62 protein-coding genes, 1 tRNA gene and 2 other annotated features (1 of these 65 running past the window's edge) are annotated in these 57,671 nt (G+C 29.9%); of the genes, 6 read left to right on the forward strand and 57 right to left on the reverse strand.

Annotated elements, in window-relative coordinates; genetic code table 11:
* Positions 1-162: 162 nt before the first annotated feature.
* The 23 genes from RH95_RS02775 to thrS all read right to left on the reverse strand — a co-directional run bounded on the left by RH95_RS02775 (position 163) and on the right by thrS (position 24,006).
* A complete protein-coding gene (locus RH95_RS02775) occupies positions 163-1,263 on the reverse strand; it encodes a tetratricopeptide repeat protein (protein WP_010243013.1) in 1,101 nt (366 codons plus the stop codon).
* The gene (locus RH95_RS02780) at positions 1,264-2,025 is read right to left on the reverse strand and encodes a hypothetical protein (protein ID WP_010243016.1); all 762 of its coding nucleotides are present in this window, start codon (positions 2,023-2,025) and stop codon (positions 1,264-1,266) included.
* Positions 2,026-2,029: 4 nt separating this feature from the next.
* Positions 2,030-3,739 (reverse strand): arginine--tRNA ligase, encoded by a 1,710-nt coding sequence (gene argS / locus RH95_RS02785; protein WP_010243019.1) that lies wholly within the window; start codon positions 3,737-3,739, stop codon positions 2,030-2,032.
* Positions 3,740-3,748: 9 nt separating this feature from the next.
* Entirely contained in the window at positions 3,749-6,121 is a 2,373-nt protein-coding gene (locus tag RH95_RS02790) for an endonuclease MutS2 (protein WP_010243029.1), read from the reverse strand.
* Entirely contained in the window at positions 6,114-8,456 is a 2,343-nt protein-coding gene (locus RH95_RS02795) for a U32 family peptidase (protein WP_010243030.1), read from the reverse strand. The genes RH95_RS02790 and RH95_RS02795 overlap by 8 nt, the downstream gene beginning before the upstream one ends.
* Positions 8,443-8,994, reverse strand: a complete 552-nt coding sequence (locus RH95_RS02800) for a cell division protein ZapA (RefSeq protein WP_010243031.1) — start codon at positions 8,992-8,994, stop codon at positions 8,443-8,445. The genes RH95_RS02795 and RH95_RS02800 overlap by 14 nt, the downstream gene beginning before the upstream one ends.
* A 10-nt stretch (positions 8,995-9,004) precedes the next feature.
* Positions 9,005-11,380, reverse strand: a complete 2,376-nt coding sequence (gene pheT, locus RH95_RS02805; RefSeq protein ID WP_010243032.1) for a phenylalanine--tRNA ligase subunit beta — start codon at positions 11,378-11,380, stop codon at positions 9,005-9,007.
* Between the two features lie 10 nt (positions 11,381-11,390).
* A complete protein-coding gene (gene pheS / locus RH95_RS02810) occupies positions 11,391-12,413 on the reverse strand; it encodes a phenylalanine--tRNA ligase subunit alpha (RefSeq protein WP_010243033.1) in 1,023 nt (340 codons plus the stop codon).
* Between the two features lie 156 nt (positions 12,414-12,569).
* A tRNA-Trp gene (locus RH95_RS02815) sits at positions 12,570-12,645 on the reverse strand.
* A 109-nt stretch (positions 12,646-12,754) separates the two neighbouring features.
* Positions 12,755-13,345 (reverse strand): dephospho-CoA kinase, encoded by a 591-nt coding sequence (coaE, locus tag RH95_RS02820; protein ID WP_010243034.1) that lies wholly within the window; start codon positions 13,343-13,345, stop codon positions 12,755-12,757.
* Positions 13,332-15,989, reverse strand: coding sequence for a DNA polymerase I (gene polA / locus RH95_RS02825; protein WP_010243035.1), 2,658 nt, complete (start codon positions 15,987-15,989; stop codon positions 13,332-13,334). Before polA ends, coaE begins: the two co-directional genes overlap by 14 nt.
* 107 nt (positions 15,990-16,096) lie before the next feature.
* Positions 16,097-16,396 carry a rhodanese-like domain-containing protein gene (locus RH95_RS02830; protein WP_010243046.1) on the reverse strand — a complete coding sequence of 100 codons (300 nt, stop codon included), beginning with the start codon at positions 16,394-16,396 and terminating at the stop codon, positions 16,097-16,099.
* A gap of 51 nt (positions 16,397-16,447) precedes the next feature.
* Positions 16,448-16,825, reverse strand: coding sequence for a RidA family protein (locus tag RH95_RS02835; RefSeq protein ID WP_010243048.1), 378 nt, complete (start codon positions 16,823-16,825; stop codon positions 16,448-16,450).
* Between the two features lie 2 nt (positions 16,826-16,827).
* Positions 16,828-17,178: a ribosome silencing factor gene (rsfS, locus tag RH95_RS02840; RefSeq protein WP_010243051.1), complete on the reverse strand. Its 351-nt coding sequence runs from the start codon at positions 17,176-17,178 to the stop codon at positions 16,828-16,830.
* An 8-nt stretch (positions 17,179-17,186) separates the two neighbouring features.
* Positions 17,187-18,065, reverse strand: coding sequence for an LCP family protein (locus RH95_RS02845; protein ID WP_010243054.1), 879 nt, complete (start codon positions 18,063-18,065; stop codon positions 17,187-17,189).
* Positions 18,062-18,634 carry a bis(5'-nucleosyl)-tetraphosphatase (symmetrical) YqeK gene (yqeK, locus tag RH95_RS02850; RefSeq protein ID WP_010243056.1) on the reverse strand — a complete coding sequence of 191 codons (573 nt, stop codon included), beginning with the start codon at positions 18,632-18,634 and terminating at the stop codon, positions 18,062-18,064. Before yqeK ends, RH95_RS02845 begins: the two co-directional genes overlap by 4 nt.
* Positions 18,624-19,232, reverse strand: a complete 609-nt coding sequence (nadD, locus tag RH95_RS02855; RefSeq protein ID WP_010243058.1) for a nicotinate-nucleotide adenylyltransferase — start codon at positions 19,230-19,232, stop codon at positions 18,624-18,626. Before nadD ends, yqeK begins: the two co-directional genes overlap by 11 nt.
* Positions 19,232-19,519, reverse strand: a complete 288-nt coding sequence (gene yhbY / locus RH95_RS02860; protein ID WP_010243059.1) for a ribosome assembly RNA-binding protein YhbY — start codon at positions 19,517-19,519, stop codon at positions 19,232-19,234. The genes nadD and yhbY overlap by 1 nt, the downstream gene beginning before the upstream one ends.
* Before the next feature lie 8 nt (positions 19,520-19,527).
* The gene (obgE, locus tag RH95_RS02865) at positions 19,528-20,796 is read right to left on the reverse strand and encodes a GTPase ObgE (RefSeq protein ID WP_010243068.1); all 1,269 of its coding nucleotides are present in this window, start codon (positions 20,794-20,796) and stop codon (positions 19,528-19,530) included.
* A gap of 139 nt (positions 20,797-20,935) precedes the next feature.
* Positions 20,936-21,232 (reverse strand): 50S ribosomal protein L27, encoded by a 297-nt coding sequence (rpmA, locus tag RH95_RS02870; protein ID WP_010243071.1) that lies wholly within the window; start codon positions 21,230-21,232, stop codon positions 20,936-20,938.
* Positions 21,225-21,563: a ribosomal-processing cysteine protease Prp gene (locus RH95_RS02875; RefSeq protein WP_010243073.1), complete on the reverse strand. Its 339-nt coding sequence runs from the start codon at positions 21,561-21,563 to the stop codon at positions 21,225-21,227. The genes rpmA and RH95_RS02875 overlap by 8 nt, the downstream gene beginning before the upstream one ends.
* Entirely contained in the window at positions 21,563-21,868 is a 306-nt protein-coding gene (gene rplU / locus RH95_RS02880; RefSeq protein ID WP_010243075.1) for a 50S ribosomal protein L21, read from the reverse strand. Before rplU ends, RH95_RS02875 begins: the two co-directional genes overlap by 1 nt.
* Positions 21,869-21,878: 10 nt before the next feature.
* Positions 21,879-21,947: a sequence feature (ribosomal protein L21 leader region), on the reverse strand.
* 148 nt (positions 21,948-22,095) lie between these two features.
* Complete coding sequence (thrS, locus tag RH95_RS02885; RefSeq protein ID WP_010243077.1) at positions 22,096-24,006, reverse strand: threonine--tRNA ligase; 1,911 nt, start codon at positions 24,004-24,006, stop codon at positions 22,096-22,098.
* Positions 24,007-24,052: 46 nt separating this feature from the next.
* Positions 24,053-24,231 (reverse strand) — a binding site (T-box leader).
* A gap of 166 nt (positions 24,232-24,397) precedes the next feature.
* On the opposite strand from thrS, the gene RH95_RS02890 reads away from it, so the two are divergent.
* Together RH95_RS02890 and RH95_RS02895 are read left to right on the forward strand one after the other, a co-directional pair.
* Entirely contained in the window at positions 24,398-24,712 is a 315-nt protein-coding gene (locus RH95_RS02890; RefSeq protein ID WP_010243079.1) for a hypothetical protein, read from the forward strand.
* A gap of 76 nt (positions 24,713-24,788) precedes the next feature.
* Positions 24,789-25,292, forward strand: coding sequence for a hypothetical protein (locus RH95_RS02895; protein WP_010243081.1), 504 nt, complete (start codon positions 24,789-24,791; stop codon positions 25,290-25,292).
* A 111-nt stretch (positions 25,293-25,403) separates the two neighbouring features.
* Here the strand turns inward: RH95_RS02895 and RH95_RS02900 are convergent, their stop codons facing one another.
* From RH95_RS02900 to ychF, 31 genes are all read right to left on the reverse strand, one after another.
* Complete coding sequence (locus RH95_RS02900; RefSeq protein WP_010243083.1) at positions 25,404-26,090, reverse strand: DUF6873 family GME fold protein; 687 nt, start codon at positions 26,088-26,090, stop codon at positions 25,404-25,406.
* Positions 26,087-26,833, reverse strand: a complete 747-nt coding sequence (locus RH95_RS02905) for a TrmH family RNA methyltransferase (protein ID WP_010243085.1) — start codon at positions 26,831-26,833, stop codon at positions 26,087-26,089. Before RH95_RS02905 ends, RH95_RS02900 begins: the two co-directional genes overlap by 4 nt.
* 53 nt (positions 26,834-26,886) lie before the next feature.
* Positions 26,887-27,405 carry a DUF4342 domain-containing protein gene (locus tag RH95_RS02910; protein WP_010243645.1) on the reverse strand — a complete coding sequence of 173 codons (519 nt, stop codon included), beginning with the start codon at positions 27,403-27,405 and terminating at the stop codon, positions 26,887-26,889.
* A 45-nt stretch (positions 27,406-27,450) separates the two neighbouring features.
* Positions 27,451-28,539 carry a DUF3048 domain-containing protein gene (locus RH95_RS02915; protein ID WP_010244154.1) on the reverse strand — a complete coding sequence of 363 codons (1,089 nt, stop codon included), beginning with the start codon at positions 28,537-28,539 and terminating at the stop codon, positions 27,451-27,453.
* Positions 28,540-28,698: 159 nt separating this feature from the next.
* Complete coding sequence (locus tag RH95_RS02920) at positions 28,699-29,349, reverse strand: potassium channel family protein (protein WP_010244155.1); 651 nt, start codon at positions 29,347-29,349, stop codon at positions 28,699-28,701.
* Positions 29,350-29,351: 2 nt separating this feature from the next.
* Positions 29,352-30,680 carry a TrkH family potassium uptake protein gene (locus RH95_RS02925; RefSeq protein ID WP_010244157.1) on the reverse strand — a complete coding sequence of 443 codons (1,329 nt, stop codon included), beginning with the start codon at positions 30,678-30,680 and terminating at the stop codon, positions 29,352-29,354.
* A gap of 63 nt (positions 30,681-30,743) precedes the next feature.
* Positions 30,744-31,094, reverse strand: a complete 351-nt coding sequence (rplT, locus tag RH95_RS02930; RefSeq protein WP_010244159.1) for a 50S ribosomal protein L20 — start codon at positions 31,092-31,094, stop codon at positions 30,744-30,746.
* A 12-nt stretch (positions 31,095-31,106) separates the two neighbouring features.
* The gene (gene rpmI / locus RH95_RS02935; RefSeq protein ID WP_010244161.1) at positions 31,107-31,298 is read right to left on the reverse strand and encodes a 50S ribosomal protein L35; all 192 of its coding nucleotides are present in this window, start codon (positions 31,296-31,298) and stop codon (positions 31,107-31,109) included.
* Between the two features lie 11 nt (positions 31,299-31,309).
* Positions 31,310-31,897 carry a translation initiation factor IF-3 gene (gene infC / locus RH95_RS02940; RefSeq protein ID WP_234347010.1) on the reverse strand — a complete coding sequence of 196 codons (588 nt, stop codon included), beginning with the start codon at positions 31,895-31,897 and terminating at the stop codon, positions 31,310-31,312.
* 103 nt (positions 31,898-32,000) lie between these two features.
* Positions 32,001-32,618, reverse strand: a complete 618-nt coding sequence (udk, locus tag RH95_RS02945; RefSeq protein ID WP_010244167.1) for a uridine kinase — start codon at positions 32,616-32,618, stop codon at positions 32,001-32,003.
* Complete coding sequence (locus tag RH95_RS02950; RefSeq protein ID WP_010244170.1) at positions 32,608-33,837, reverse strand: peptidase U32 family protein; 1,230 nt, start codon at positions 33,835-33,837, stop codon at positions 32,608-32,610. The genes udk and RH95_RS02950 overlap by 11 nt, the downstream gene beginning before the upstream one ends.
* A complete protein-coding gene (locus tag RH95_RS02955; protein ID WP_010244172.1) occupies positions 33,824-34,480 on the reverse strand; it encodes an O-methyltransferase in 657 nt (218 codons plus the stop codon). The genes RH95_RS02950 and RH95_RS02955 overlap by 14 nt, the downstream gene beginning before the upstream one ends.
* A 42-nt stretch (positions 34,481-34,522) precedes the next feature.
* Entirely contained in the window at positions 34,523-36,184 is a 1,662-nt protein-coding gene (locus RH95_RS02960) for a ribonuclease J (protein WP_010244174.1), read from the reverse strand.
* Complete coding sequence (locus RH95_RS02965) at positions 36,184-36,642, reverse strand: Fur family transcriptional regulator (protein ID WP_010244177.1); 459 nt, start codon at positions 36,640-36,642, stop codon at positions 36,184-36,186. The genes RH95_RS02960 and RH95_RS02965 overlap by 1 nt, the downstream gene beginning before the upstream one ends.
* An 8-nt stretch (positions 36,643-36,650) precedes the next feature.
* Positions 36,651-36,893 carry a DUF1292 domain-containing protein gene (locus RH95_RS02970; RefSeq protein WP_010244180.1) on the reverse strand — a complete coding sequence of 81 codons (243 nt, stop codon included), beginning with the start codon at positions 36,891-36,893 and terminating at the stop codon, positions 36,651-36,653.
* A 9-nt stretch (positions 36,894-36,902) separates the two neighbouring features.
* Positions 36,903-37,319, reverse strand: coding sequence for a Holliday junction resolvase RuvX (gene ruvX / locus RH95_RS02975; RefSeq protein ID WP_010244183.1), 417 nt, complete (start codon positions 37,317-37,319; stop codon positions 36,903-36,905).
* Between the two features lie 57 nt (positions 37,320-37,376).
* Positions 37,377-37,631 (reverse strand): IreB family regulatory phosphoprotein, encoded by a 255-nt coding sequence (locus tag RH95_RS02980; RefSeq protein WP_010244186.1) that lies wholly within the window; start codon positions 37,629-37,631, stop codon positions 37,377-37,379.
* 47 nt (positions 37,632-37,678) lie between these two features.
* Complete coding sequence (alaS, locus tag RH95_RS02985) at positions 37,679-40,291, reverse strand: alanine--tRNA ligase (RefSeq protein ID WP_010244188.1); 2,613 nt, start codon at positions 40,289-40,291, stop codon at positions 37,679-37,681.
* Between the two features lie 77 nt (positions 40,292-40,368).
* Positions 40,369-41,652, reverse strand: coding sequence for an AI-2E family transporter (locus RH95_RS02990; RefSeq protein ID WP_010244190.1), 1,284 nt, complete (start codon positions 41,650-41,652; stop codon positions 40,369-40,371).
* A gap of 4 nt (positions 41,653-41,656) precedes the next feature.
* Positions 41,657-42,784 (reverse strand): cysteine desulfurase family protein, encoded by a 1,128-nt coding sequence (locus tag RH95_RS02995; RefSeq protein ID WP_010244192.1) that lies wholly within the window; start codon positions 42,782-42,784, stop codon positions 41,657-41,659.
* A 7-nt stretch (positions 42,785-42,791) separates the two neighbouring features.
* Entirely contained in the window at positions 42,792-43,187 is a 396-nt protein-coding gene (locus RH95_RS03000; protein WP_010244195.1) for an RrF2 family transcriptional regulator, read from the reverse strand.
* Positions 43,188-43,198: 11 nt separating this feature from the next.
* Complete coding sequence (gene sufU / locus RH95_RS03005) at positions 43,199-43,654, reverse strand: Fe-S cluster assembly sulfur transfer protein SufU (RefSeq protein ID WP_010244197.1); 456 nt, start codon at positions 43,652-43,654, stop codon at positions 43,199-43,201.
* Positions 43,644-44,885, reverse strand: coding sequence for an aminotransferase class V-fold PLP-dependent enzyme (locus RH95_RS03010; protein ID WP_010244199.1), 1,242 nt, complete (start codon positions 44,883-44,885; stop codon positions 43,644-43,646). Before RH95_RS03010 ends, sufU begins: the two co-directional genes overlap by 11 nt.
* Position 44,886: 1 nt before the next feature.
* On the reverse strand, positions 44,887-45,936 hold the full coding sequence (locus tag RH95_RS03015) for a SufB/SufD family protein (RefSeq protein WP_010244201.1): 1,050 nt from the start codon (positions 45,934-45,936) through the stop codon (positions 44,887-44,889).
* A 7-nt stretch (positions 45,937-45,943) separates the two neighbouring features.
* Positions 45,944-47,356: a Fe-S cluster assembly protein SufB gene (sufB, locus tag RH95_RS03020; protein ID WP_010244203.1), complete on the reverse strand. Its 1,413-nt coding sequence runs from the start codon at positions 47,354-47,356 to the stop codon at positions 45,944-45,946.
* Positions 47,357-48,103, reverse strand: coding sequence for a Fe-S cluster assembly ATPase SufC (gene sufC / locus RH95_RS03025; RefSeq protein WP_010244205.1), 747 nt, complete (start codon positions 48,101-48,103; stop codon positions 47,357-47,359).
* Positions 48,104-48,228: 125 nt separating this feature from the next.
* On the reverse strand, positions 48,229-48,588 hold the full coding sequence (locus RH95_RS03030) for a YraN family protein (RefSeq protein WP_010244208.1): 360 nt from the start codon (positions 48,586-48,588) through the stop codon (positions 48,229-48,231).
* Positions 48,582-49,199 carry a ribonuclease HII gene (gene rnhB, locus RH95_RS03035; protein WP_010244211.1) on the reverse strand — a complete coding sequence of 206 codons (618 nt, stop codon included), beginning with the start codon at positions 49,197-49,199 and terminating at the stop codon, positions 48,582-48,584. Before rnhB ends, RH95_RS03030 begins: the two co-directional genes overlap by 7 nt.
* Complete coding sequence (gene ylqF / locus RH95_RS03040) at positions 49,189-50,037, reverse strand: ribosome biogenesis GTPase YlqF (RefSeq protein ID WP_010244213.1); 849 nt, start codon at positions 50,035-50,037, stop codon at positions 49,189-49,191. Before ylqF ends, rnhB begins: the two co-directional genes overlap by 11 nt.
* The gene (locus RH95_RS03045) at positions 50,038-50,862 is read right to left on the reverse strand and encodes an HAD-IIB family hydrolase (RefSeq protein ID WP_010244215.1); all 825 of its coding nucleotides are present in this window, start codon (positions 50,860-50,862) and stop codon (positions 50,038-50,040) included. It abuts the gene before it with no gap.
* 8 nt (positions 50,863-50,870) lie between these two features.
* Positions 50,871-51,959, reverse strand: coding sequence for a redox-regulated ATPase YchF (gene ychF / locus RH95_RS03050; protein WP_010244218.1), 1,089 nt, complete (start codon positions 51,957-51,959; stop codon positions 50,871-50,873).
* A gap of 249 nt (positions 51,960-52,208) precedes the next feature.
* Here ychF and RH95_RS03055 point away from each other — a divergent pair, with 249 nt between their 5' ends.
* The 4 genes from RH95_RS03055 to RH95_RS03070 all read left to right on the forward strand — a co-directional run bounded on the left by RH95_RS03055 (position 52,209) and on the right by RH95_RS03070 (position 56,052).
* A complete protein-coding gene (locus tag RH95_RS03055; RefSeq protein WP_010244220.1) occupies positions 52,209-53,462 on the forward strand; it encodes an ATP-binding cassette domain-containing protein in 1,254 nt (417 codons plus the stop codon).
* On the forward strand, positions 53,452-54,291 hold the full coding sequence (locus RH95_RS03060; RefSeq protein ID WP_010244222.1) for an ABC transporter permease subunit: 840 nt from the start codon (positions 53,452-53,454) through the stop codon (positions 54,289-54,291). Before RH95_RS03055 ends, RH95_RS03060 begins: the two co-directional genes overlap by 11 nt.
* Before the next feature lie 209 nt (positions 54,292-54,500).
* Complete coding sequence (locus RH95_RS03065; protein ID WP_010244224.1) at positions 54,501-55,022, forward strand: sigma-70 family RNA polymerase sigma factor; 522 nt, start codon at positions 54,501-54,503, stop codon at positions 55,020-55,022.
* The gene (locus RH95_RS03070) at positions 55,012-56,052 is read left to right on the forward strand and encodes a hypothetical protein (RefSeq protein WP_010244227.1); all 1,041 of its coding nucleotides are present in this window, start codon (positions 55,012-55,014) and stop codon (positions 56,050-56,052) included. Before RH95_RS03065 ends, RH95_RS03070 begins: the two co-directional genes overlap by 11 nt.
* 476 nt (positions 56,053-56,528) lie before the next feature.
* Here RH95_RS03070 and RH95_RS03080 read toward each other — a convergent pair whose 3' ends face one another.
* From RH95_RS03080 to RH95_RS03090, 3 genes are all read right to left on the reverse strand, one after another.
* The gene (locus tag RH95_RS03080) at positions 56,529-56,771 is read right to left on the reverse strand and encodes a hypothetical protein (RefSeq protein ID WP_158309962.1); all 243 of its coding nucleotides are present in this window, start codon (positions 56,769-56,771) and stop codon (positions 56,529-56,531) included.
* Positions 56,761-56,940 carry a hypothetical protein gene (locus RH95_RS03085; protein WP_026038576.1) on the reverse strand — a complete coding sequence of 60 codons (180 nt, stop codon included), beginning with the start codon at positions 56,938-56,940 and terminating at the stop codon, positions 56,761-56,763. Before RH95_RS03085 ends, RH95_RS03080 begins: the two co-directional genes overlap by 11 nt.
* 158 nt (positions 56,941-57,098) lie before the next feature.
* A protein-coding gene (locus tag RH95_RS03090) for an ABC transporter ATP-binding protein (protein ID WP_010244232.1) crosses the window boundary here: on the reverse strand, positions 57,099-57,671 show its 3' portion. It continues 177 nt past the right edge of the window; only the last 573 of its 750 coding nucleotides appear in the window; its start codon lies off the right edge, out of view — the gene reads right to left on this strand; the stop codon is at positions 57,099-57,101.

The raw sequence follows: 57,671 nt of genomic DNA on the forward strand, positions 1-57,671 counted from the left end.
GTTCTTGCTACTCTTGAAGTAGCTTTTTTATTATATCTTCTCAAAAAAAATTTGTCAAGTAAAATTTACTTTTTTTTGAATTATTTTACTTTGTTTTTAAGAAGTGCTGTCCTCGCTAGACAACTTGTTCAGTATACACTGATTTTTGAATCGTGTCAATACTTAATTTAATTTTTTTATTAAATTTTCTAATTCTTCTTTTGGACTTAGACTATTGGCTTTTTTTAGGTATTCTATTCCTTTTTCTTTCTCTTTTATATTTAAATATATTATCCCTAAATTATAATTTAAAATGTAACTGTCTTTCATTTCTTCTAAACCCAATTTTAATGTTTCTATTGATTTGTCAAATCTATTTTTTGATGCATAAAGTGTTGACAATAAATTTACATTTTCTTCTAATACCTTTTTTTCTACTGATAACTTTATATATTCTTCTGCACTTTTTAAATCTCCTATGTTGTAATATGTTATGCCATAGATGTAATAAAACTCTTCGTCTTTATTAAAATTTTCTGAAATTCCTTTTAACAAATTTAGTGCTTTTTCATATTCTCCATAAGATAGATATGTCTTTGCCGAGTCAAAATTTACATAATCTTTTATTGTTTCTATTTCGCATCTAACTTCCTCTTTTAATTCTTCATCATAAGATGTATTTAAAAATCTTTCAAAATACATATTTGCTTTTATATATTTTCGAAGCGACAAATTTATATAAGCAAGCCTATAATAGGAAAGGCTATATTCCTCGTCCAAATTCAAAACTTTGTTATAATTTTTTATTATTATATTTAAAAGTTTTTCACTCTTTTCATAGTCATCTTTTATTTTATTATAAAGAGCTTCTAATATATTTGATTCTTTAAAGATTATGTCCGCGTCTTCTCCTTCAATTAATTCATAACCTTTTAAAAATATATAAGAATCTAAGGGATCTTTTTCTTGATTTAAAAAAGCCTTGTGCATAGCATAATTTTTTAAATCTATATTTAAAGCTTTTAAAATTTCTTTATATTTTTCAGCATATTTAAATTCACTATCTATTCCCAAAAGATAAATCATTGCTTCTGTTATTTTTTCAAGGTTTATCTCTTCTTCTAATTCTTTATCCTTTACTCCTTCTATAATATAGTCTAACTTTATGGGCAAAGAGAAACCAACGGGAAGTGTCAAATCTTCCAGTTGGTATTCTTTTTTTAGCTCTATAAAAACTATATTTTTTAATTTTTTGTTTCTTTCTTCTTTAAAAAGATTTTCCATTTAAATTTCTCCCATATATGCTCTTTTTCTTCTTGTAGACCCTTGTAATATTTTATACAAGTTTCCTCTAAATACCGCATAAATTGCTGTCACAATAGTTGCCAATAAAATTCTTATATTATAGAGATTTAATAAATTCTTATAATAAATTCCATTTACTAAGTTTTCGCCAAGAGGAATATCTATGACACTACTTGACGCTATTGTGGATACAAAATCAAAACCAATAAGATGTAAAATTAATAAATATACTACGTAAGGAATAACCCATAGGCAAAAATTTTCTTTCATAAATTCAAAGGAATGTGTATAGGCACTTGTATAATATTCTCCTCTTATATAAATTGATTCCGCTATCGGATTTATAATTAGATTTATTATAACTGCTAAAATTAAATTCCCTCCAAATACTGGAATTATCCAAGATATTATTATTAATATAAAATAAACCGAATAAATTGATGCAAAATAACTTTTAAATGTATCTTTAAAATTTCTAAAACTAATTCTGTTATAGTAAATTAAATCACTTAGAATTGAAAAATAACTCGAAAGTATAAGAGAAGTTATAACAGGCATTAAAAATCCCATAAATACTCCTGATACCATCCCTAATATATTTCCAAATACTATCATTGCAAGGCTATAAATTATTCCGTACAAAAAAGGAACTATTAAAATTAGTGGTGAACTTTTTATTTTTGTCAAAGTATCTTTAGATGCTTTAGAATAAACTAATTTTAAATCTTCAAAAAAACTCATTTTATCACATCTTTTCAGGAGCTTTTATCCCAAGTAGATAAAGTCCACTTGCAATAACATTTTTAACTGCATAACAAAGTAGAAGTCTTGTATTTTTTAATTTTTCATCTTCTACCAAAATTTGTGTTTGATTATAAAATTTATTGAAGTTCTTCGCAAGTTCCACTGTATATCTTGTAATGTAGTATGGTTCACATTTTTCACAAGCATCAATTACTACATTTGTGAAATTATAAAGAATTCTTATAATATCTATTTCAGACTCTTTATTTAATAGACTTGCATCAAATTCATTATTTATATCAAAATTACCTTTTGTTAAAAGGGAACAAATTCTTGCGTGAACGTATTGCACATAAGGTCCTGTTTCACCTTCAAAAGAAAGAGTCTTATCCCAGTTAAATGTATAGTCCTTTATTCTGCCGTTAAATAATTCTTGGAATTTTATTGCTCCTATTCCAACTGCTTGTGAAAGTTCTTCTTTGTTTTCTATTTTTTGGTGTTGTTCTTTTTCTCTGTTATCTAAAATTTCACGAACCTTATCTGTTGCTTTGTTCAGTACATCTTCTAAATATACAACTTTCCCCTTTCTAGTTGAAAGTGTTCCATCTTCAAGAGAAACCATTCCAAAAGGTACATGAACTATTTCATCATACCAATCAAAGCCTGCTTTTTTAAGTGCAGATTTCAATTGTTTAAAGTGAAGACTTTGTTGACTTCCTACAACATAAATATTTTTATATGGTCTATAATTTTCATGTCTATATTTTGCTGCAGCTAAATCTCTTGTCAAATAAATTGTTGTTCCATCACTTTTTACAACAATTGCTGGAGGAAGATCATACTCTTCTAAGTTAATTACTTCCGCACCTTCTGACTCTTCAAGTACATTTTTACTGCGAAGTTCCTCTATAAGTGCAGGCATTTTATCTGAGTAAAAAGATTCACCATTGTAAGAATCAAAGTGAATATCAAGCATATCATAAACTCTATTAAATTCCTTTAATGAAACTTCTTTAAACCATTTCCAAATTTCTACGGCCTCTTCATTTCCATTTTCAAGTTCCTTAAACCAGTATCTACACTTGTCTTTTACATCTTTGTCTTCTTCGCAAACTCCATTTACTTTTACATATAATTTTAAAAGTTCGTCAATAGGATTTTCTTCAATAGCTTCTTTACTCCCCCAAGTTTTGTACGCATAAATAAGCATACCAAATTGAGTCCCATAATCGCCAAGGTGATTTATTGCAATTGTATTGTAACCCAAAAATTTATAAATCCTTTTTAGCGAATCTCCTATTACTGTTGACCTAATGTGACCAATATGAAAAGGCTTTGCTATATTTGTTGAAGAGTATTCCACAACTACATTTTTATTTTCACCATAATTTACCTTTCCAAAATCTTCTTTTTTTTCAATAGTTTCTTTTAAGATTTCCTCTGCCAAAAGACTTTTGTTGATATAAAAATTTAAATAGGCATTTTTATTTTCAACTTTCTCAAAATATTTTGAATTAATTTCTCCTGCAAGTTCTTCCGCAATAATGGCAGGATTTTTTCTGTAAACTTTTGCCAAACTAAACACTGGAAAAGCAAAATCACCAAGTTCATAATTTGGCGGAATTTCAATCATTTTATCTATTTCTAGTGGATTTAAACTTTCAATTTTTTCATCAAGTATTTTTATTATTTCTTCTCTAAAATTTATCATCCTAACTCCTTACTTTAATGTTACGACAGTTACACCATCGCCACCTTCATTGTACTGTGCATCTTTAAAAGACTCTATAATTTTTATCTGTTTAAAATATTCCCTAAGTTTTTTTCTAAGGACGCCTGTGCCCTTACCATGAATTATTCTAACTGATTTTAAGCCAGAAAGATAGGCATCATCTAAATATTTTTCTACAATATCTTTTGCATCGTCAAAATTCTTGCCCCTAATGTCAATTTCACTTTTTACATTAGTTGCTTTGCTCTTTAAAATCTTTTTAGTATTGTGCTTTGTCGTATCTTCCTGTACATCAATTCTAGTTAAAGATTCCTTAGGAAGTTTCATTTTCATAATTCCCGATTGAACAAGTACATTTCCCTTACTATCTGGAAGTTCAATAACAGTTGCCACGTTGCCAAGAGATGTCCTTACTTTATCTCCAACTTTTATTTCTCTTATCGGGTTAACTGCTTTTTTTATCTCAAGTTCAGAATTATTTCTAGAATTCTTTAAACTTTCACGCAAAAGATCCTGTGCCTCTTGAATTTTTTTAGAATTCTCAGAGTTTATATTATCTTTTGCTTCATTTATCTCAGACAAAATTATATCCACATTTTCCTTTGCATTTAAAAGAATTCTCTTTGCCTCTTCACGAGATTTTTCTAAAATTTTTTCTCTCTGATCTTCTAAATTCCTTATTTTCCCTTCAAGCTTTTTGTTTTCAATTTCTAAATCTCTTTTTTCTCTCTCAAGTTCTTCCTTGTATTCTCTAATTTTTGTCCTATCTTTGTCAATAGACTGCAAAACATCTTCAAATTCAATGTTTTCTGAACTCAAAAGCTTTTTGGATTCCTCTATAATTTCATTTGGAAGACCAAGTCTTCTTGAAATTTCAAAAGCATTAGACTTTCCTGGAACTCCTATTAGTAATCTATAAGTTGGAGAAAGACTATCTACATCAAATTCCATAGAGGCATTGGCAACTCCATCTGTTGTAAGAGCAAATACCTTTAGCTGGTTGTAATGAGTTGTGGAAATACATCTTATATTTCTTTTTAACATAGATTCCATTATCGCCCTTGCGAGAGCCGCCCCTTCTGTTGGGTCAGTACCAGCTCCAAGCTCATCAAATAAAACCAAAGAATTTTTTGTAACATTTTTCAAAGTGTAGACAATATTTACCATGTGAGATGAAAAAGTTGAAAGTGACTGTTCAATAGACTGTTCATCTCCAATGTCTGCAAAAACTTTTTCAAAAATTGCAATTTCTGAACTTTCTTCACAAGGTATCAAAAGTCCATATTGTGTCATAAGAGATAAAAGACCAACTGTCTTTAAACTTACTGTCTTACCACCAGTATTTGGCCCTGTTATTATAAGAGAAGAAAAATCTATTCCAAGATTTATATCAATTGGAACGGCAATTTTTCTATCTAAAAAAGGATGATATGCTCTTATTAAATTTATTCTTCCATCTTTATTTATCTTTGGCATATTTGCGTGGTACTTTATGCCAAGCCTCGCCTTTGCAAAAATAAAATCCAATTCAATTAATTTATCTTGATTTGACTTTATATATTCAGATGATTCTGCAACAAGTTCTGATAACTCTCTTAATATCTTTTCTATTTCTGCATTTTCTTTTATATATAATTCCTTTAATTCGTTGTTTGCTTCAACAACAGACATAGGCTCAATATATGCAGTTTGCCCACTGCTTGAGATGTCGTGAACAAGACCTCTTACCCTTGATTTATTTTCAATTTTTACAGGCACGACATAGCGCCCATCTCTAAGAGTTACTATCGCATCTTGCAAATAATTAGCTTGATTATTTAAAATTCCATTCAGCTTATTTTTTATAGAATTTTTTTTATCTGCAATTCCTCTTCTTATTCTCAGAAGTTCCCTTGAAGCATCATCTGCAATTTCTTCTTCAGATATAATTTTTGAATTAATTTCATCTTCTAATTTTTTCTCAGTATACAAATCTTCAATTAATTTGTCGATGTAATTTAACTTTATACTTTCATCACTGTTGGATTCTTTTTTTAGATAAGTTTTTAGCCCACGAGAAACTCTCAAAAAATCAGAAACTTGTAACAGTGCTGATGCAGAAAGTGATCCTCCAATTTCAACACGCTTAATAATATTTTTTATATCAACTATACCAAAAAGTTGTGGTTCGCCCTTTGATAAAATTAATTTCAATGCTTCATTTGTTTCATTTAATCTATTTTTGATTTCATCAAAATCCGTAGAAATTTCTATACTTTCAATATATTCACTTGTGATGCTTGCACTGGCAAGATTTTTTAGTTCGCCTAAAACCCTATCTAATTCCAAAGTTTTTGACGCTCTTTCAAAAGAATTATCCACTGACAATCCCCCTATTTATATGTCCCTTTGTAACTTGTCCATATTTATTTTCAATTTTTTTCTTTATATTTTCAAAATCTTTGTCATTATAATTTTTATACAAATTTATAACTTCATCTGTAAATTCATCTGCCAAAATTAAGAGATTTACATTATTTTTCTTTAATCTATTTACATATTCATCTAATAAAATTGGGTAGGAGTTAAAAATTTCTGTGAAAGTATTTTGCCTTAACACTTCAAAGTCTACATTTTTTTCATCCCTCAAAAGATAATTTTTGTACTTGCAACTTGGACAATTCCCCTCATCTACGCAATTTTTTACAACTGAATATGGGCAATGTTTCATTGTCATAACTGGCACTCTTCCATATGAAATTAAGTTGAAATCTACACTGTTATTTTTTACAATTTCTTGAATTTGTCTGCTATTTAGCTCTGGAGAGATTGTAATAGAATTTAAACCCAAATTATAAAAAAATTCAGCTGAATTACTGTTAAAAATATTTAATCCAATATCTGCATTGATTTTTACATCATCATCTTTAAAAATATAATATTCAGATAGATTATTTATCCAAACTCCCTCTACAACTTTATCTTTTAAAATATAGTTCCTTAAATTTTCAAGTTCTCTATAAGAATAAAATTTGTCGAGATAAATAGAAACTTCTCTTTTATATTTTTTCTTGAACTTCTCTAAGTCCTTTGCACGAATTATAATTTCATCAATATTAGAAAGATTTGTTTTATCTAAGTCCTCAAATTTATTAAAAAATACTTTTATTTTCGAATCTTTTGATTTGATTTTGGCCCTGTTAGATCCTTCTACAAAATTATAAGGATTCAAAACTCTATTTATGCTTTTTTCTAAAATTTTATTCTCTAATTTTTTCACAACTTCTCTTCTCATTTCATTAATAGCAGAAATTGGAAGAAAAGCACCCTCATCCAGATTTAGATCTACACTTCTAACCTCGAAAATACTATCTCCAGTCTTAGAAATATTTTCCAAAACTTTTTCTCTAGAAAGTCCAGATTTTTTTGCAACTTCAACTTTTTTATCTAATTCATAGTTTGTTTCAAATCCTTCTGTTTTTCCATTGATTTTAGGATTTTCCCCTATATTAATATTCAAATCTAAATCCAAATTTCTCTTAAAATTATAATTTTCAATTTTATCGTCAACTTTTTCATATAATTTTTTTGAATATGTTCTATTTATTTTAGAACCTTCTGTAGGCATTTTGTGAAGCACTAAATTAACTTCTTCTCCAAATTTATAAAATTCTCTTACCTTAAAACCAAACCTTCCCTTGTTTGACTCAAACTCAAGTCCATCACCTTCAAATACATCTACACTAAAAACTACTTTTGCAAAATTTTTGGAAATAGAAATAACTTTTCCAATTTCAACTCCTCTATTATCTGGTCTGTCAGAAGAAATAAAATTATTTCCAAAATCTCCATTAAAAAATCCCTTTGTGAAGCCTCTATTAAAAACTTGCTCTGTATTCTCTTTATCTTCTATTTTTAGTTTTCCCTCCAAAGCTTTTTTGTAAGAAGAAACAAGGGTATAGACATACTCTGGATTTTTCATTCTCCCTTCAATTTTTAGAGAATACCCGCCAGCATTAATCACCTTTGCCACATCATCTAATGTATTTAAATCCTTGGGAGAAATATAATAAAGCCTTCTTGCAATTTTATTTTTATGAAAATCTAAAATTTCATAAGACCTTCTACAAGACTGTGCACACTCTCCTCTATTGCCAGACTTTCCACCAATCATGGAACTCATTAGGCATTCGCCTGAATAACATACGCAAAGTGCACCATGTATAAAAGTTTCTATATCAATATCAAGTTCTTTTATCTTTTCAACTTCAAAAAGGGGAGTTTCTCGAGCAAGCACTACTCTGGAAAAACCCATTTCTTTTAAAAATGCTGCTCCATAGAAATTATTTACAGCCATCTGAGTAGATGCGTGTAATTCAAAATCGGGAAAGTCCTTTCTGATTCTATCGGCAATACCAATATCTTGAAGTATTAGTGCGTCAACACCAATATCATGTAGCATCTTTATACTTTCCATTGCTCTTTTTATTTCAAAATCTGCAATTAAAATATTAAATGTTACATAAATTTTTACATTTCTAAGGTGTGCAAATTTAACTGCTTCTTCTAACTCTTTTTTATTGAAATTTTTTGCCTTTGCTCTTGCAGAAAACTCATCATACCCTAAATAAACAGCATTAGCACCTGCTGATACAGCAGCCCTAAGAGCATTCATATCACCAGCAGGTGCTAAAATTTCATATTTACTTTTCTTCATAAAGATTTTCCAATTCTCTTGAAAGATCTATTATTCTTCTTGACGCATCGTTATTTTTTTCTTCTAAAGCAGAAATATTTCCCTCAAGCTTTTGTATCTCTTCTTTTAAATTTGCAATCTCAGAATTTTTATCAAGAAGATCTTTGTTCACTTTTCTATTTCTATCTTCTACATCCATGGACTTTTGTTGCAACTCTCTATAAATTTTGTTAACTTTTTTGTTTTCTTCTTCAAAAATAGAAAGCTGTTTTTTTAAATCTTTTATCTCTTCAATTTTTTCAATAATTTCTTTTTTATCTGCACCAACTTTATCTAAATCAATTTTATCAGCCTTAACTTTTTCTAAATCATCTAAAATATTTAGTGCACATAAAACAAGAGATTGTACTTGATTTAATTTGTAATTACTTTTTGAAGTTTCTTTTATCTTACCATCAAGTTCTTTTGCTAGGTCCTTAATATACTTTTCGTCATCATCTCCACAAACAAAAAATTTCATGCCATCAATAACAACTTCAATTCTCTTTGAATCGGACATAATAGCCTCCTTAGGATCTTAATTTAGCTTCAATTTCACTTTCAATCTCAGTAACTATTTTTTCACAAATTTCTGTAACTTCACTTTCCTCTAGAGTTCTATCAGCCGCTCTAAAAACAAGTGAAAAAGCAACAGATTTTTTGCCATCCTCAATATTTTTTCCTTCATATATATCAAAAACTTTAAAAGATTCTAAAAGTTCTTTGCCATATTTTTTAGAAATTTTTTCAAGTTCAACTGAATCCACATCTCTATCCATTACAAAGGCAAAGTCCCTTTTCATTGTAGGATATTTTGGCAATGCCTTGTATGTGTAATTATCTATTGTATTTTCAACTATTAAGTTAAAATCAAGTTCTGCAACATAAGCTCTCTTTTTTAAACCGTAATTTTCAAGTACCTTTGGATGCACTTCGCCAAAAACTCCAAGGCTCTTTCCATTTAAAATAAATTCTGCACTTCTTCCTGGATGAAGGAAGCTAGTTTCCCTTCTTCTCACTTCAAGATTATTTATTCCAAGATACCAAAGAGATTTTTCAATTGATTCTTTTAAATAATAAAAATCTCCAAGATCGTAAAATCCCATTGCAAGTTTTAACCTTTCAGAAGGAAGCTCCTCTTCAGTTGGGAAAAATGTATTTCCAATTTCAAAACCGCCTACATTGACATTGCCTCTTGCATAATTTTTTGAAAGAGCATCTATCATTGACGGAATCATTGTAGTTCTCATAATAGAGTAATCTTCGCCAAGGGGATTTAAAATTTTTATAATATTCTTTTCATCTTCTTTGTAATTTGCTTTTTCATAAGAAGAAGGACTGACAAAAGAATAAGTCATAAACTCAGAATATCCTAACCCAATAAGTTGATTTTTTATCCTATCTTCTACATTTCTAAATACAGGTTTTCTACCAACAGTCAAAGTCCCCTTTAACTTCTTAGGTTCAATATTGTCATAACCATAAATTCTTGCAATTTCTTCTATTAAATCTTCTTCTATGTCGAGATCAAGTCTAACAGTTGGTACCTTTGCAATAAGATAGTCATCTCTTACATCAGTTTCGATTTCAAATCTATTTAAAATATTAGAAATTTCATCCATTGTAAAGTCAACACCAATAAGATTATTTACTTTTTCTTTTCTTAATTCTATTTCTTTTTCTTTTCTATCAAAGTTTCCAACGTCTTTGTTTCCGCCAACAACTTCTGCAATTTCCATTTTTTCAGCAAGTTCACAAACTCTGTCAACAGCAGTCTTAGCTAAATTTACATCAATTCCCTTTTCAAATCTTGAAGACGCTTCACTTCTAAGATTAAGTCTTCTTGACGTTTTTCTAATATTTTCTTTGTTGAAGCTCGCACCTTCTAGAAGAACATTTACAGTTTTATCTGTAATTTCAGAATCAAGACCACCCATCACACCAGCAAGTCCAACAATTTCACTTCCATCAGTGATTAAAATATCGTCCTTTTCAAGCTTTCTAGTTTCTCCATCAAGGGTAACCATCTCTTCGCCATCTTCTGCCATTCTCACAACAATTTTTTTGTTTTTCAATGTGTCAAGATCAAAGGCATGAAGAGGTTCACCATATTCAAGCATAACAAAATTTGTAAGGTCAACTATATTTGAAACTGGTCTTACCCCTGCTTGCATAAGGTAAGCTTGTAGCCAAAGTGGAGAAGGACCAATCTTAATATTTTTTAAAATCTTTGAATAATATCTATTACAATTTTCAGTTTCAACAATTATATCATCAAAAAATTCCGAAAAATTGGAAACTTCATTTTCAATTTTTATATCATTGTGTTTAGTTTTTAAATCAAAGGATGCGGCAGTTTCCACAGCCATTCCCATAATACTAAGACAGTCTGGCCTATTGGGAGTAATTTCAAGTTCAAGAATCTCATTATCCATAAAAAGAACTTCTATGGCAGACTTGCCTATTTCGGTACCTTCTGGAAAAATAAAAATTCCATTTTTTGCTTCTTTAGGTATAACAGAATTTTCAAATCCAAGTTCTTCAAGAGAACACAACATTCCATTTGATTCAACTCCACGAAGTTTACCCTTTTTTATCTTAACACCATCAGCAAGAGTAGACCCGTGAAGAGCAACAGGAACAATCGCACCTTCGAAAACATTTGATGCACCAGTAACAATTTGTAAAATTTCGTCACCAACGTTTACAGAACAAATCACAAGTTTATCTGCATCGGGATGCTTTTCAATTTTTTCAATTTTCCCAACTACAATTTTATTTAAACCATCATCAGGGATAATAATAGATTCAACATGAGAACCAGAATTAGAAAGCCCATCAGCAAGCTTTTTCACATCAAAATCGAAATCAACATAATCTTTTAGCCATTTAATCGGTAATAACATATCTATCTCCTTAAAACTGTTCCAAGAACTTTTTGTTGTTTTCAAACATCATTCTTATATCTGTGATATTGTACCTTACCATTGCAATTCTGTCGATTCCCATGCCAAAGGCAAAACCAGAATATTTTTCAGGATCAATTCCACAATTTTTAAGAACATTTGGGTGAACCATTCCACATCCCAAAAGTTCCATACTCCATCCAGTATAATTGCAAGCCTTACAACCCTTGCCACCACAACTAGGACAAGTAGTATCGACTTCTAAACTTGGCTCAGTAAACGGGAAGTAATGAGGTCTAAATCTAGTCTTCATATCTTCTCCAAAAAATGCCTTTACAAAATAATTTAAAGTGTCAATTAAATTTGCAACAGAAATTTTTTCATCTACAACAAGCCCTTCAAGTTGATGAAACATTGGTGAGTGAGTAGCATCAACTTCATCAGACCTAAAAACTCTGCCAGAACATATCATGCGAATTGGAGCTCCATGTTCTTTCATTGCTCTAACTTGAACAGGTGAAGTTTGGGATCTAAGTATAGTATTATCATTAAAATAAAAGGTATCTGACATATCTCTTGAAGGGTGATCCTTTGGTGCATTTAAAAGGTCAAAATTATTTTCAACAGTTTCAATTTCAGGCCCATCGTAAACTGTGAAACCCATATGTGTAAATAAATCTTCAAGATCTTCAAGAGTCTTCTTTAGAGGATGTCTGTGTCCCAAATAAATATCATCAGTCTTTAAAGTAACATCGATTCTTTCCTCACGAAGTTTTTCCTTTAATATTTTGTCGTTAATCTCAATCTTTTTTTCTTCAATAGATTTTTCAATATCTTCACGCACTTCATTGGCAAGAGCACCCATAACAGGCCTTTCTTCTTTGGAAAGATCCTTCATGCCTTTTAATATTTTAGTTATCTCTCCCTTTTTGCCCAAGTACTTAACTTTAAGTTCATCTATCTCTTTAATTGTATTAACTTTATTTAAAAGTTTCATGGATTCATCTTTGATTCCAAGTAATTTTTCTTTCATGTTGACCTCCAATTCATAATATATAATTATATCATAGTTATAAAATTTTTTTAAATAAATTCAATAGAAATTCCCATTTTATCAATATGTAGAGTAACTATATTATAAATTTTAAAAATGGGCATAAAAAAACTGACTGCTTGCGCAATCAGTAATTGGCAGGGGTAGCAGGACTCGAACCCACGACACTTGGTTTTGGAGACCAATGTTCTACCAACTGAACTATACCCCTAGGACAAGTTATATCTTAACAAAGAAATTAGGAATTGTAAAGTTATTTTTATATTTTGTAAATTTTTCCTTGCAAAAAAATGTGTTGGAAAATTTCCAACACATCTCTTTTATTTTTTTAAATTTTCTTCTACTTGGGCGAAAGTTTCTTCTAAAATACCTGAGTTGTCAATTATGACATCTGCTTTTTTTCTCTTCTCTTCAACAGAAATTTGCGAATTTATTTTTTTCTCTGCATATTCTCTTGAAATTCTATCTCTATCCATGAGCCTTTTTATCTGGGTTTCCCTGTCAACATAGACAAGCCAAATCTCGTCAAACTCAAGTCCATACTTCTTATTTATATCTTCATTTTCAAAGAGAAGGGGTATGTCCACGAAAACGAGGTCTTCCTTGCCCCTAGTCTTTTTATTTATCTCTTTGTAAATTTCTGGATGCATTATATCATTTAATTTTTGGCGGTGAATTTTTTTTGCAAAAATAATTTCAGCCAGCTTTTTTCTGTCCAGCTGGTCATTGATGTAAAGGTCATCTCCAAATACTTTTTTGATTTTATTTTTTACAGATTTATAGTTTGCCACATCCCTTGCTATTAAATCTGCGTCAACTACCTTTATGCCCTTGCCCTTTAAATATTTTGAGACCTGAGATTTTCCCGTTGCAATAGAGCCTGTGAGGCCAATAATTTTACTTTGATTCATAGAGATTTACTCCAGTGTTCATGTCCACAGAAAGTTTTACATTTAAGTCAACGGAATTTTCCATTAAGTCCTTCATAATTTTTTTTACTTCTTCAACTTCATCTTCTACTGCATCAACAACAAGTTCGTCGTGAATTTGAATTATCAGTTTGGACTTTAACTTTCTCTTTTTAAGTTCACTATAAACTTTTACCATGGCAATTTTTATTATGTCTGCTGCCGAACCTTGAATTGGTGTGTTTAGTGCGACCCTCTCTCCAAAACTTCTTATGTTAAAATTCTTTGCATTGAGCTCTGGTATATATCTTCTCCTCTTGAAAATTGTTTCCACATAGCCCTTCTTTTTGCCCTTTTCTATTTCCTCTGACATATAATTTTTTATTCCAACAAAGTGTTCTAGATAGTTGTCAATGTATTCCTTTGCTGCTTTTCGTGGAATATTTAAATTTTGGGAAAGACCATAGTCTGAAATTCCATAGACTATTCCAAAGTTTACTGCTTTTGCCTCTGATCTTTGGAGTGAAGTCACATCTTCATAATCTACATGAAATACTTCTGATGCAGTTTTTCTATGAATATCAAGTCCCTCTGTAAAAGCATTTAGCATTTCTTTGTCATTTGAAAGTGCAGCAAGTACACGAAGTTCAATTTGTGAATAATCTGCGTCAACTAAAATAGAATTTTCTGACGCCAAAAATGCCTTTCTAATTAGTTTTCCTTCCTCAGTTTTTATTGGAATATTTTGAAGATTTGGCTCTGTCGAAGAAATTCTTCCAGTAGATGTAACTGTCTGCATAAACCTTGAGTGAATTCTATTTGTATTTTTATTTATTACGGCTTTCAAACCATCTATATAAGTGGACTTTAATTTAGAAAACTTTCTATAATCTAAAATATTTTCAATTATTTCGCCCTTGTCCTTTAATTTTTCAAGTACATCTGCAGAAGTTGAATATCCTGTTTTTGTCTTTTTAATTACAGGGAAATCCATTTTTTCAAACAAAATTATTCCCAATTGTTTCGGTGAATTAATATTAAATTCTTCATCAGCCTCTTCATAAATTTTTGCTTCAAGACTTTTCAACTTTTCAGTTATTTCTCTATCAATTTCATTTAAAACATCTATATTGGTGTTTATCCCAACATATTCCATTGATGCAAGGACTTCTACTAACGGAAGTTCCATATCTTCATAAAGAGAAATCATATTTTCTTCTTTAATTTTTTCTTTTTGTAAATCTCCTACATTGTAAACTGTATTTAAAACAAAGGCGAAATACTTAAATAAATCTTCAATTTCTAGTTCAGAATATTTCTTTCTCTTCGCACCCTTTCCAAGGAGATCCTCTTCATCTAAATATCCATTTTTAAAATATTCAAGAGAAATTTTATTTATATCATAATCACTTTTAGTTGAATTTAAAATATATTCAGCAATTTTTGCGTCGTGAGTATAGTTTTTAATATCAATTCCAAGATCCATTAAAATTATTATGTCTTCTTTTATTTCATAGCCCAATTTTTCTATGTCTTCATCTTCCATAATATCTTTTAAATTTTTTAAATCTAAATCTTCCCACTTTATAAAACTTGCAAAATCATCTTTAGCCTTTATGGATAGATAAGTTGGAACTACATTTTCATAAATTTTTCCATCTGTTATAAATTTAAAAGCAAAAGATTTAGATTTCTTTAATTTTTTTATAATATTATCTAAATTTTTTTCCTCAACAAATTTAAAATTATCCTCAGAAATTTCTTCTATATCCTCCTTTTGATATTCCTTCGGAAGCCTTTTTAACATTGAACTAAATTCAAAATCACGATACATCTGAGAAAGTTTCTCATAATCGTAAGGAGTTTTCTTGAAATCATCTAAACTTTCATCTATGGGAACATCTCTCACAATTGTGCCAAGTTTCTTGCTCATAAAGGCAGACATTTTGCCATCAATTAATTTTTCTTTTAATTTTTTCCCAGATATGTCCTCAATGTTGTCGTAAAGATTTTCAATATTTTTAAACTCTTTTATAATCTTGAGTCCAGTTTTTTCACCAATTCCATAGATCCCAGGTATATTGTCTGACGAATCACCCATTAGAGCCTTTAGCTCAATAAACTGTTTTGGTTCAATTTCATAATCTTCTTTTAGACTCTCAATAGTTACTATGTCCATTTCTGTTATGCCTTTTCTAGTTAAAAGGACTTTTGTATTTTCGTCAACAAGTTGAAAGTAATCTTTGTCACCTGTTAAAAGATAAGTTTCAAAATTTTCTTCACTTGCAATTTTTGCAAGTGTGCCAGCAATATCATCTGCTTCGTATACTGGAGATTCCAAAATTTTTATATTCATGTAATTTAAAATATCACGTACAAGAGGCCATTGTTGTTCAAGTTCATTTGGTGTCTTTTGTCTAGTTCCCTTATAATCCTTATAAATATCTGATCTAAAAGTTTTACCTTTCATATCGAAACAAACTGCAACATGAGTAGGGTTTATCTTTTCAATTGCGTTTTCAACCATCATTACAAAACCATAAATTGCATTAGTATAAAGACCTCTCTTAGTTTTTAAAAGAGGAAGAGCGTAAAAAGCTCTAAAAAAAAGCGAACTTCCATCTATAATTAAAAATTTATTTTCCATAAAAACCTCCTCATTACATTATAGCAGAATTTACTATAAAAAATTTGCAAATAAAAAATCCCAGTGAATTAAAATTTATCGCTAGGATTAAAATGTTTATTAAATTTTCACAATCCATTTTCTTCTAATTTTCCCTTATAATCTAAGATTCCGCCTTCTAGATTTATCGCTTCGTAACCAAGCTCATCTAAATAATTTGAAACTTGAAAAGACCTCTGTCCACTTCTGCAAAGTATGTAAACTTTCCTGTCCTTTGGAATTTTGTCTAAATTATTTGGAATTTTCATCATTGGAATATGAATGGCATCTTTTATCGTTCCAGTTTCAATAATTTCTTCTTTTTCTCTTACATCAATGACAAATGGTTTTTCTATTTTGTCTATTTCATTTACATTTATTTCTTTCATCTTTATCACCTAAAATTTTATAACTTAAAAAAGACCCCGAAGGGTCAAATATTATTTTACTGCTATTGCTTCGATTTCAAGAAGTCCATTCTTTGGAAGGTTGGCTACTTCAACACAAGATCTTGCAGGTTTATGTTCACTAAAATATTCTGCATAAACTTCATTTACTGCTGCAAAATCATTTACATCATCTAAGAATATATTAACTTTTACAACTTTTTCCATACTTGATCCTGCTTCTTCTAAAATTGCCTTGATGTTGTCAAGACTTCTTGCAGTCGCTTTTTTTATGTCATCAGATATAAGTTCTCCTGTTTCTGGAACAAGTGGAAGTTGTCCTGATGTAAAAATAAATCCATTTACTTCTGTTGCTTGTGAATAAGGACCTACTGCTGCAGGTGCTTTGTCTGTGTGTAGTGTTTTAACCATTATTATTCCTCCTCAATATTTTCATTATTTTCGCTACTTTCCCACAATCTTTCAAGATTATAATATTCTCTTTCATCTTTGTGGAATACATGAACTATTATATCACCAAAATCTAAAATTATCCATCTGCTAGAATTTTTACCTTCACTATTAAGTGGATTTATTCCCTTTTCTGAAAGCTTTTCATCAATTTCTCTTGCGAGTGCATCAACTTGTGTTGAAGAACTTCCACTAACTATTACAAAATAATCTGCAATAGACGTCATGCCCTTGATGTCTAAAACTTTAATATCAATTCCCTTTTTAGATTCACAAGATTTTACAATAATATCTAACTTTTCTTGTACTGTCATTTTGCCTCCTATTTAAAATTATTTTCTAAAAGCATTACCTGTATTTTATTATCATCTGGAACGAAATAGGATACTCCTCCCATATATTTTGGAATACCTGGAAGTGTATTTGTAACAATATCTTCACTTGTTATGCCACGCATTTTTATTGCAATTTTGGCAAGTTTTTTTGCCGGAATATTATTTTCAGAATAATTAACATAAGAACTCATAAGAAGTGGCGCCTTCAATAAAGTTTTTGGTTCCTTCATTTTAGAAAGAAGAGATGACATAAACTGTTGTTGTGCTTTTACTCTGCCAAGGTCTGCATCAGGGTATCCCTTTCTATATCTCAAAAAACCTATGGCATCATTTCCTTTTAAAGTCTGCGTTCCCTCTTTTATATCAATTTTTAATGGTGGGTCTGCTGTTGGATCTTCGTAATTCATATCAAGAGGAACATCAACTGTCACGCCACCAATTTTATCTACAACATCTTCTACAAATCTATAATCCACTGTTACATAATATTTTATATCTGTTCCTAGTAAATTATTTACAGTATCTAAAGTGAGTTCACTTCCTCCATACTTAAAGGAATGATTGATTTTGGTCTTCTTATAACCCTTTATGGAACTATAAGTATCTCGTGGAATTGAAATAATATTTACCTTGCCACTTTTACAATCAACATTTACTACCATAATAGTGTCAGATCTTGCATTATCAGCTTTTCTTGAATCAAGAGAGTCCACTCCAAGCATCAAAAATTGTAAATTTTCTTTTCCATCATCAATTTTATCTTCTTCATTATCATTTAAAAAATAAAAATAGCCAGCAAATCCAATAAGAGCTAAAATTATAATTACTAATATTGTAGTAAGAAAAGATTTAAAAAAAGTTTTCAATTACTCATCTCCTCATAAAAATTTCTAGCAAGTACTGTTTCTACGACAATATATTTGTCTTTCTCAACTAAAAATTTTAGAGTATTGTTAAGTGCAAAATACATTGCAGAATCTAAATCTTTTTTTGCAAGCTTTCTTGCAACATCTACTCCATCAAAGTTTCTCATAGGTTCAATATAATCTGCCAAAAAAATAATTTTCTCAAGATCACTCATATTAGGTCTTCCTGTTGTATGATATGATATTGCATTTAAAATATCTTCGTCATCTATTCCATATAAATTTTTTGCCATTACTCTTCCTAAATGAGAGTGTATAATTTGAGGAGCCCTTTTCATCTCTTCTGTAATCAAAAGGCCCTGATTTTTTGCTTCCTTAATAAGTTTCTTTTCATCTCTAATTTTTGCACAATCGTGTAAAAATCCTGCAATCTCCGCTTTTTCTGGATCAACACCATATATATTTGCAAGATCTATTGCAACATCTCTTACACGAATTGTATGGAGGTATCTTTTTTCTCCAATTCTTTCACAAGTTTCAGATTCAAATTTTTTTAAGTCATTGTTCAACTTTGTAAAACCCGCTTTCTTTTATATAATTCACCACATTATTTGGAATTAAATATCTAACAGATTTTTCATCCCTAATTCTTGTTCTTAGTTCCGTAGAAGAAATTTCATAAAGAGGTGTGTGAATAATCTCAACTATTGTACCATAATTTTCTCTCAAAAATTTCAGCTCTCTATTTATTTCATCAATATCAATATACTTTGGTCTAAGAGCAACTACAAATTCAATTTCTCTTGAAAGTTCTTCAATTTTTCTCCAAGTTTTCAGTTGAAATAAAGTATCCAAACCTATTAAAAAAAATAATTTTTGATTTTCATAGATTTTCTTAAGTTCTATAATTGTATCTACTGTATATGACAAATTAACTCTATTTGTTTCAATATCAGAAATTTCAAAATCTGGATTTGAACTTATTGCTAGCTTTACCATATTGTATCTATCTATTGCAGACACATCTAAACTCTTGTGCGGAGGATTTCCCGTTGGTATGAAAATAACTTTATCAAGACCCAGTTCTTCTTTTAAATATTCACAAATCATCAAATGACCAAAGTGAATTGGATTAAAAGTTCCTCCAAAAATTCCATACTTTTCCATTACAATTCTATCTTTTTATTTTCTTTAGATTCTCTATAAATTGTAAGTTTTTTGCCAATTTTTTGCACAAATTCTGCACCAGTAGCATCCAAAATTTCATCTACAATTTCATCAACTTCCACTGGTGCATTTTGTAAAACATTTATTTTTACAATTTCATGATCTTCCAAAAGTATATCTATTTGTTTTAAAAATCCATCGTTTATACCATCTTTTCCAAGTTGAATAAGTGGATCCATATTGTGAGCAAGACTCTTTAAATATGCTCTTTCTTTTCCTGTTAACATTCTATCTCCTATTCAAAAAATTCAAATTCGTATCCGCCAATAAATACTGAACCGCCATCATTTACGCCAAGTTCTTCCAACTTTTCAACTACTTTATTCTTTCTAAGATTTTCTTGGAAATATTTTAGTGAATCGTAATTTTCAAAATTAGTAGACCTCAAAAGCTTGTCGATGTAAGGTCCCTCTACAAAATAATTTCCATTTTCTTTGAAGACTCTTATACCCTCTTCCTTTACAACTTCTTCAACATGCTCTTTATCATAAGTTTCGTATTCACTAAAATCAACTTCTTGCAAGTTTTTATAAGTTTCTATCATCAATTTATCCAAGTTTTTTGTTGTAGCAGCTGAACCTGCAATTATTTTGTATTTATCGCCAAGTTCCTTTTCTAGCTTTTTAAGATTTTCCTCTGCTCCTGGCACATCCATTTTATTTGCAAAAATAATTTGTTTCTTTTCTGCAAGTCTTTCGTTATAATTAAAAAGTTCTTCGTTTATCTTGTAAAAATCTTCTAATGGATCTCTTCCCTCAGAACCAGAAATATCTAAAACATGAATCAAAATTCCTGTTCTTTCAATATGTTTTAAAAATTCATCTCCAAGACCAATTCCTTCTGATGCCCCTTCAATAAGACCAGGTATATCAGCAATTACAAAGGACTCCCCTTCGTCAATTTTTACAACTCCAAGATTTGGTGAAAGTGTTGTGAAGTGGTAATTTGCAATCTTTGGTCTTGCAGAAGTCACTATGGAAAGAAGTGTAGACTTGCCTACATTTGGAAAACCTACTAACCCAACATCTGCAAGAAGTTTTAATTCTAAAATAACTTCTCTTTCTTCTCCAATATTTCCTGCTTGTGCAAAAGCGGGTGCCTGTCTAGTTGAAGTCTTAAACCTTGCATTGCCAAGACCACCCTTCCCACCTTTACAAACAGTTACAGACATATTGTCCTCTTTTAAATCATAGATGACTCCCTTAGTATTTGCATCTCTAATGAGAGTTCCAACAGGAACTTTTAAAATTATATCTTCGCCATCTTTCCCAAACTTTAATTTATTCATGCCATTTTGTCCATTTTCGGCTTTATATTCTCTTTTATATCTAAAATCCATCAAAGTGTGAAGTCCAGAGTCAGTCATTACAATTACATCTCCACCTCTTCCACCATCGCCTCCAGCTGGTCCACCTGCTGGTTCATACTTTTCTCTACGCCATGCGACAGCACCATCGCCACCTTTTCCGGCTTTTAATTTTATTTTTGCTATATCTATAAACATAATTACCTCGTATTTTTTCTTATTATAACACAGATATGTAATGAAAACTTGAACCTTATGTTAAATATGTAAAATCTTGGTGAAATTTTAGACTTTACAAAGTGCAAAAAAATAAAGCAAGGTTTCCCCTGCTTCCTTCTTATGCTTCAACTTTTTCTTCTACATATACATTAGCGAATTTCTTTCCGCCTTTGCCCTTAGTTGTGAATCTTAAAACTCCATCGGCTGTAGCAAATAAAGTGTCATCAGAACCCTTCATAACATTTTCTCCTGGATGGATTTTTGTTCCTCTTTGTCTTACAAGAATATTTCCTGCTAGAACAAATTGACCGTCGCCTCTTTTAACTCCAAGTCTTTTTGAGTTTGAATCACGACCATTCTTAGAAGAGCCTGCTCCCTTTTTTGAAGAAAAAAGCAATAAATCAAATTTAATCATTTTGCACCTCCACATCCTTTAGTGTCAAATAATTTGGATAAGCTTCATTTATAAGCTCAATCCCCATAATCATAAATTCAAAACAAGTTTGAATATCATTTCTTCTATAAATATTACTATTTAAAATTTCTATTTTTAACAATCCGTCGCCTTGAACATCTTTTATTTCACTCTCCTCTACTCCAAGCTTATTTATAAGTGTAAAATAAAAAGCTTGAGTGAGAGTAGATATGCTAGAGCATACAATTTTTTCAAATTCACCCTCTGCATGACCACAAGACTTAAATCCACAATAATAATTTCCCTTTTTATAAAGGTCAATAATAGTCATTAGTTAATACCTGAAATTTCAACTAAAGTGTATGGTTGACGGTGTCCATTTTTCTTTCTTTCATTTTTCTTAGATTTGTACTTGTAAACAATAACTTTTTTTGCTTTACCTTGTGCCAATACTTTGGCTTCAACTTTTGCACCATCGATATATGGAGAACCTACTTTAGGTTCGTCACCAGATACAAATAATACTTTGTCAAAAGTTACATTGTCGCCTTCATTTACATCTAATTTTTCAACTTTAATTTTGTCACCAGCTTCAACAGTATATTGTTTTCCACCTGTTTCAATAATTGCGTACATTGTAGCACCTCCTCATTACAAGACTCGCCATCCTAGGTACCGAAGTTTTAAAACCTATTCTGTGCGGTTACATCAATGTATTTTACCATAATCTTATCCTTTTGTAAATAAAATTATAGATACTTTACATATATTTAAAAATTTTCTGAAACTTTTTATAAAAATAAGCAGGCTCTTACCTGCTTAGATTTTATCCTTATTTAATAAAACTTTCAATTATATATTTATCATTCAGTAATTGTTTTATTTTTTATTTCTTCTTTAAGTGATGTGACAAATTCATCTATGTCAACATCCTTAACTTCTTCTCCACTTCTCTTTCTAACAGAAAGTTTTCCAGAAGTTTCTTCTTTTTCTCCAATTACTAACATATAATTAATTTTCTTAACTTGTGCTTCTCTAATTTTGTATCCAACTTTTTCTGCACGACCATCAAGGTGAACTCTAAGTCCTTCTTCGTGAAGTTTATCTGCGATTTTTTCTGCGTAATCTTTAAATTTGTCAGATACAGGAATTACTTCAACTTGTACTGGAGATAACCATAGTGGGAATTTACCTGCAAAATGTTCAATTAATATACCCATAAATCTTTCAACTGATCCAAGAAGTGCTCTGTGAAGCATCACTGGTCTTTGTCTTTCTCCATCTTCGTCTACATAAGTTAAGTTGAAGTTTTCTGGAAGTTGGAAGTCAAGTTGAATTGTACCACATTGCCAAGTTCTTCCTATTGCATCTTCTAAGTGAAAGTCAATCTTTGGACCATAAAATGCTCCATCGCCTTCATTAATTGTATATGGCAAATTCTTTTCTTCTAATGCTTCTTTAAGTGACTTTTCAGCCAAATTCCATGATTCAAGGTCCCCCATGTAATCATCTGGTCTTGTTGAAAGTTCAATTGTGTACTTAAATCCAAAAGTGCTATATAAATAATCGGCAAGGTCAATCATCTTAAACACTTCATCTTTTATTTGTGATGGTAAACAATATACATGGGCATCATCTTGAGTAAATGTTCTTACTCTAAATAGACCATGAAGTGCTCCAGAAAGTTCGTGTCTGTGAACTATCCCATATTCTGCAAGTCTTATTGGAAGATCTCTGTAAGAGTGATTATTTGAATTGTAAACTAAAATTGATCCAGGGCAGTTCATTGGTTTTACTGCGTAATCTGCATCGTCAATCTTTGTAAAGTACATATTGTCTTTGTAGTGATCCCAGTGACCTGATCTGTGCCACAAATCTTCATTCAAAATAATTGGAGTTAAAATTTCTCCATATCCATTTTCTTCGAGAACATCTCTCCACCAATTTAATAAAGTGTTTCTTAAAATCATTCCATTTGGGTGAAAGAATGGGAATCCAGGTCCTTCTTCGTGCATACTAAATAGATCTAGCTCTTTTCCAAGCTTTCTGTGATCTCTCTTTTCAGCCTCTTCACGTCTTTCAATATATTCATCTAATTGTTTTTGTTTTTCAAAAGCTATTCCATAAATTCTTTGAAGCATTTTTTTATTTGAGTCGCCTCTCCAATATGCTCCCGCAATTGAAAGAAGTTTTATTGCCTTTATTTTTTTAGTTGATAGAAGATGTGGTCCCTTGCAAAGATCGACAAAATCTCCAATTTTATACATTGTAATCTTTTCATCTTCTTTTAAATCTTCAATTAACTCAACTTTATAATCTTGATTTTTTTCTTTGAAATAATTAATTGCTTCTTCTCTTGAAACTTCTATCTTTTCTACTGGAAGGTCTTTCTTAGCAATTTCTTTCATTTTATCTTCTATTGCCTTTAGATCTTCTTCAACAAATCTGTGATCTAAATCTAAATCGTAATAAAATCCTGTTTCAGTTGAAGGTCCAATGGCAAATTTTGCTTCTGGGTAAAGTTCTTGGATGGCATAAGCCATAATGTGAGATGCAGTGTGCCATAAAATTCTTTTTCCTTCATTGTCTTCAAATTTTACAACTTTAAAGTCGCTATCTTCATAAACTTCATCTTCTAGTCCTAAAATTTCTCCATTTACAACTGCTCCAAGAGAATCTCTTAATAATCCTTTAGAAATATCTCCTGTAATTTGTGACACTTTAACTCCACTTTCGTATTCTTTTCGTGATCCATCTGGATATTTAATAATCATTTTCTTCCTCCTAAAATTAAAAAAATAAAATAAAAAAGCCATCATCCCAAAGGACGATGACCGTGGTTCCACCTTAATTAAACTCAAGGGATTTAACGCATCCATACGCCATAGTTTGCTATGGGACTCCAAGTTAGTTTTCAAAAATATAAAATTAGAAATTTGCAGCGACCATTTCCTCTCTTAAAATTTTATAAATTTTACTCTTCTTATCAAAGCCATTTTTTAAAATTGCTATTATAATATCATAAAGTTTTTATATCTTCAAGAATATTTTGAAAGAATTTATCATTTCTCTCGCCTTTTTATATTACCCAAGCTAAATTTTTTAAAACACGATCTTTCTTTTTTTTGATATAATTTATGAAGAAAAAATTATTTGGAGGCAAGTATGAAAAATAAGTTAAAATATTTTATCATTGCTCTTATCATTATGGGATCTATTCCTATTCTACCTGTCTTTGAAGATGATTTTTTTGGATTCTTTGCCTTTATAAATTTTTATGGGCTTAGCCCCTTTGTCTTGCCCCTTTTAATTTCTCTGCCCTTCATATACAAAAATAAAAGTTTTTATTTTTTATATTTTTCCTTATCCCAATCCTCTACAACAACTTTTTTATCTTCTATTTTTTTAAAGTTGTGGACTACTCCTTCACTTCAATTATATTTTTTGTACTTGGCCTGGTCTTGTCCCTTTACTTATTAAAGGGAAAGAAAAAAACTCCCTAAGAGGAGTTTAAACTATTTTATAAAATAATCCTTTGAGGAGATGTAAAAGTAAAATGGACTACAAAACCCAAATTAAAATGTTCAAGCATTTAATTCCTATTGGTGAGAGAGATTCAAAAGACCTTATAGATTATCTCAAAAATAAATTTGATGTTGTTGAAATTAATTTTTCAGAACTACCTCCTTACAAGAGAGATATGCTTAGTGAAAATGCAAAATATTACGTAGGAAATGTTAAGTTAAATGTTGAGATAAAAGAAATGTCCTTTCGTCTCTTTAAAATTATAGAAAATGAAAAAAGTATAGAATATGTAGATCCACATGAAGCTGAACATGGTAATTTCCTTTTTTTTATACTTGAAGAAAAGACTAAATATATGTCTACAAATAGTGGTAGACTTCTAACAGAGATGACTTATGTTTCTGGGGTTTCTAAAGAATCTTACCTTGAAGAAGATTTAGTTTTTAAAGATTTGCTTTTTAAGTTAATGTTTGATTATATCGATGACAATAAATTTTTATATAAAAAAATTCTTCAAAACAAAGTAAATAGATAGTATATGTTTATAAATATCCTAATAATTATATTATAAATAAAAGATGTATTAAAAGAAGGGAATTAACCCTTCTACATACCATCTTTTATATTTGTCACTTTTACAAAGGTCTTAAATAAAATAAATAGAACCAAAGTCTTCTATTGGGTCTTTCGATAAAATTTCAATTTCATAATTATATTTTTTTATTATTTTTAAAATTTCTTCATGGGATGAGTGATGAGAAAAATCTCCTGTGAAGAAAATTTTTTTGCCCAAGACTCCACTCGCCCCACCAATAAAACCATAATTAAAATTTCCTAATCTTATATCACCATGATTTATTTTATAAATTGGAACAAAATCTTTTAGACTTTCATAAATTCCTCCATCACTTGTGATTATAAAATCATCTGTCACAAGAGATGAACATTTTGCATAGCCCTGCTTAATATTTATCATTTCGTATCCATAATTTTTGTAGTAATCTAAAAGAACTTCATCTGTGTACTTCAAATTGTGGATAAAATAATTTTTAAATCTAAAGGCATTTAGTGGAATGTCAAGAGGATACTTTGCCCCTAGTTTTGATTTTGATGGGATAATATTTTTATCTAAAAAAATTTTTTTGTAATATTTTAAGTTATCTCTATCGACAACAATTTCGCCATCTGGAAGTGGATGGACTAAAATATCTGTGTGAGAATCTAGTCCCTTCATTAAGTTTTTATTTGATTTAGTTCTCACAAGATTCCCGTATTCTTTTAATTTCTTGCAAGATTTTTCTGGAAAATTTTCTGCAACAATTACATAATTCATTTCATCATCTCATAAATTATAATTGAGGCAGCTACATTTGCATTTAAGGAATCCACATTTTCACTAATTGGTATATTTAAAAAACTATTTGCGTGGGACATCAAAAAATTTGAAATTCCCTTTGCCTCATTTCCAATTACAACAATATCCTTATCTTTAAATTCATAATCTCTTGTTGATGTGGAGTTATCAAGAGAAGTAGCAATAATATTAAAATCTAAATTTACTAAGCTTTCTCTACTCATAAAATAAATTGGCACTTTAAAAATTGAAGACATGGAAGACCTAACTGTCTTTGGATTGTAAAGGTCGCAGGAATTTTCTGAAATTATAACTCCATCTAATTTAAAAGCATCAGCAGAACGAATTATTCCACCAAGATTTCCCGGCTCCCTTATATCATCGAGATATAAAAATTTTCCATTTTTTTCATTGAATTCTCTGTGAATTTCTTTGTAGTATGCAATTATTCCTGGAGAAGTTTTTGCATCACAAAGCCCGTCAAAAATTTTGTCTGAAAAAATTAAAATTTTGTCTTTATCTATATCTTTTAAAATATTTTCAAATTTATTTTCTTTATAAGAGAATTCACTTAAAGCAATATATTCTACTTCACATTCACTTGCTTCCTCAATTACTACTGGCTTTTCCACCATGAATAATCTATGTTCTTGTCTGTATTTCTTCTCCTTTAAACTTTTTAAAAACTTATATGTATCATTATTCTTACTTATAATTATCATTTTTCTCCTCAACCTATAAATAAAAAAGCCCCGAAGGGCTCTTCTCTTAAAAATTATAAAAATTTACTCTTGTCTTTTAAATACTCTTTGATATCTATAACTTCTCCGCTTTCCATAATTATTTTAAAAGAATAATCATATACATAAGCTGCAGAAATTCCAAGAAGTGATGCAGGAAGTGCCAAAATCATTCCAATAGCAGATGTTGTAAGTGAAAGAGATAAAACTGTTTCGTTATCCTTTTCGACAACAAGTCTTCTTGCATTTCCCTTTCTCCAAATTTCTTTTATTGCATCTACAATTTCATCAAGATAATTTACAACTTCATCTACATATTCTTTTCCAGCTCTTCTTTTTTTCTCATTTGAAGATTTTTCTTCTTCATCTTCAAAAACTTTGGAATCTTCCTCTTCGAAAAAGTTTTGATTTTCTTTTTCTTCATATTTTCCGTCATTAATATATTCAATTGCTAGATCAACATCGCCATCACTATCTAGTAGAGCCTTTCTCACTATACCATAGCTTGCACCAGTAGTATTTATTACATAATCAATTTTTGTCATATTAATCATAATATCACCTCCCAAGATATCTACCCAAAAAAATCTCTTTTAAAATTATTTATTTTCCACTTTTTGTGCATTTTCGCCATTATTATTTTGATTTGAATATGCGTCTTCATCTATTGGTTTTTCATAAAATACATGACTTTCATCATCAACTACTGAAATAAAAGTCTTTCCTGGATAAAATTTAATTTCATTTCCATCTTCATCTTTAAAAATTGTCCTAGCATCTTCATTTGCTTTTTCCCAAGTTATCTCACTTAGTTTTCCCCCTTGAAGAAAAAGACCTTTCCCGCTGCCAATGTTGTCTAATTTTAATGTTCCCTTAGGACCAGCGACAACTGCCTTTTGAAAAAGTACTAAAACATTTGTCGTACCAATTTCAACTCCTGATGATTCATCTATAACAACTTCTCCTTGTCTATTGTATTGATATTTATTTGTATTGGCATTATAAATAAACTTTGTCTTATACCTTGGATTGAAGTTTAATTCAATTTCATTTACATCAATTCCTTTTGCCTTTTCATCATCTTCTTTAAAGGAAAGTGATGCGTTGTTATCCATTGTATTTATATCTTTTTTATTTAAATACTCAATCATTTCTGGTAGTGCAATATATCCATTGTGAGGAGCAAATTTCCCCACATCTTTGTTTCTATGAAAAATTATTCCTTCCAATGCAATTCCATCTAAGTCCACAACGTTTCTCTTGTGAATTTCAGCAAGTCCAGCTTCACTGCCGCCCCAATGAATGTAAACAGCATTATATTCCTTTGCTGTATCAACAAAGTAAGGTCTTGCAGAGCGAACTGGTCCTATTACATCTGGATAATTTTGTTGAAATAAAAGCATATATCTTGTATATTCGCCCTCAGCACGATATTCATAAATAACATCGCAAGGATCAAGTCCAGATTGTGGTCTTGCATCATCGTGATTATCTATCATAACTGCATAAATTTTATTCTTTGATATATCTTCTTTTGTTTCTTCATGTCTAAGTGGTGAATAATAAACTACTTTTTCTGGTTCTTTTTTTGTTTCTACTTCTGCTTTTTTATTTGTTGTATCTTGATTACATGCTACTAAAGTCATTGCCATAGCAACACAAATCATAATCTTATGTAATTTTTTCAATTTTTTACCTCTCTTCTCACTTTATCTATTTTATTTTAATTTATATCATTAAATATGTAAATAGTGCATAAACTTTTATGACAAAAAATCTAAACTTCAGAAACTAGTTAAAAATATTTCCATATAAAAAATAAAGCTGCAAAATATGCAGCCCTACAATTAATTTTCCTCTGTAAATTTTTTAATATCTTTATTTGAACCTAAAACTGTTAAAATATCTTCCTCTTTAATTTTAAAATTAGATTCTGGATTTACAAAATTTTCTCCTTCTCTTTTTACCATTAACAAATTAAAATTGTAATCTTCTCTAAGTCTTAGTTCCTTTATTTCTTTTCCATTCATCTTTGGAATTGCTTTAAAATCATAAATACTATATCCTTTAGATATTTCATTAGAATCCAACAAACTGTCATTTGACAAATTATTTGCAAGTCTATACCCAATATCTCTCTCAGGAAATATAATTTTATCTGCACCACATTTCAATAAAATTTTACCAAATCTATAAGACGGTGCCTTTGCAATAACCCTATCAATTCCAGCTTCTTTAGATGCGAGAACTGCCATTATTGCAGCAGCTAAATTTTCGCCAATTGCCACAACTGCAACATCATAATTTTTAAGTGCAAGCTCTTCCACTGCTTTCTCATCTTCAAGATCACATACAATTGCCTCAGTTACTTTTTCAGAAATTAAATCAATTTTTTCTTGATCTAAATCTATTGCTACAACTTCATTTTTCAATTCATACAATCTCGTGGCAACAGTAGAACCAAATCTACCACATCCAAATACAATAAATGTCTTCATAATTACCCCACTATAATTTTACCTTCTGAATATCTCGTATGCTTCTTTGTCTTTCTATTTAAAATTCCTATACCTAAAGTTGCTGCTCCAACTCTTCCAAGATACATTAATACTATTAAAATCACTTTTGAAAAAGAACTCAAATTCCCAGTAATGCCTCTACTTGTACCAACTGTTCCAAAAGCTGAAACAATTTCATATAATATATCTATATACAAAAATTGTCCATGTTCAATAATTGTAATAACTAGTGATGCAAGTATAATTATTCCACTTCCAAGTGAAAATATACACAAAGACTTCAAAAGTGCGTCGCGAGATATAGTTTTGTGAAATATTTCTGTATCTTCATTTCCTCTTAAAACAGAAATAGTAGAAAACAATAACACTCCAAAAGTAGTCGTCTTAATTCCTCCACCAGTTGACGCCGGAGATGCTCCAATAAACATTAACATAATAGTAACAATCAAAGAACCCTCTTGCATCTTCCCTATGTCTATCGTATTAAATCCTGCAGTCCTTGATGTCACAGACATAAAAAGAGAAGACAAAATCTTACCTTTAAGACTCAACCCTTCCATTGATGGACTATCATGTTCAATTAAGAAAAATGCAATTGCTCCAACAAGAATCAATATTGCTGTAATTGAAACAACTATTTTAGAATGAAGCGTTAGATTCTTAAATTTTCTTTTTTTGTAAATATCAATAAAAACTGTAAACCCAAGTCCACCAAAAATTATTAAAAGTGAAATTACAATATTAACAGTAAAATCAGAAACATAATTTGAAAGCGAATTTCCAATAATATCAAATCCAGCATTGCAAAAAGCTGAAATCGAATGAAAAAGCGAAAATAAAATTCCCTTTTTAAGCCCAAAGTCTGGAATGAATTTTGTTGAAAGTAAAATTGCCCCAATTAGTTCCACAATCAAACTAAATTTTATAATATAAATTACAAGTCTAATAATTCCCTTGCTTGTATCAGCATTTGTCTGTTCTCTTATAATTCTTCTTTCAGATATTCCAATTTTCTTGTTTAAAACCATGGCAATTAGAGATAAAAACACCATAGTTCCAAGCCCACCAATTTGAATTAAAATAATAATTACACATTTACCAAAGGCAGTCCACTGAGTTGCCGTATTAGTCACAATAAGACCTGTGACACATGAAGCTGAAGTTGATGTGAAAAACGCATTTAAAAAGCCTATACTTTCTCCATTTGCACTTGCTGCTGGAAGATTTAATAAAATAGCTCCCAATAAAATTAGTGCAAAAAAAGAAAGACAAACTATTAAAGGTGGATTCTTTTTTAATCTTCTAATCATAATATCCTCATTATACAATTTTTTAAAATTTAAATGGAAAAAGACTCCCAAAGGGAGTCCTAATTATTGTTCTTTTGCAACATCAACTAATTTTGCAAAACCTTCTGGATCATTAATTGCCATTTCAGAAAGCATTTTTCTATTAATATTTATATTTGCCTTTTTAAGACCTGAAATAAATTTTGAATAGCTCATTCCATTAAGTCTTGCAGCTGCATTAATTCTTGCAATCCAAAGTTTTCTAAAATCTCTTTTTCTTTGTTTTCTACCGATGTATGAATAGTTAAGAGATTTCATAACAGCTTGATTTGCAGTTCTATATAATTTTGATTTAGCACCAAAATATCCTTTAGATTGCTTTAGAATATTTTTATGTCTTTTTTTGGCGTTAACGCCTCTTTTTACTCTAGCCATCTTTACCTCCTATTAAGGAATCATGTGATCGATTCTCTTTTGATCACCTTTAGAAACTGTACTACTTTTTCTAAGTTTTCTTAGTCTTTTAGCAGTTTTCTTACCTGTTAAATGTCCTTTATAAGCATAAAATCTCTTAAGCTTGCCAGAACCTGTTCTCTTAAACCTCTTAGCGGAAGCTCTGTGAGTTTTCATCTTTGCCATAAAAATCCTCCTTATTTATCAGACTTGTCATTGTCTTTTTTTTCTGAAAGGAACATCACTAGATTTCTTCCTTCCATCTTAGGTTTTTTGTCCACAACTCCATACTCAGAAATTAAATCTACAAACTTATCGAGAACTTCGCGTCCAAGATCAGTGTGACCCATTTCTCTACCTCTAAATCTAACTGCAACTTTAACCCTATCACCATTTTTTAAGAAATCAATAGCTCTATTAGCTTTTGTATTTAAATCGTGATCCTCAATATTGGGAGTAAGTCTTAATTCCTTTATATTGATTACCTTTTGTTTTTTTCTTGCTTCTTTTTCTTTTTTCTCCATGTCGTATCTGTATTTACCATAATCCATTAAACGACACACTGGTGGTTTTGCGTTTGGCGCAACTTTAACTAAGTCCAGTCTTTTAGATATAGCCAAATCGATTGCTTGATTTGTAGCAACAACACCTAATTGATTGCCCTCATCATCTACTAATCTGACTTCCCTTTCTCTTATCTCTTCATTAATTTGAAGTTCTTTAATTTCTAAGCACCTCCGTAAATTAAAAAAGCGAGCACACAAAGATGCCCGCAAATTCATCATAATTTTAAAATAACCTAAATGACTTCGCCATTAGGTGAGAAGCGGACTTCTTCTTTAATAACAAACGATATGATAACACAAAGTTTATTAATTGTCAAACATTTTACACTAAAGATTTTATTTTTTGATATAAAAGATCTATTGCAACTTCATTGTCCCCACCTTCAGGAATAATAACATCTGCATACCTCTTTGAAGGTTCAACAAATTGAAGATGAGAAGGTCTAACAGTCTTCATATATTGATCAATAACTGAATCAAGTGACCTTTCTCTCTCTTTCATATCTCTTTTTATCCTTCTGATAATTCTAACATCAGAGTCTGTATCTACAAAAACTTTTATATCCATAATGTCAATTAAATTCACTTCACTAAAAATTAAAATGCCTTCTAAAATAATTATTGGCTTTGGAAAGACTATTTCTCTTTCTCTTTTTCTGTTATGAAGTGCAAAATCATAAATAGGTTTTTCAATTTCTCTTCCAGATTTTAAAAGTTTTAAATGATCATACAAAAGATCGTTGTCAAAGGCAAGTGGATGATCATAATTTGTATTTACTCTCTGTTCAAATTTCAAATTAGATTGATCTTTATAATAAGAATCTTGCTCAATTACAGAAACATTATCTCTACCAATAAGTTCTATTAATTTTTTAGTAACAGTGCTCTTACCGCTGCCACTTCCTCCGCAAATCCCAATAATACAAGCTTTACTCGTCATTCTCTCTCCTCAAAATAAATCCCTTTTTGACAAGTTTATCTATTTTTATTTTAAAAATTTGCTTAGCTTTATTTGCAACTTCTATTTCTCTATCTTTATCATCATACATCTCTTGTATATTATAATTAAAATGTTTTATACCAGGGCCAAAAATTTCTATATCTTCTCCCTTAAAAATCCTATTTCTCTGTTCTATGGTTGCAACCTTTGTATCATTATTATAATCTAAAACAATCCCAACAAAATCATAACCTCTTATATAAGAATTATCTTCATAAACTTGAGAATTCTCATTAGCTTTTCCATAAAAGAAACCAGTTGTAAAATCTCTGTGACTTACTTTTTTAATTTCTTCTAAAAGATATGGATCATATTTATAATTTTCTGGGTCTTCATAATATGCATCAATTGCCATTCTATAAGATCTTATAACTGTTGCAAGATAGTACTCACTTTTAACTCTGCCTTCAATTTTTAAACTAGAAATTCCAGCACGAATCATATCGTCAATGTGTTCAATCATACACAAATCTTTAGAATTCATTATAAAAGTACCTTCATCATGCTCTTCTATTGGAAAATATTCTCCAGGTCTTTTCTCCTCAACAAGATGATATTTATATCTGCAAGGCTGTGCACAATCGCCCATGTTAGCATCTCTTCCAGTCATATAATTCGAAAGAAGACATCTTCCAGAATAAGACATACACATAGCACCATGAGCAAAAGTTTCAATTTCAATTTCATCTCCAACATTTTTTATAATATCAGAAACTTCCTCTAAACTTAGTTCTCTAGCCATTACAACTCTTTCTGCTCCAAGGTCTTTCCAAAACTTTACCGTTTCTACATTTGTAACAGAACCTTGTGTAGAAATGTGAATAGGAAAATTAGGTGCAACCTTTTTAACTTTCATAAACATACCAGGATCTGCAACAATTAATGCATCAACACCAATATCATTTAATTTTTCAATATATTCTTCAACTCCAACTATATCCTTGTCGTGAGGAATAATATTTAAAGTTACATGGATCTTTTTTCCTCTTTCGTGCAAATAATTTGTAGCCCACTTTATATCTTCCACGGAAAAATTCTTTGAAGCCTTTCTAAGCCCAAAGCTTTCTCCACCAAGATAAACAGCATCAGCTCCATACTCTACTGCAGTTTTTAATTTATTCATATCACCAGCTGGTGCTAAAAGTTCAATTTTCTTCATCTTTTCTCCTAACTAAAAGTATCCCATCTCCTATGGGGACAACAGAAGATATAAAATTATCATCTTCTGAAATATCACTTAAAAAATTCCTAAGTCTTTTAACAATAGTCTTCTTTCTTCTCACAATGAGCTTATCTTCTGTGACCATTCCTTTAAATAAAACATTGTCACAAATTATAATACCATCTTTATTTAAATTTTTTAAAGCAGAATCAAAATATTTTTTGTACTGCCCCTTTGCAGCATCTATAAAAATTAAATCGTATTTTTCTTCTAAATTTTCCAAAAAATCATAAGCGTCACTTTCATGGACACTTATAATTTCATCTAAACCTTCACTAGAAATATTTTTCCTAGAAATTTTTACCATTTCAGAATTTAACTCAACAGTATCAAATTTTTTTATACATTTATTTCTCTTCACAAAAGAAATTGATGAATAACCTATTGCAGTCCCAAGTTCTAAAACTTTTTTTGGTTCCTTCATTGAAATTAAAAAATTTATAAACTCTTCACTTTCCCTCTCCACAATTGGAACATGATTTTCTTCTGCATACTCAATCATTTCCAAAAGTTTTTCATCGTGAACTTCTTTTAAATTTCTTAAATAATTTTCTATATAATCATAATTTATATTTGGCATAATTCCTCTAAAAAAGGGAACCTTATAGATTCCCTAAATATCCTAAACCTCCATAATAATTGGCAAAATCATAGGATTTCTCTTTGTATTTTTCAAAATATATGATCTAAGATTATCTCTAATGTCAGACTTTAATCCATTCCAATCCTTTAAATTTTCATTAGATTCCTCTTTTAATATCTTTCTGACAACATTTTTTGCATCCTCAATTAAATCTTCAGATTCTCTAACATATACAAATCCTCTTGAAATAATATCTGGTCCAGAAACAACTTTGCCTTCTTTTGTTATAGTTATAACTACAATTATAAGTCCGTCTTCTGAAAGATGTTTTCTATCTCTAAGTACGATATTTCCAACATCTCCAACTCCAAGACCATCAACTAAAATATTGCCAGAAGGAACATCTCCTACAAGTTTTGCATCTTTTTGCGAAATTTCAAGACAATTTCCATTTTCCATTATAAAAATATTGTCTTCAGGTATTCCCATTTGTGCTGCAATTTTTGCATGTTTCATTAGATGTCTAACTTCTCCATGAGCTGGAATAAAATATTTTGGTTTAATTAAACTCAAAATAAGTTTTAATTCTTCTTGGCAAGCATGACCAGACACGTGAATTTCTGATAGAGTTTCATATATTACTTTTGCTCCTCTTTCGAGTAGTCTATTTATAACTTTCGTAACTGCATTTTCATTACCTGGTATTGGTGTTGCAGAAAGAATTATAGCATCATTTGGAGTAAGTTCTATTTTTCTGTGCTCACCATAAGCAATTCTAGTTAAAGCTGACATAGGTTCGCCCTGTGAACCTGTGGTTATTAAAACAATCTCACTGTCATCATATTTATACATGTCTTTTATATCTACAAATGTATCTTTCTTAACTCTAAACTGTCCAAGTTTTTTCGCAGTTTCTGTGACATTTATCATAGACCTACCTGATAGTACAACTTTTCTACCATATTTTTCTGCAGAATTTATTATTTGTTGAACTCTATGAACATTTGATGCAAAAGTTGCAATAATAATTCTGTTTTCTGAAAGATTTTGAAAAAGTCTATTAAATGTTTCCCCTACTTTTGACTCACTCATCGTGTAGCCTGGTCTAAGTACATTCGTACTTTCTCCAATCATTGCAAGTACACCTTTTTCACCAATTTCTGCAATTCTTGTAAGATCGATTGGCTTTCCACTAATCGGTGTAAAATCTACTTTAAAATCTCCAGAGTGATAAACATATCCAAGAGGAGTTTTTATTGCAAGTGCACAAGCATCTGGTATAGAATGATTTACATTTATCCATTCAACTTCCATTTTGCCAAGTTTTACTACGTTTCCTGCACTTACAACATGAAGTTTATCTCTTGAAAGTCTATGTTCTTTTAATTTATTTTCTAAAAGACCAATTGTAAGAGCAGTACCATAAATATCTAAATCTAATTTTCTAAGAACATAAGGAATTGCACCAATATGATCTTCATGACCATGTGTTAGCACAAGTCCTCTTATTTTATCCTTATTATTTTCCAAATAAGTTACATCTGGTATTACTACATCAATACCAAGCATTTCATCTTCTGGGAATGTCATACCACAATCGACAATAATAATATCATCTCTATATTCTATGACCGTTAGATTCTTTCCAATCTCGTGAAGTCCTCCCAGTGGAATAATCTTCACTTTATTTGTATTTCTCATTAATTTGCCTTCTCCTCAAATTTGTGGCGGCAGTCTTCGCAATAACCCATAAATTTTAGAGTGTGGTCAATAATCTTAAAATTCTTTTCTCTTTCTATTTCTTCTTCCAATTCATTTAAATCGTCGGCATCAAATTCTTCTACTTTGCCACAATTTAAGCACACAAGATGATGATGTCTATGTCCTTCTTGCTTTAATCTAAGTTCATATCTAAGAATATTATCATCAAAAGCAATTTGATCCAAAATTCCTAATTTGTGAAACAATTGAACAGTTCTATAAATAGTTGCAATTCCCATTTCAGGATCTTTCTCAGCCACTAAATTATAGACTTCTTCTGTGGTAAGATGTTTATCTTGATTTTTCAAAAAAACTTCATAGACCCTAGCTCTTTGTTTTGTATATTTATATCCTGCGTCCTTTAGAATCTTCTTTACAGGATCAGTATTTAAATCCATACAGTCAATCACCCATCTATTTCATCTAAAAGTTCTTCATAAACTTTTTTTGCTTCATTTAACTCATAATCATCTATACCGGCAAGAAGTTCATTTCCAAACTCATCTTCTACCACTTTTAATATATAGATTTCTGGCTCTTCTTCATCTGTATAGAGTGCTACATAATCTGTATCGTCAATTGAAAATTTTGCATCTACAAAAAATTCAACTTCCTCATTATTTTCATCATACAATTTTATCTTTTCCACTATTATCACCTATAAATTAATTCTATCCAGATAGCTTTGCAAAATGTATGTTGCTGCAATTTTATCTATATATTTTTTTCTATTTTCTCTTCGAACAGAACCTTCTATTAGAACTTTCTCTGCCATTAAAGTAGTCATTCTCTCATCTACATACTCAATATCAACTTTGTATTTATTTTTTAATTTTTCTGCAAATTTAATGACTTTTTCACTTTGAGGTCCAATAGTATTGTTCATATTCTTGGGAAGACCTACCACTACTTTTTCTACATTATTTTCTTTTATTATGTCATGAATTTTATCATAGGCTATTTTATTTGATTCCCTTTTTATAGTAGTAAGAGGTTGTGCAGTAATCATAAGAGGGTCGCTTATTGCAACTCCAATCCACACATCTCCTACATCTAAGCCTAAAACTTTATTCATTTAACCACAACCTTTACAGGTACATATATAATATGTAAAAGAGATGGTCTAGCCATCTCAAAATTTTTCCAAATAAACTTTTAGCATCTCTTGTAAAAGCTCGTCACGCTCTATTTCTTGTATCATGGATCTTGCATTATCATGACTTGTTATATAAGTTGGATCGCCTGATAATATATATCCAATAATTTGGTCAGAAGGATTGTATCCTTTTTCCTCTAGAGCATTGTAAACAACTTTTAAAATACTCTTAATTCTTTCTTGTTCCAAAATGTTTTTTTCAAAAATTTGTGTATTATTGTTTTGATCCATAATTGCCTCCAAATAGATTATATCATAAAATATCTATTTTGATAATATTATAATAATTCACTTATTTTATTTAGAGCTTCATCAATCTTGTTTAAATCTTTGGCACCGGCGGTTGCCATATCAGGTCTTCCACCTCCACCACCACCGGCTACTTTTGCAATTTCTTTTATGAGTTTACCTGCTACAATTTTCTTTTCAACAAGATCCTTTGAAACTGCACATACAAAATTTAATTTATCATCATTTACAGTTGCAAATAAAACTACAACTGATCCAAGTTTATTTCTCACTTCATCAGCTAAATCACGAAGAGTATTCACATCAACTCCTTCGAATTTCTTTGTTACGTATTTTATACCATTTTTTTCTCTAACTGAATCTAAAATTCCAGAAATCTGATCTTTTGCCATTTCATGTTCAAGCCTGTCTATTTCTTTAGCCATTTCTTTTAAACTTTTATTATTTGACTTTATCTTTGAAATAATTTCATCTTTATTAGATTTTAATTCCCTTGCTATTTCATCTTGTTCGCTTTTTAAGGAATTTAAATAATTATATACTGCAGGCCCAGTAATAGCTTCTATTCTTCTTATTCCATTGCTGACTCCATTTTCAGATAATATTTTAAACATCAAAATTTCAGAAGTGTTTTTTACATGAGTACCACCACAAAGTTCTCGTGAGTAATCTCCCATGGAAATAACTCTAACTTCATCATGATATTTGTCTTCAAAAAGACCTATTGCACCCATTTTTTTAGCGCATTCAAGATTTGTAACTTTGGTTTCAACTGGAAGTGATTCGAATATTTTTTCATTTACAATATTTTCTACTTTTTCAATTTCTTCTCTAGTCATTGCTTCAAAATGGGAAAAATCAAATCTCATTCTATCATCCATAACAAGAGAACCAGCTTGATTTACATGATTTCCAAGTACATCTTTTAAAGCTCTGTGAAGAAGATGTGTTACTGAGTGATTTCTTCTAATATTATTTCTTCTCTTTGAGTCAATTATAACTTCTGCACGATTTTTCTCTAATTTTCCTTCTACAACTTCAACAAAGTGAAGATGCAGTCCATCTTTAGTTTTCTTAGTATCTGTGACCTTCAATTTAAATTTATCAGAAATAATTTCTCCAGTATCTCCAACTTGACCACCACTTTCTCCATAAAAAGTAGTTTTATCTAAAATTACAATTCCCTTTTCACCTTTATCTAGAGAATCTACTATTCTATCATTTGAAATTATTCTTATAATATTTCCACTGCACTTATCTTTTTCATAGCCTAAAAATTCATTGTGAAGACCCTCAAAGAGATGTTTGTTATCTTGGTTTGACCAACCAACATTGGAGTCATCTCTTGCATCCCTAGCTCTTTTCTTTTGAAGATCCATTTCATTTTGAAAGCCTTCCATATCTACATCAAAGCCTTCCTCTTTTAAAATTTCTTCTGTCAAGTCCACTGGGAATCCATAAGTGTCATAAAGTTTAAATGCTTTTTCTCCATCTAAAAATTTTGAATTTGATTTTTTCATTTCTTCTATGTTTGCATTTAATCTTACAAGTCCACCATCAATTGTTTCTAAGAATTTTTCTTCTTCTCTCCTAATTATTTCTTTAATAGACTCTCTATTCTCTTTTAATTCTTCGTACTGATCTCCCCAAGAGTCAATCACCATATCTGCAATTTCAAATAGAAAAGCTTTTTTAATACCAAGCTTTCTACCATGTCTTGCAGCTCGTCTTATAAGTCTTCTAAGTACATAACCTCTTCCTTCATTAGAAGGCACAACAGTATCAGAAATCATAAAAGTCATGGCCCTTATGTGATCAGTTATAACTCTAAAAGAAATATCTAAATCTTTATCTTCTCCATATTTTTTCCCAGAAACTTTTGCAATTTCTTCTATAATATCTTTTATTGCATCAATTTCAAAAATATTTTCAGTTTTTTGCAAAACTGTCGCAATTCTCTCAAGCCCCATTCCAGTGTCAATATTTGGATGTGAAAGTGAATTGTAATTACCAGATTCATCTTTATCGAATTGTGTAAAAACTAAATTCCAAACTTCAATAAATCTATCACCTTCATCACCTGGTTTTTCCTCTTCAGATCCATATTCTAAACCTCTGTCCACATAAATTTCTGAACAAGGACCTGATGGGCCAACTTCAAGTTCCCAAAAATTATCTTCTTTTCCCAATCTAATTATTTTTTCTTCAGGAATTCCTATTACATCTCTCCAAATATTGTAAGCTTCATCGTCCTCAAAATAAACAGTAACCCACAAATCTTCTTTTGGAATTTCTAAATTCACTGTCAAGAATTCCCATGCCCAAGGGATTATTTCCTTTTTAAAATAATCTCCAAAGGAAAAATTTCCAAGCATTTCAAAAAATGTAGCATGTCTATCTGTAAGCCCTACATTATCTATGTCACCAGTTCTAATACATTTTTGACAAGTTGTAACTCTTTTTGCAGGTGGAACTTCTTCTCCAGTAAAAAATTTTTTCATTGGTGCCATTCCTGCTCCTATTAAAAGTAGTGATTTGTCATCTTTTGGAATTAGTGAAAAACTTGGAAGTATAAAATGATTTTTTGATTCAAAAAATTTTAAAAATTCTGTCCTTATATCGTGTAACCCTAAATATTTCATATACAACTCCTATTAAAAATCCTCCCAGTCCATGGGAGGATGTGCTATAAATATTATAATTATAAAGCTTATTATTGTCAATCAACGCTATATCTGTCATTGTATTTTATTTTAACAAAATCAACTAGTATAAATATTATTGAAGTTATAGGAACAGAAATAACCATTCCCCAAACTCCAAATAATCCTCCACCAATTATTATTGAAATTAAAACTATAAGTGGACTAAGGCCTGTGCTATCTCCAATTAATTTCGGTGCTAAGATATTATTTTCAACCCATTGAATTAAAACAAATAAAATAAGTACCCAAAGTGCTTTTATAGGAGAATCCATAAATGCGAATAAAACTGCAGGTGCACAACCTAAGAATGGACCAATGTATGGAATTATGTCTGCAACACAAGTTATAAGTCCAATTATAATTGCAAAATCCACTCTAAGAATTAGTAAATAAATCATCGTTAGAACTCCAACAAAAATTGCCATCAAAAGTCTTCCTCTAATAAATTGTTGAAGTGCTGTGTCAATTCTTGTCGCTAGATATGTTACGTCTTTTCTGTGCTTATTTGGTATTGCTTTTTTTAATTTTAAAGTAAATTTTTCTTTGTCCACTGAAAAGTAAAAAGAAAAAATCAATACTAATAAAAGTCTAAAGACACCAGTTACTAGGCCATATAATTTTGAAAGTAAATTTGATGCAGATTTCATAAGAGATTCTTGCATGTTTCCTACTAGTTTATTTACAGCTTTAGTTATGGAATCTAAAATATTTGATACAATTTCAGGTGTTTCTACATTACCTTCCACTTTTGGATTTGATTTTTTATATACATCTATAAAATTATCTGGAAGTTCAACGTTGAATTTGGCAAAAAATTCTGACATGGAGTCGTTAACATTCTTAGTAAGAGTGTCAACCATGTCTGGCAAACTTGTAAGTAAATTTGAAATTTCATTAATAGTTTTTGGTATCACTGAAATTATAAGTACTGCGAAAATTAAAATAACTGTTATATAAACTATTATTACGCCAAATTGCCTTTTAATCCCCTTTCTCTCGAGATAATTTACAAGTGGATCTATAATATATGCAAAAATCACTGCTATAATCACGCAGGAAAGTGTGTATCCAAGTATTGAAAATTTTTTAAAAATAACAATTATGGAATAAAAAATTAAAATTCCAAAAAATATTTTTATTATTATGGGCAGATCTAAATTTATTCTCTTTTTACTTTCTATATGTTTATTTCCTATATTTATTAAATAATAAATAGTCAAAAAAACTAGGATAATAGAAAGTATTGCAATTGCATAAATCATAAATCTAGAAGCGTTGCCAGAAATCTGTTCCAACATATCATCACCTGCTCTTGAACTTTTTCATTCCTTCCAAAATTTTTTCCACTACAAAATCACATTCTTTTTTTGTATTATCTCGATTAAGTGATAATCTAAGCATGGAAAGAGATTCTTCTTCACTTCTTCCAATTGCTCTTAGAACATAAGATGGATTTATACTTCCTGCTGCACAAGCAGATCCCGAAGAAACACATATATCATACATATCTAAAAACTGAACTATTGTTTGTGGTTTTACATTTTTTAGAGTTATATTAATATTGCCTGGAAGTCTATTTTCTCTGGAACCGTTTAAAATAATCCCATCTATGTTGAGAAGCTTTTCAATAGTATAATCTCTCAATTCTCTTGTATATTTTATATCCTCGTCAATATTTTCATAAGCATCTTCAATTGCTTTTCCTATTCCAACAATTGATGCTACATTTTCCGTAGACGCCCTCATTGATCTTTCTTGCTCCCCACCATTTATAAAAGGATTTATTTTTACATTATCTTTTTTATATAAAATTCCAATACCCTTTGGTGCACCAATCTTATGCCCTGATATAGAAAGCATATCAACGTCTAGATCTTTTAAATTAAAATTAATATTTCCCATTGCTTGCACTGCATCTGTGTGAAACAAAATATTTTTATCTCTTGCGATTTTTGAAATTTCAGCAATTGGTTCGATTGTTCCTATTTCATTATTTGCAAACATAATAGATATTAATTTTGTGTTTTCTCTTATACTTTCACTTAATTCATCTAATTTTACAAAGCCATCTTTATCAACTGAAATAAGAGAATACTCTGTTCCCTTTTTTTCAACTGATTTTAAAGAATTTAAGATAGCTGGATGTTCTATCTTTGATGATATTATATGATTTTTTTCTTTTTGATTCAATGTTTCTTTTATAACCCAATTGTCAGATTCAGATCCTGACGCCGTAAAATAAATTTCAGTTGGTTTTACTTTTAATATTTCTGCAATTTTTATTCTCGAATTTTCTATTGCTGCTTTTGATTTTTGTCCCAGAGAATAAATAGAAGATGCATTCCCATAATTTTCTCTGAGATATGGGAGCATCTCGTTAAAAACATTCTCTGTTATTTTTGTAGTAGCAGCATTGTCCATATAAATCATAAATACCTCACATATCTGCCAATGTCATTGATTCCATTACACCTTCAATTTTCCCTTGAAGCTTTGCTAAAATATCTCTTGTTGCACAATCAGAAAGTTTTCCACAATTTTCATTTTTACCAAGATCGCAACAAGAAAGAGATATATCTCCTTCAAGTGCATTTATAATTTCTCCTATTGGAATATCTTTAGGATCTTTAGCAAGTACATATCCTCCTCCTGCTCCCCTTGTTGATTCTACAAGACCTGCTTTTTTTAAAAGGGAAAAAAGTTGTTCTAAATAAGATTCAGATAAATTTTCATCCTTTGCTATATCTTTTAATGATCTTGGCCCTTTGCCAATATTTTCTTTTAAATTATACATTGCCATAAGACCATAACGACCTTTTGTAGAAAGTTTCATCTAATCACCTCTTATGAAGGAATAAAAGATCCTTTTTCTTTATTATTTTCTAACATATCCTTTAGAGTATACCAAGATAGAACTGCACATTTTACTCTTGCAGGAAGACTTTTAATGGATTCAAAGGCAATTGCATCATCAAGTTCTTCAAGTTCATCTGGATCTGTAACTTCGCCCTTTACCATTCCAATAAATTTTTTCGCCCTGTCAATTGCTTCTTCAACAGAAACACCTTTGACATTGTCGCACATAATGGAAGTAGATGCTTGAGAAATCGCACAGCCATGACCTGTATAAGAAATATCTTCTATTATTCCATCTTTAACTTTAAGTTCAAGAGTAATTTCATCACCGCAGCTTGGATTATGTCCAAGTTCTTTGTGTGTATAATTTTCCAATTCTCTCCTATTATGTTTGTTTCTAGAGTGTTCCAAAATTAATTCTGTATAAATACTATCAAGATTCAATTCCTAAAATCCTCCTTACATCATCAAGATGTTCTACAAAATAGTCAATTTCTTCTGTGGTATTGTAAATTGCAAAACTTGCCCTACAAGAAAAATTTGATCCTAAAAATCTGTGAAGTGGTTGTGCACAGTGATGACCTGACCTTATTGCAATTCCAAAAGTATCTAAAATTGATGCAACATCGTGTGGATGAGCTTCTTTAAAATTAAAAGAAATAACCGGAGCTCTATTTTTATCACTTGTAGTATAAACTTCAAGATAATCTAATTTTTTTAGTTTTTCATAAGCGTAATCAGTTAAATATCTTTCATACTCATCAATTTTTTTCATTCCATATTTATTTATAAAATCAATTGCTGCTGAAAGGTTTACTGCTCCTTCAACATTTGCAGTTCCTGCTTCAAATCTTTGTGGTGCATCTAAAAAAGTTGTGTGGTCTTCATAAACATATTCAATCATATCTCCACCAGATAAGAAAGGTTCCATTTCATTTAATAAACTTTCTTTTCCATAAAGCACACCAATTCCAAGTGCAGAATACATCTTATGACCAGAAAAGGCTAAAAAGTCAACATCAAGTTCACTGACATTTACTTTTCTATGAGGAACAAGTTGTGCCCCGTCTAAAATAATTTTTGCATCTGAATGTTTTCTTGTATAATCAACAATTTTTTTAATGTCTGGATTTGTACCAACAACATTTGATGCACCTGTTATTGATAAAATTTTTGTCTTTTCTGTAATTTTTTCTTCTATTTCTGAAAATGGAATTTGCTTATCTTCATCTATATAAAGATATTTTAATTTTGCACCAGTCTTCTTTGCAACTTGTTGCCATGGAACTAAATTAGAATGATGTTCCATAATTGAAATTAAAATTTCGTCGCCATCTTTTAAATTATTAAGCCCATAAGAATATGCCAATAAATTTATAGCTTCTGTTGCATTTCTCAAAAATACAATTTCACTAGCTTTTTTTGCACCAATAAACTCACGAACTTTTTCTCTAGAATTTTCATAAACTTCTGTTGACTTCATTGCTAGATAATGTGCACCTCTGTGAGGATTTCCATTTTCTTTTTCATAAAAGTTTTTTATGTTTTCCATAATTTCACGAGGTTTTTGAGTTGTTGCTCCATTGTCAAAATAGACAATATTTTTCCCATTTGGTTTTAATTCTAAAAAGGGAAACTCTTTTCTTATCTCTTCAATTTCTGTCTTTGTAAACATTTCAATTCCCTCTCTTTATAATTTTTCTAACAGAGTTCCAAACTTCTTCTATCAATTCTTCATTATTTAATGAATCAATTGCACGAGAAAATTTTGATTCAACTATTAGAGATTCCGCTTCTTCTAAACTAATTCCTCTACTCATTAGATAAAAAATTTGGTCCATATCAAGTTTTCCAGCACTAGACGCGTGGTTTCCTACTACATCATCTTCATGTGCAAGCATTAGCGGTACTGATACTGAATGAACTGTGTCATCAAGTAAAATAGAATATTCTTCTTCTGCACCAACTGCGCCCTTTGCTCCTTCAATAAATTGTAAATTGGATTTAAAATTCTTTGAAGAATTATCTTTAAGTGCTCCATTTACTAAAATATCAGATTCAGTTTTTTCTCCTCTGTGAATCATATCGTAGTTCATATTTAAATATTCGTCTTCTTTTCCAAAGTAAATTGAATCTACAATTGAAGAGGAATTTTCTCCAATAAGTTCACATTTATAATTTGTGTATAGTTTTGATGCTCCAAGTTCATATTGGTGCACAGCTACCTTTGCGCCGTTTTCTGTGTAAACCCCAATTGATTCAAGCACAAGCGATCTATTGTCATCCCTTGCTATTATAAAAAGCTCTACCTCTGAATTTTCCTTTGCAAGGACTCTAATTACAGAATTCCTAAATTTGTTATTTTCGCCATAAGAAGTGTAATCAATTATTACTTTTATTTTAGAATCTTTTTCTGCAATTATATCGTGAAGATCAAAAAGTTCATTGTAATTGTCGTCTAATTCTAAAAGCTTAAAATCTTCTTTCTCTTCCTCTAAAGAAGTTTTATATAAATTATAATAATTTAAATATTTTCTATTTAACTCTAGCACTTCATTTGAAATTCCATATTTTATATTTTCAAATTCAGAAATTTCATTTGGATTTTTTTCTCCAGCTTCTTTATATGATTTTCCCTTTATTTCTGGAATTTTTATTTCAGTTTCATTTACTTTTAAATAAGTAAAAGTTTTAAAAGCAATTTCATTTCCAATAATATTTGTCATGTTTCACCTACCCAATTGATCCTACAAGTTCAAGATTAATTAAATTATTCATCTCAACTGCATATTCCATAGGAAGTTCCTTTGCAATTGGCTCTGCAAATCCTCTAACTACCATTTCTTTTGCCTCTTGTTCAGAAATTCCCCTTGACATCAAATAAAAAATTACAGAATCACTAATTCTTCCAATTTTTGCTTCGTGTCCAATATCTATGTCGTTGTTTTCAATCTTTATTGTAGGAATAGTATCTGACCTAGATATATTGTCAAGCATTAGGGACTCACAAGATGTTGAATTTTTTGCTCCCACTGCATTTTCTTTTATATCAACAAGTCCTCTATAAATTGCAATTCCTCCACTTTTTGAAATTGATTTTGTGTTTATAGTTGATTTTGTATTTGGAGCAGCGTGAATAACTTGTGCACCTGTGTCAAGATTTTGTCCTTCTCCTGCAAAGGAAATCCCTGTAAACTCACTGCTTGCATTTTCTCCAACAAGAATTGAACCAGGATAGAGCATTGAAACTTTTGATCCAAAAGATCCAGAAACCCATTCAATCTTTCCATCTTTTTCTACAATTGCTCTTTTAGTATTTAAGTTATACATATTTCTTGACCAGTTTTCTATTGTCGAATATCTTAGAGTTGCACCTTCTCCCACAAAAAGTTCAACAGCTCCTGCGTGTAAATTAATTACATTGTATTTTGGAGCAGAACAACCTTCTATAAAATGACAATATGCTCCATCTTCCACAATAATAAGAGTGTGTTCAAATTGACCTGCTCCTGGAGCATTTAATCTAAAATAAGATTGAAGAGGTATATCAACATTTACTCCTTTAGGAACATATACAAAAGATCCTCCACTCCAAACAGCATAATGAAGTGCTGCATATTTGTGAAGAGATGGCTTAATACATTTGCTAAAATATTTTTTTACAATTTCAGGATATTTTTTTAAACCAGTTTCAAAATCTGTATAAATTACTCCTTGATCTGAAAGATATTTTTGAACATTGTGATATACAATTTCTGAATCATATTGTGCACCAACACCAGATAGCATCGCTTCTTTTTCAGCTTCAGGTATTCCAAGTTTATCAAAAGTATCTCTTATATCATCAGGGACATTTTTCCAATCGTCTGACATTTCAGCATCAGGCCTAATATAAGTTGTAATTTCATTCATATCAACTTCAGAAATATCTGGACCCCATTTTGGATTTTCTTTTTCATTAAAAATTTTAAGAGCTTTTAACCTGCTCTCCAACATCCACGCTGGCTCTTCTTTTTCCTTTGAAATTTGTCTTACAATATCTTCTGTAAGTCCCTTTTCAGTTTTTGATCTATAAGTGAATTTATTTTTGATGTCATAGACACCACGATCCATTTCTTCTAAATAAGTTTTTTCTTTTTTAGTCAATTATTTCACCTCTTCTCTTATCCAATTAAATCCTTCTTCTTCGATTTTATCTATTAGAGAAGCGTCCCCTTCTTTTACAATTTGTCCATCTAAAATTACATGAACAAAATCAGGTTTTATATTATCTATAAGCTCTTTGTGGTGAGTAATAATTAAAACTGCATTATCTTTATCTAAAAATCTTTCAATTCCATTTGATACTATTCTTGTAGCATCAACATCAAGTCCTGAATCAGTTTCATCTAAAATTGCAAGTTTTGGATCTAGCATTAGCATTTGAAGAATCTCATTCTTCTTCTTTTCTCCACCAGAAAATCCAACATTTAAATATCTCTCTGCGTAAGAAGAATCCATTTTTAATTCTTCCATCTCTTCTTTAATTTGCTTTTTAAATTTTAAAATTGAAATATTTTTATCTTCTTTTAAGGATTTAGCCGTTCTTATAAAATTTTCAACTGAAATCCCTGGCACTTCCTCTGGAGTTTGAAAAGACATAAAAAGTCCTTTATTAGCTCTCTTGTCCGTTGAAAGATCTGTTATATCTTCACCATCTAAAAATATTTTTCCACTTGTCACATTGTAAACGGGATTATCCATTATTACATTGGCAAGCGTGGATTTTCCAGACCCATTTGGACCCATAATTACATGAACTTCTCCATAATTAATTTTTAAATTTATATTTTTTAAAATCTCTTTATCTTCAACGCCTGCACTTAAATTCTCTACTCTTAATAACTCTGTCATACTTCCTCCATTTATAAAAAATAATTCATACAAAATTACTATGTTTTTTCTATTAACTATAATAACACAAGTTTTTTAATTTTCAAATAAATTTCCAAAAATAAAAAAACTAGGCTTAACCTAGTTTAAGAAAGTATAAATGCAGATTCTATGTGATTTATTTCTTTTTCATTAAAATAAATTTCTATAATGTCAAATCGAACCATTATATCGAAGAGAGATTTTTCCATAATATATGCAGTAGCAGTCTGTATTATATTTTTCATTTTAAATTCAGTCACTGCTTCATAAGCATCCCCATATTTTCTAGAATTTCTTGATTTAACTTCAACAAATACTATTTCATCTTTATCTCTTGCAATAATATCTATTTCAGTTCCAAGCGCTCTATAATTTCTCTCTAATATTATGTAACCTTTTTTCTCCAAAAATTTTGTGGCAATATCCTCTCCACGATTACCAAAATATAAATTGTGTCCTACCATAATTTTATATTTTTTAAAAAAGTTTTTCTGTGCATATCGCTTGGCCCATAAGTTTTTAAAGCTTCCCTGTGATATTTTGTAGCATAGCCTTTGTGTTTTTCAATTCCATAATTGGGATATTTTTCTGCCCATCTTTTACAAAGATTATCTCTATAAACTTTTGCAATAATAGATGCACAAGCAATGGAATAACAACTTTCATCTCCTTTAATAATTGCTTTTTGAAAAATACCAGTCTTAATAGTTTCTGCATCTATTAAAACACAATCAGCTTCCACTTTTTTCCCTTCACTATCTTTTAAATTTTCAAGAGCATTGATCATTGAAATATGTGTTGCCATTTTTATATTTACTTTGTCAATTATGTCTGCATCCGCCCTTCCAATTCCAACGGCAACACAATTTTCTAAAATTTTTGTATAGAGCTCTTCTCTCTTTTTTGGAGTCAACTTTTTAGAATCATTAACTCCTTCAATGTAATCACCCTTTGGCATAATTATTGCACAAGATACTACATCTCCAAAAAGGCACCCTCTTCCAACCTCATCTATTCCACAAATATTTTTATATCCCTTTTTATAATAATCATCTTCAAATTTTTCAAAATTCATTTGGCCCCTCCAATGTGACCTTTCCCATTAGACCCTTTCTAAACTCATCTAAAATAATTCCAGAAACTTTTTCGTAATCAATAAATCCACCTCGCATAAGAGCTCCTCTTCTCTTACCAATTTCGTCCATTATTTCTATTGAAGAAAGTTCTTTTATATCTTTTAAATTATATCTATTTTCTATTAAAGTTGAATCAATTTTTACAAGTTTCTCTATTAATTTAAGTGCAAGAGTTTCTCTATCCATAATTTCATCTTTAATTGCACCAGTAAAAGCAAGATTTAGGCCAACATTTTCTTCGAACTTTGGCCACAAAACTCCTGGAGTATCTAAAAGATGAAGTTTTGGATGAATTTTTATCCACTGATTAGTTTTTGTAACTCCTGGTCTATTTCCAGTTTTTGCAGATTTTGTGCCTGATATAGAATTAATAAAAGTAGATTTACCAGAATTTGGTATTCCCACAATCATAGCACGAAGTGGCCCCTTTTTTAGCCCTTTTTCTTCATATTTTTTTATTTCCTCACTCATTAAATCTTCTGCCTTTTTTACAACAATATTTACATTGGGTTTTGTTGCATTATAAGAAATTGCAAAATTATTTTCATCAGTTAATTTTTTCATCCACTCTTCATTTAATTTAGGATCGGACAAATCTGATTTATTAAAAATTAAAAGTCTTTTTTTATTTTTTAAGAGTTCATCAAAGAGAGGATTTCTACTTGAATAAGGAATTCTCGAATCAATTATCTCAATAACAAAATCAACAAGTTTTAATTTCTTTTCTATGTCCTCTATGGTCTTTTTCATATGACCAGGGTACCAATTAATATTCATTTAACCACCAAATATAACCTTGTTCAAAATTTTTATTGCTCCATCATTATTGTTGTCAAAGTCAGAAATTACATCTGCTACATCTTTAAGAGAATCTACACTATTTTTCATAGCAATACCAAGACCAACATTTTTAATAAGCATAATGTCGTTAGAATCATCTCCAATTGCAGCCACTTTATCTAAATTAATATTTCTATTTTCCGCATATTTTTTTATCCCATAAAACTTGTCGCCATTTTTTTGAAGAACTTCGAGCATCCACTTTGGCTCTCTTCTTATTCTCATAATATGAAAATTGAATCTATCAGAAATTTCTTTTTTCATTCTATTTCTAAGTTCAACTAAATCATCGTGACTGCCTGCAAATACAATTGATAGAGGCTTTCCTTCTAATTTATTAAAATCGTCTAGAGCTAAATTTCTATTTCTAAAAGCGTCAATATAAGTTCCTTCAAAATTTTCAAAATTTTTTCTCTTATAAACTAAATCAATTTCGTTGTCAGTTGCAATGTGAAGAGATGTATAAATATTTTTATTGTCATCAAAAGCCATAACGCTTTTTAAATCTTCCTTATTAATTGGATTCACATATTCAACTTTTCCAGTTAAATTGTCTTTTATGACATTTCCATTGTTACAAATAAGATCAATATCTACATCTCCTACAAATTTATGAGCAGAATAATATTCTCTTCCCGTTGCAACCACAGGAATTATATTATTTGATTTTAATTTGTCGACAAAATTATAAAAACTTTTTGTCATAACTTTGTCTGAATTTAGAAGAGTTTCGTCTAAATCCATAGAAACTATTTTTATCACGAAATCACCTATACATTAAACTTAAAGACAATTACATCACCATCTTCAACAATATAATCTTTGCCTTCACTTCTTATAAGTCCTTTTTCCCTTGCCGCAGCCACTGAGCCAGAATCAACAAGATCTTTGTAACTTACAGTATCTGCTTTAATAAATCCTCTCTCCATATCTGTGTGAATTTTTCCAGCAGCAGTTGGAGCTTTAGATCCTCTTTTAATTGTCCAAGCTCTCGTTTCCATTTCGCCAGTTGTAAGAAAAGAAATAAGACCTAAAAGTTTGTAACTTGACTTAATCAATTTATCAAGACCAGATGAATCAAGACCAAGCTCCTCTAAGAAAAGTTCTTTCTCATCTTCATCTAAAGATGCAATTTCAGCTTCAATTTCTGCAGAAATTACGACAACTTCGTCGCCAGCATTTTCTGCATATTCCCTAACTTTTTTCACATATTCATTATCATCATTAGAAAGTTCTTCTTCAGCTACATTGCAGACATATATGACAGGCTTTGCACTTAAAAGAGCATAATTTTTTATGATTTTTTCTTCTTCCTCATCAATTTCAACTTTTCTTGCAGATTTTCCTTCTTCAAGAGCCGTTTTTATTTTCTCAAGCAAATCTCTTTCCTTAGCAAGAGATTTTTCTGCCCTAGATTTTTTTACAACTTTTCCATATCTATTTTCAACTTGCTCAAGATCTGAAAAAATAAGCTCTAAATTTATATTTTCAATATCACGTATTGGATCAATAGAACCATCGACATGAATAATATTTTCGTCATCAAAACATCTAACAACATGAACTATTGCATCAACTTCACGGATATTAGAAAGAAATTGATTTCCAAGCCCTTCGCCCTTACTTGCTCCTTTAACAAGTCCTGCTATATCATAAAACTCTATATTAGTGTGAACAACTTTTTCTGAATTACTAAGTTTTGCCAAAACATCTAAACGCTCATCAGGCACATTTACAACGCCAACATTTGGCTCAATAGTTGCAAAAGGATAATTTGCAGCTTCTGCACCAGCACTTGTAAGAGCATTAAATAAAGTAGATTTCCCAACATTGGGAAGTCCAACAATTCCAAGTTTCATTAGAAAACCTCCATTTCAAAATAAAATTATATCACAAGAACTTCTAATAAGTCATTTATTTTCTGCCTTTAAAGTTTTTATAATTAATTTTATTTCGCCGAAAATTTTATTTTTATAAACGTGAAAAATAAACTATACACTTTTATAATTATTTAATTCTTAAATTTTGTCAAAAGAATAGGGAAAACTTCCAATTAAATATTTTTTATTGTATAATGAATTTACTAATTATATAAAGAGGTGAATGGGATGAGTGCCATCGTCATAAATGACCTGACAAAAGGCAAGGGAAAAGAAAAAGTTTTATCAAATTTAAATTTAGAAATTTTAGACGGAGAATTTTTCTCTCTACTTGGGACGGAAGATTCTGGGAAGACAACTCTTGCAAGAATTATTATGGGATACTTAAAACCTAGTAGTGGTACTATTAAGGTTTATGATATGGATTCATTTAAAGAATCAAAAGAAATAAAAGAAAGCGTGTCTTTTGTACCAGAAGAAATGATTTTTGACTCAAAAATAAAATCATATAATCTTCTCAAAAAAACGCTAAAAGTGCATAATCTAATAAACACAGAGGACATCGACGTACTAAGTGACTATTTTGAATTTAACAGTAATATTAGAGTTTGCGATTTAAGAGATAGAGAAAGAAAAATTTTAGCTATTTTAAATGCACTAATAACTAAGCCAAGACTTTTAGTTTTAGATAATCCTTCAAAATTCTTAGAAGAAAAGGATATAGACAGACTTTTTTCACATCTAAAAAAATTAAATGAAACTGAAAATTTAACTGTTCTTTTACTTTCAAACTCTCTTAGACAAGCTAAAAAATATTCCGCAAGAATTGCTTACCTATCTGATGGAAAAATTCAAGAGATTGAATATAATAATGTAAAAGTGACCGGCGACAAAGTTTTAAAAATTGATTCCTTTAGAGGAAATTTAAATTATTTTACATCAATCGGTGCAAGAATTATTAAAGATGAAGAAGATGAAACTATTCTATACTTTGATGGGCCTCTCCCTGAACTTTCAAAAGTTATATACGAGGAAGCCTTGGAAAATTATGTACTTGAAGACGCACAACTAGATGATAAAGTCAATGCTTATTATAAAGGTGAAAATGCAAATATTCCTAGAAGAGAAAAAACTGTAGAAAAAGAAAATTTAATAAAAGAAAACAAAACAGAAATAATAAATCACTCTTCTAAAGATACAGTTGAAACTTCTACAATTAATGGTATGGATGAAAATACAATAAAAGCTTCAAAATCAGAAAATAATTTTAATGAAGTTGATGGTATAATACCATCCACATCTGAAAAAGACGAAATTCACAACACAAAGACCAATCTTTTTGTGGATGATGAACATAAAATAAAAGATAAAGATGTAGAAGAAAATAAAAATGAGGAAACTATTATTTTTAAAACTTCTGATAGTGGTGTCTTTAACGAAACAGAGGATACAGAGCTAAAGGAGGATGAAAATGATATTTAATATGGAATTTAAATCAAATTTTGGGAAGATGATTGCTTGGGCAATAGTCCTTATAATTTTACTTGGGCTAATGCTTGCCTTTTATCCTTTCCTTGCAGAATCACAAATGAACTCACTTTTTAATTCTGTGGTAGGATCTTTTAATGAACCCACAAGAAATATTTTAGGTTTTTATGACGGAATGGATATTGTAAATGTTGGCGACTACATCGCTCTTGTTTATCACTATCTTGCAGTGTTGATTTTTATTCTTGCAATGCAACTTGGTGCAAACTCTCTTGCAAAGGAACAAAATAGTGGAAACATTGAATATATTTACTCAAATCCAATTTCAAAGTCAGAAATTGTAACAGGAAAATTTGCAGCAAATATTGTAATTTATCTTTTATTCTTAATTATAATGGCTCTTGCAACAACTGGTCTTGTAATGGGTATTAATTCAATTGGCATTGGAAGCGGTGATGCTTTAAACATTACAAGCTTTGATATTTTCGAATCAGTTGTAAAAATTTTTGTTGGACTTCTTGGAAGTGGACTAGTATTTATGTCAATAGGATATTTCTTCTCTTCCATGTCCAAAAACTCCATACATCAAGATGCAGTATCTGTGCTTTTTGTATTGCTAATAATTTTAATAACAATAGTCGGAAAAGTAGTGGGCAATATGTTTGGCTATGTTGTCAACTTCTTCACTAACGAAGCCTTTAAACCTTTTAGCTTTATAAGCGGAAATATTAATTTAATTGCAATAGGAGTAAATATTTTTATCTTTGTTCTAATGATTGTGTTAACTTATTCAATTTATAACAACAAAGAACTTAAATACTAATTTTAAAAACTACCTTTTGATTTTTAAGATGACTCTATAGTTGTACTTAATACTATGGCTTGCAGTTTACAAGTTCTAGTATTATATTATTACTTTCCACCCCTAAGGGTGGAATTTTTATGCTCAAAATTATTTTTTATAAATTTTAATTTTAAAAATTTGTCAGAATCATTATCTCTATCACGAATATATTAGTGAAAGGAGGAAATATGAATAATAAAGACTTAATACAAAGGCTGAAAAATAAAGATGAAGATGCCCTTTACATATTTATTGAAGAGTATGGAAAAATATTGAAGGGTGTTATTTCAAAAACACTTTGGAAATATCCAAACCTGTGGGAAGAAGCTATGAATGATGCTCTTTTAAGTATATGGCAAAATATTGAATACTTTGATCCAAGTAGGTCTACTTTTAAAAATTGGTGTGCTCTTGTTTCAAAATATAGGGCCATAGACTTGCTCAGAAAAGAAGTTAAATTTGAAAGCCTTGAACTAGAAGAAAATTATGCAGTGAATGATTCTGACTTGAGCTCTAACTTAGAAATTCAAGAAATTCTTTCACTTTTAGATAATGAAGATAAAAAACTTTTTGAAAATATCTTTATCAATGGGCTTTCTTACAAAGAGGCGGCATCAAAGCAAAACATTTCCACAGCAAATGCTTATAAAAAAGTTAGTAGAGGAAGAAAATTTTTTAAAAAATGGAGGAGAAATTTTTATGAAAAATAATATTTATGATGAATTAAACGACATTAAAATAGAATATGAAGAAATTCCTCTTAATGATTTTGAAAGAGAAAATCTTAATAAGACGATTAAATCATTGAAAGTAAAAAATAAAAAGAATAAGTTAAATAAAAAAATAATTACACTTGTAGCATCATTTATATTAATTTTTGGGATATCAAACTACACATCAGATGGTTACGTCTTTGCTAAGACAAGAGAATTAGTAAATAATTTTAAAATTACCTTATCAAATGCTATGGATCTTTCAAGAGATGTTGATAAATACAGCGTAAATTTAAATGAAGCTTTTGAAATAAATGACAAAAAATATATTTTAGATAAATTTATTATTGAAGATAACAATTTATACACTGTAATTTTGAGTCTAAATGACTCAGAAAAAAATCCTAGTGGAGAAGTTGAATTAACTGAACTTAAGGTTAATGGTAAGAAGAATAAAATTCTTGGATCCAGTGGCTCTGCTTATACTTTGCCTGAAGATAAAAAAATAAATGTTACTTCTCTTAAATATGTTTTAGAAGACTCATTGCCAAAAGAAGGCATAGTTAATTTAGAATTTTCCTTTGATGAATTTTTAGGCAACAAGAAAAAAATTACTCTCTCAACAAATATAGATATGTCTCAAATGAAAATGAAGAAAAATCTTATAGTAAGGGACTTTACCATTCCAGATACTAATAAGATTTTAATTGAAAGCTTTACTATAAGCCCAGCTTCACAAAAAATCCTATTAACCTATCCTGACACCGAAAACGGCTATCTTTATTCTATAAAAGCAAGAGATTCCAAGGACAGGTTTGTCTATTTTGAAACTTGTGAAGCAGAAAAAAATACTTCTACTCTATATTTCTCACCAGTAACTAGTAAAGTTACTGCTGATGAACTTTTAAATGAAATTAAAACCTTAAAATGTCAATTATACAGAGTGACAGTCCACAGCTATGACAACAAAGAAATGTCTATTGGAGAACAAGCAATTGGTGACGAATTTACTCTTAAATTAAGATAGAATAAAATTTTATATTCAATGAAAAGAGAGACTCGAATTAACGAGTCTCCCCAATATTTGACATAGAGCCTTTAAAAAGACCTAGCTCACAATATGAACTGACCTCCGTAAGTTGGTTTTTTAGTCCAACTCACGGAGGTCAGTTCAATTTAGTAGGCTTATTTTTTATTTTTATACTAAGCACTATTACTAATATTAAATTATAGTTTCTTTCTAAATATTATACTTATAAGAAAACATATAAATATAAGAGATCCAAAAATTAAATTTAAATTTTGTTGCATTTCTAGTACTTCAATATATTTACTCATATTTCCAATTAATTTAAATCTGAAGGATATTAAATTATAAATAAACATTATAATATAAATTCCTATCATTTCATTACGTGCATATTTAAATATTTTGTACGACAAATTCTTTTCTGTGTAGGGATGCTTTATTTCTTTATATATTTCATCAAACATACTAAAAAACTACCTTTCGTGAACAATTCCACTCTTATTTAATAGAGTACTTTCATCTTCCCCTATATAAACTATTTTATAATTAAACCATTTATTGACTACATGAGACTCACCTGTGATTTTTGAAATTGCTATTTCTCTTTTTTCTCCAGTCCAAATTTTTAAAGTTCCAGGATTTTTATGTGAACCATCGAATTCATTATAAGTTCCAATTACAGCTCCTAGAGGCATTGTGTATCCATTACACATCACTCCTATGGCAAGCATCAACCCATTTATCTCTATCATGTGCTTGAGCTTGATTAAAATGTTCTGAATGTGTCAATCTCATATTGTCATATTCATAAGAATAAGTAAATGGATTATTAAAAAGTCTTTCTCCATCAAAAGGTAATTTATTACCTTCACTAAAAAAAATCACCTGCAAAAACACTTGTTATAAGTATTGATGATACTAATAAACTTAATACTACTTTAGAAACTTTTTCTTTAAACATAAATAGACCTACTTAATCGAAAAACATTTTCCCTACAATTTAATTATATCCCCTTTCATATAATATATCAAATTTTATCCCTTTATATTTTTTCATTGTAAATTCTATTTAATTCTTCTTCTGTGACTTCACTTGGTTTTATATCCAAAACTACTTCGCCCTTATTTAGCATTACGATTCTGTCAGAATATTCTATGGCATTTTTTAAATTATGAGTGATCATAAGTGTTGTAATCTTTTCTTTTTTTATAAGGTCTTTTGTCTTATCCATTATAATATTTGACGTTTTTGGATCAAGTGCAGCTGTGTGCTCATCAAGCAACAAAATTTTTGGTTTTTTTACTGTAGCCATTAAAAGTGAAAGTGATTGTCTTTGTCCACCTGATAAAAACTTTACTTGTGTCTTTAATTTATTCTCAAGTCCAAGATCTATGCTCTTTAATTTTTTTATTATATCTTCATTATTTTTCTTGTCAATTAATCTTCTGAAAGTAAATTCACTTCCCTTTTTTAAAGCCATTGACATATTTTCCAAGATGTTTAAACTTTGACAAACTCCCTTTGATGGATCTTGATTTACTTTTCCAATGTCAATAGCTCTTTCATCTTCAGATAATTTTGCAATATCCACATTGTCCAAGATAATTTCTCCTGA

The sequence above is a fragment of the Peptoniphilus rhinitidis 1-13 genome, from assembly GCF_000246925.1.
Lineage (GTDB): Bacteria > Bacillota > Clostridia > Tissierellales > Peptoniphilaceae > Peptoniphilus_A > Peptoniphilus_A lacydonensis.

Excerpts from the sequence above, each read along its gene's own strand:
- RH95_RS02775 (WP_010243013.1), bottom strand. The coding sequence starts at position 1,263 with ATGGAAAATCTTTTTAAAGAAGAAAGAAACAAAAAATTAAAAAATATA.
- RH95_RS02780 (WP_010243016.1), bottom strand. The coding sequence starts at position 2,025 with ATGAGTTTTTTTGAAGATTTAAAATTAGTTTATTCTAAAGCATCTAAA.
- argS (WP_010243019.1), bottom strand. The coding sequence starts at position 3,739 with ATGATAAATTTTAGAGAAGAAATAATAAAAATACTTGATGAAAAAATT.
- RH95_RS02795 (WP_010243030.1), bottom strand. The coding sequence starts at position 8,456 with ATGAAGAAAAGTAAATATGAAATTTTAGCACCTGCTGGTGATATGAAT.
- RH95_RS02800 (WP_010243031.1), bottom strand. The coding sequence starts at position 8,994 with ATGTCCGATTCAAAGAGAATTGAAGTTGTTATTGATGGCATGAAATTT.
- pheT (WP_010243032.1), bottom strand. The coding sequence starts at position 11,380 with ATGTTATTACCGATTAAATGGCTAAAAGATTATGTTGATTTCGATTTT.
- pheS (WP_010243033.1), bottom strand. The coding sequence starts at position 12,413 with ATGAAAGAAAAATTACTTGGAATCAAAGATGAATCCATGAAACTTTTA.
- coaE (WP_010243034.1), bottom strand. The coding sequence starts at position 13,345 with ATGAATCAAAGTAAAATTATTGGCCTCACAGGCTCTATTGCAACGGGA.
- polA (WP_010243035.1), bottom strand. The coding sequence starts at position 15,989 with ATGGAAAATAAATTTTTAATTATAGATGGAAGTTCGCTTTTTTTTAGA.
- RH95_RS02830 (WP_010243046.1), bottom strand. The coding sequence starts at position 16,396 with ATGAAAGAAATAAATGTAAATGAAATAGACAAAATAGAAAAACCATTT.
- RH95_RS02835 (WP_010243048.1), bottom strand. The coding sequence starts at position 16,825 with ATGGTTAAAACACTACACACAGACAAAGCACCTGCAGCAGTAGGTCCT.
- rsfS (WP_010243051.1), bottom strand. The coding sequence starts at position 17,178 with ATGACAGTACAAGAAAAGTTAGATATTATTGTAAAATCTTGTGAATCT.
- nadD (WP_010243058.1), bottom strand. The coding sequence starts at position 19,232 with ATGGAAAAGTATGGAATTTTTGGAGGAACTTTTAATCCAATTCACTTT.
- yhbY (WP_010243059.1), bottom strand. The coding sequence starts at position 19,519 with ATGTTAACAGGAAAAGAAAGAGCATATTTAAAGAGTCTTGCTCACAAT.
- obgE (WP_010243068.1), bottom strand. The coding sequence starts at position 20,796 with ATGTTTATAGATATAGCAAAAATAAAATTAAAAGCCGGAAAAGGTGGC.
- rpmA (WP_010243071.1), bottom strand. The coding sequence starts at position 21,232 with ATGATTAAATTTGATTTATTGCTTTTTTCTTCAAAAAAGGGAGCAGGC.
- RH95_RS02875 (WP_010243073.1), bottom strand. The coding sequence starts at position 21,563 with ATGACTATTATTGACCTTTATAAAAAGGGAAATTATTATTGTGGATTT.
- rplU (WP_010243075.1), bottom strand. The coding sequence starts at position 21,868 with ATGTACGCAATTATTGAAACAGGTGGAAAACAATATACTGTTGAAGCT.
- thrS (WP_010243077.1), bottom strand. The coding sequence starts at position 24,006 with ATGATTATTAAATATCCAGATGGATCACGAAAAGAATACGAAAGTGGA.
- RH95_RS02890 (WP_010243079.1), top strand. The coding sequence starts at position 24,398 with ATGAAAAATAAGTTAAAATATTTTATCATTGCTCTTATCATTATGGGA.
- RH95_RS02895 (WP_010243081.1), top strand. The coding sequence starts at position 24,789 with ATGGACTACAAAACCCAAATTAAAATGTTCAAGCATTTAATTCCTATT.
- RH95_RS02900 (WP_010243083.1), bottom strand. The coding sequence starts at position 26,090 with ATGAATTATGTAATTGTTGCAGAAAATTTTCCAGAAAAATCTTGCAAG.
- RH95_RS02905 (WP_010243085.1), bottom strand. The coding sequence starts at position 26,833 with ATGATAATTATAAGTAAGAATAATGATACATATAAGTTTTTAAAAAGT.
- RH95_RS02910 (WP_010243645.1), bottom strand. The coding sequence starts at position 27,405 with ATGATTAATATGACAAAAATTGATTATGTAATAAATACTACTGGTGCA.
- RH95_RS02920 (WP_010244155.1), bottom strand. The coding sequence starts at position 29,349 with ATGAAGACATTTATTGTATTTGGATGTGGTAGATTTGGTTCTACTGTT.
- RH95_RS02925 (WP_010244157.1), bottom strand. The coding sequence starts at position 30,680 with ATGATTAGAAGATTAAAAAAGAATCCACCTTTAATAGTTTGTCTTTCT.
- rplT (WP_010244159.1), bottom strand. The coding sequence starts at position 31,094 with ATGGCTAGAGTAAAAAGAGGCGTTAACGCCAAAAAAAGACATAAAAAT.
- rpmI (WP_010244161.1), bottom strand. The coding sequence starts at position 31,298 with ATGGCAAAGATGAAAACTCACAGAGCTTCCGCTAAGAGGTTTAAGAGA.
- infC (WP_234347010.1), bottom strand. The coding sequence starts at position 31,897 with ATGATGAATTTGCGGGCATCTTTGTGTGCTCGCTTTTTTAATTTACGG.
- udk (WP_010244167.1), bottom strand. The coding sequence starts at position 32,618 with ATGACGAGTAAAGCTTGTATTATTGGGATTTGCGGAGGAAGTGGCAGC.
- RH95_RS02950 (WP_010244170.1), bottom strand. The coding sequence starts at position 33,837 with ATGAAGAAAATTGAACTTTTAGCACCAGCTGGTGATATGAATAAATTA.
- RH95_RS02955 (WP_010244172.1), bottom strand. The coding sequence starts at position 34,480 with ATGCCAAATATAAATTATGATTATATAGAAAATTATTTAAGAAATTTA.
- RH95_RS02960 (WP_010244174.1), bottom strand. The coding sequence starts at position 36,184 with ATGAGAAATACAAATAAAGTGAAGATTATTCCACTGGGAGGACTTCAC.
- RH95_RS02965 (WP_010244177.1), bottom strand. The coding sequence starts at position 36,642 with ATGGATTTAAATACTGATCCTGTAAAGAAGATTCTAAAGGACGCAGGA.
- ruvX (WP_010244183.1), bottom strand. The coding sequence starts at position 37,319 with ATGAATAAAGTTTTAGGCTTAGATGTAGGAGATGTGTGGATTGGAGTT.
- RH95_RS02980 (WP_010244186.1), bottom strand. The coding sequence starts at position 37,631 with ATGGATCAAAACAATAATACACAAATTTTTGAAAAAAACATTTTGGAA.
- alaS (WP_010244188.1), bottom strand. The coding sequence starts at position 40,291 with ATGAAATATTTAGGGTTACACGATATAAGGACAGAATTTTTAAAATTT.
- RH95_RS02990 (WP_010244190.1), bottom strand. The coding sequence starts at position 41,652 with ATGTTGGAACAGATTTCTGGCAACGCTTCTAGATTTATGATTTATGCA.
- RH95_RS02995 (WP_010244192.1), bottom strand. The coding sequence starts at position 42,784 with ATGATTTATATGGACAATGCTGCTACTACAAAAATAACAGAGAATGTT.
- RH95_RS03000 (WP_010244195.1), bottom strand. The coding sequence starts at position 43,187 with ATGAAACTTTCTACAAAAGGTCGTTATGGTCTTATGGCAATGTATAAT.
- RH95_RS03010 (WP_010244199.1), bottom strand. The coding sequence starts at position 44,885 with ATGTTTACAAAGACAGAAATTGAAGAGATAAGAAAAGAGTTTCCCTTT.
- RH95_RS03015 (WP_010244201.1), bottom strand. The coding sequence starts at position 45,936 with ATGACAAATATTATTGGAAATGAAATTGCTTTTAAAACTTTTACTTAT.
- sufC (WP_010244205.1), bottom strand. The coding sequence starts at position 48,103 with ATGACAGAGTTATTAAGAGTAGAGAATTTAAGTGCAGGCGTTGAAGAT.
- RH95_RS03030 (WP_010244208.1), bottom strand. The coding sequence starts at position 48,588 with ATGGTAGGACACAATTTATATTTTGGTAATCGTGGAGAGGATATTGCC.
- rnhB (WP_010244211.1), bottom strand. The coding sequence starts at position 49,199 with ATGAATTTTGAAAAATTTGAAGATGATTATTATAAAAAGGGATATAAA.
- ylqF (WP_010244213.1), bottom strand. The coding sequence starts at position 50,037 with ATGAATATTAATTGGTACCCTGGTCATATGAAAAAGACCATAGAGGAC.
- ychF (WP_010244218.1), bottom strand. The coding sequence starts at position 51,959 with ATGAAACTTGGAATTGTTGGACTTCCCAATGTTGGGAAATCTACTTTA.
- RH95_RS03055 (WP_010244220.1), top strand. The coding sequence starts at position 52,209 with ATGAGTGCCATCGTCATAAATGACCTGACAAAAGGCAAGGGAAAAGAA.
- RH95_RS03060 (WP_010244222.1), top strand. The coding sequence starts at position 53,452 with ATGATATTTAATATGGAATTTAAATCAAATTTTGGGAAGATGATTGCT.
- RH95_RS03065 (WP_010244224.1), top strand. The coding sequence starts at position 54,501 with ATGAATAATAAAGACTTAATACAAAGGCTGAAAAATAAAGATGAAGAT.
- RH95_RS03070 (WP_010244227.1), top strand. The coding sequence starts at position 55,012 with ATGAAAAATAATATTTATGATGAATTAAACGACATTAAAATAGAATAT.